The 57,603-nt window shown below is 50.9% G+C and carries 50 protein-coding genes; 25 read left to right on the forward strand and 25 right to left on the reverse strand.

Annotated elements, in window-relative coordinates; genetic code table 11:
• Window positions 1–60 precede the first annotated feature (60 nt).
• From AAF564_04635 to AAF564_04645, 3 genes are all read right to left on the reverse strand, one after another.
• On the reverse strand, window positions 61–885 hold the full coding sequence (locus AAF564_04635) for a carbohydrate ABC transporter permease (protein ID MEM8484809.1): 825 nt from the start codon (window positions 883–885) through the stop codon (window positions 61–63).
• Window positions 886–1,770: a sugar ABC transporter permease gene (locus tag AAF564_04640; GenBank protein MEM8484810.1), complete on the reverse strand. Its 885-nt coding sequence runs from the start codon at window positions 1,768–1,770 to the stop codon at window positions 886–888.
• A gap of 80 nt (window positions 1,771–1,850) precedes the next feature.
• Complete coding sequence (locus AAF564_04645) at window positions 1,851–3,149, reverse strand: sugar ABC transporter substrate-binding protein (protein ID MEM8484811.1); 1,299 nt, start codon at window positions 3,147–3,149, stop codon at window positions 1,851–1,853.
• Between the two features lie 488 nt (window positions 3,150–3,637).
• On the opposite strand from AAF564_04645, the gene AAF564_04650 reads away from it, so the two are divergent.
• The 8 genes from AAF564_04650 (at window position 3,638) to AAF564_04685 (ending at window position 12,525) form a co-directional block, all read left to right on the forward strand.
• A complete protein-coding gene (locus AAF564_04650; protein MEM8484812.1) occupies window positions 3,638–5,272 on the forward strand; it encodes a heparinase II/III family protein in 1,635 nt (544 codons plus the stop codon).
• Complete coding sequence (gene dctP, locus AAF564_04655; GenBank protein ID MEM8484813.1) at window positions 5,259–5,723, forward strand: TRAP transporter substrate-binding protein DctP; 465 nt, start codon at window positions 5,259–5,261, stop codon at window positions 5,721–5,723. The genes AAF564_04650 and dctP overlap by 14 nt, the downstream gene beginning before the upstream one ends.
• A complete protein-coding gene (locus tag AAF564_04660; GenBank protein MEM8484814.1) occupies window positions 5,723–6,208 on the forward strand; it encodes a TRAP transporter small permease in 486 nt (161 codons plus the stop codon). Before dctP ends, AAF564_04660 begins: the two co-directional genes overlap by 1 nt.
• On the forward strand, window positions 6,205–7,503 hold the full coding sequence (locus AAF564_04665) for a TRAP transporter large permease subunit (protein ID MEM8484815.1): 1,299 nt from the start codon (window positions 6,205–6,207) through the stop codon (window positions 7,501–7,503). The genes AAF564_04660 and AAF564_04665 overlap by 4 nt, the downstream gene beginning before the upstream one ends.
• A 155-nt stretch (window positions 7,504–7,658) precedes the next feature.
• Window positions 7,659–8,393 carry a FadR/GntR family transcriptional regulator gene (locus AAF564_04670; protein MEM8484816.1) on the forward strand — a complete coding sequence of 245 codons (735 nt, stop codon included), beginning with the start codon at window positions 7,659–7,661 and terminating at the stop codon, window positions 8,391–8,393.
• Window positions 8,394–8,404: 11 nt separating this feature from the next.
• Window positions 8,405–9,049, forward strand: coding sequence for a bifunctional 4-hydroxy-2-oxoglutarate aldolase/2-dehydro-3-deoxy-phosphogluconate aldolase (gene eda / locus AAF564_04675; protein MEM8484817.1), 645 nt, complete (start codon window positions 8,405–8,407; stop codon window positions 9,047–9,049).
• Window positions 9,050–9,127: 78 nt separating this feature from the next.
• The gene (locus tag AAF564_04680; protein MEM8484818.1) at window positions 9,128–10,156 is read left to right on the forward strand and encodes a sugar kinase; all 1,029 of its coding nucleotides are present in this window, start codon (window positions 9,128–9,130) and stop codon (window positions 10,154–10,156) included.
• Window positions 10,157–10,212: 56 nt separating this feature from the next.
• Complete coding sequence (locus AAF564_04685) at window positions 10,213–12,525, forward strand: chondroitinase-B domain-containing protein (GenBank protein MEM8484819.1); 2,313 nt, start codon at window positions 10,213–10,215, stop codon at window positions 12,523–12,525.
• Here the strand turns inward: AAF564_04685 and AAF564_04690 are convergent.
• Window positions 12,522–12,965 (reverse strand): MarR family transcriptional regulator, encoded by a 444-nt coding sequence (locus AAF564_04690; GenBank protein MEM8484820.1) that lies wholly within the window; start codon window positions 12,963–12,965, stop codon window positions 12,522–12,524. The two genes, AAF564_04685 and AAF564_04690, sit on opposite strands and share 4 nt — an antisense overlap.
• Before the next feature lie 299 nt (window positions 12,966–13,264).
• Here AAF564_04690 and hppD point away from each other — a divergent pair, with 299 nt between their 5' ends.
• A complete protein-coding gene (gene hppD, locus AAF564_04695; protein ID MEM8484821.1) occupies window positions 13,265–14,398 on the forward strand; it encodes a 4-hydroxyphenylpyruvate dioxygenase in 1,134 nt (377 codons plus the stop codon).
• A 328-nt stretch (window positions 14,399–14,726) separates the two neighbouring features.
• Window positions 14,727–16,118 (forward strand): NAD-dependent succinate-semialdehyde dehydrogenase, encoded by a 1,392-nt coding sequence (locus AAF564_04700; GenBank protein ID MEM8484822.1) that lies wholly within the window; start codon window positions 14,727–14,729, stop codon window positions 16,116–16,118.
• A gap of 67 nt (window positions 16,119–16,185) precedes the next feature.
• Here AAF564_04700 and AAF564_04705 read toward each other — a convergent pair whose 3' ends face one another.
• Window positions 16,186–18,615, reverse strand: coding sequence for a TonB-dependent receptor (locus AAF564_04705; protein ID MEM8484823.1), 2,430 nt, complete (start codon window positions 18,613–18,615; stop codon window positions 16,186–16,188).
• A 419-nt stretch (window positions 18,616–19,034) separates the two neighbouring features.
• On the opposite strand from AAF564_04705, the gene AAF564_04710 reads away from it, so the two are divergent.
• A complete protein-coding gene (locus AAF564_04710; protein MEM8484824.1) occupies window positions 19,035–19,727 on the forward strand; it encodes an NAD(P)H-binding protein in 693 nt (230 codons plus the stop codon).
• 378 nt (window positions 19,728–20,105) lie between these two features.
• On the opposite strand, the gene AAF564_04715 is transcribed toward AAF564_04710, so the two are convergent.
• The 5 genes from AAF564_04715 to AAF564_04735 all read right to left on the reverse strand — a co-directional run bounded on the left by AAF564_04715 (window position 20,106) and on the right by AAF564_04735 (window position 24,889).
• Window positions 20,106–20,816, reverse strand: a complete 711-nt coding sequence (locus tag AAF564_04715) for a haloacid dehalogenase type II (protein MEM8484825.1) — start codon at window positions 20,814–20,816, stop codon at window positions 20,106–20,108.
• Window positions 20,813–21,667, reverse strand: a complete 855-nt coding sequence (locus tag AAF564_04720; GenBank protein ID MEM8484826.1) for a hypothetical protein — start codon at window positions 21,665–21,667, stop codon at window positions 20,813–20,815. Before AAF564_04720 ends, AAF564_04715 begins: the two co-directional genes overlap by 4 nt.
• Window positions 21,660–22,406, reverse strand: a complete 747-nt coding sequence (locus tag AAF564_04725) for an SDR family oxidoreductase (GenBank protein ID MEM8484827.1) — start codon at window positions 22,404–22,406, stop codon at window positions 21,660–21,662. The genes AAF564_04720 and AAF564_04725 overlap by 8 nt, the downstream gene beginning before the upstream one ends.
• 28 nt (window positions 22,407–22,434) lie before the next feature.
• A complete protein-coding gene (locus AAF564_04730) occupies window positions 22,435–23,217 on the reverse strand; it encodes an SDR family oxidoreductase (GenBank protein MEM8484828.1) in 783 nt (260 codons plus the stop codon).
• Between the two features lie 130 nt (window positions 23,218–23,347).
• Entirely contained in the window at window positions 23,348–24,889 is a 1,542-nt protein-coding gene (locus AAF564_04735) for an arylsulfatase (GenBank protein MEM8484829.1), read from the reverse strand.
• A gap of 96 nt (window positions 24,890–24,985) precedes the next feature.
• On the opposite strand from AAF564_04735, the gene AAF564_04740 reads away from it, so the two are divergent.
• Entirely contained in the window at window positions 24,986–26,383 is a 1,398-nt protein-coding gene (locus AAF564_04740) for a sulfatase (protein MEM8484830.1), read from the forward strand.
• Between the two features lie 2 nt (window positions 26,384–26,385).
• On the opposite strand, the gene AAF564_04745 is transcribed toward AAF564_04740, so the two are convergent.
• The 7 genes from AAF564_04745 to AAF564_04775 all read right to left on the reverse strand — a co-directional run bounded on the left by AAF564_04745 (window position 26,386) and on the right by AAF564_04775 (window position 36,332).
• Window positions 26,386–27,120 (reverse strand): DUF1080 domain-containing protein, encoded by a 735-nt coding sequence (locus tag AAF564_04745; GenBank protein ID MEM8484831.1) that lies wholly within the window; start codon window positions 27,118–27,120, stop codon window positions 26,386–26,388.
• Between the two features lie 409 nt (window positions 27,121–27,529).
• Window positions 27,530–29,584 carry a cellulase family glycosylhydrolase gene (locus tag AAF564_04750; GenBank protein ID MEM8484832.1) on the reverse strand — a complete coding sequence of 685 codons (2,055 nt, stop codon included), beginning with the start codon at window positions 29,582–29,584 and terminating at the stop codon, window positions 27,530–27,532.
• 169 nt (window positions 29,585–29,753) lie between these two features.
• Window positions 29,754–30,440, reverse strand: coding sequence for a DUF2461 domain-containing protein (locus tag AAF564_04755; protein MEM8484833.1), 687 nt, complete (start codon window positions 30,438–30,440; stop codon window positions 29,754–29,756).
• Window positions 30,441–30,543: 103 nt separating this feature from the next.
• The gene (locus tag AAF564_04760) at window positions 30,544–31,746 is read right to left on the reverse strand and encodes a M20 family metallopeptidase (GenBank protein ID MEM8484834.1); all 1,203 of its coding nucleotides are present in this window, start codon (window positions 31,744–31,746) and stop codon (window positions 30,544–30,546) included.
• 48 nt (window positions 31,747–31,794) lie between these two features.
• The gene (locus tag AAF564_04765) at window positions 31,795–32,664 is read right to left on the reverse strand and encodes a DUF58 domain-containing protein (protein ID MEM8484835.1); all 870 of its coding nucleotides are present in this window, start codon (window positions 32,662–32,664) and stop codon (window positions 31,795–31,797) included.
• 170 nt (window positions 32,665–32,834) lie between these two features.
• Window positions 32,835–34,175 carry a Na+/H+ antiporter NhaA gene (nhaA, locus tag AAF564_04770; protein ID MEM8484836.1) on the reverse strand — a complete coding sequence of 447 codons (1,341 nt, stop codon included), beginning with the start codon at window positions 34,173–34,175 and terminating at the stop codon, window positions 32,835–32,837.
• A gap of 57 nt (window positions 34,176–34,232) precedes the next feature.
• Window positions 34,233–36,332, reverse strand: coding sequence for an amino acid permease (locus AAF564_04775; GenBank protein MEM8484837.1), 2,100 nt, complete (start codon window positions 36,330–36,332; stop codon window positions 34,233–34,235).
• Between the two features lie 573 nt (window positions 36,333–36,905).
• On the opposite strand from AAF564_04775, the gene pyrR reads away from it, so the two are divergent.
• The 3 genes from pyrR (at window position 36,906) to AAF564_04790 (ending at window position 40,118) form a co-directional block, all read left to right on the forward strand.
• Window positions 36,906–37,499, forward strand: a complete 594-nt coding sequence (pyrR, locus tag AAF564_04780) for a bifunctional pyr operon transcriptional regulator/uracil phosphoribosyltransferase PyrR (protein ID MEM8484838.1) — start codon at window positions 36,906–36,908, stop codon at window positions 37,497–37,499.
• 110 nt (window positions 37,500–37,609) lie between these two features.
• A complete protein-coding gene (locus tag AAF564_04785; GenBank protein ID MEM8484839.1) occupies window positions 37,610–38,572 on the forward strand; it encodes an aspartate carbamoyltransferase catalytic subunit in 963 nt (320 codons plus the stop codon).
• Window positions 38,573–38,630: 58 nt separating this feature from the next.
• Complete coding sequence (locus AAF564_04790; protein ID MEM8484840.1) at window positions 38,631–40,118, forward strand: ATP-binding protein; 1,488 nt, start codon at window positions 38,631–38,633, stop codon at window positions 40,116–40,118.
• A gap of 70 nt (window positions 40,119–40,188) precedes the next feature.
• Here AAF564_04790 and AAF564_04795 read toward each other — a convergent pair whose 3' ends face one another.
• A complete protein-coding gene (locus AAF564_04795) occupies window positions 40,189–41,463 on the reverse strand; it encodes a citrate synthase (GenBank protein ID MEM8484841.1) in 1,275 nt (424 codons plus the stop codon).
• A gap of 237 nt (window positions 41,464–41,700) precedes the next feature.
• Here AAF564_04795 and AAF564_04800 point away from each other — a divergent pair, with 237 nt between their 5' ends.
• On the forward strand, window positions 41,701–43,140 hold the full coding sequence (locus AAF564_04800; protein ID MEM8484842.1) for a trypsin-like peptidase domain-containing protein: 1,440 nt from the start codon (window positions 41,701–41,703) through the stop codon (window positions 43,138–43,140).
• 124 nt (window positions 43,141–43,264) lie between these two features.
• Here the strand turns inward: AAF564_04800 and AAF564_04805 are convergent, their stop codons facing one another.
• On the reverse strand, window positions 43,265–44,602 hold the full coding sequence (locus AAF564_04805) for a malectin domain-containing carbohydrate-binding protein (GenBank protein MEM8484843.1): 1,338 nt from the start codon (window positions 44,600–44,602) through the stop codon (window positions 43,265–43,267).
• A 248-nt stretch (window positions 44,603–44,850) separates the two neighbouring features.
• Between AAF564_04805 and AAF564_04810 the strand changes: the two genes are divergently transcribed.
• Entirely contained in the window at window positions 44,851–45,300 is a 450-nt protein-coding gene (locus AAF564_04810) for a type I restriction enzyme HsdR N-terminal domain-containing protein (GenBank protein MEM8484844.1), read from the forward strand.
• A gap of 146 nt (window positions 45,301–45,446) precedes the next feature.
• On the forward strand, window positions 45,447–46,436 hold the full coding sequence (locus tag AAF564_04815) for a 3'(2'),5'-bisphosphate nucleotidase (protein ID MEM8484845.1): 990 nt from the start codon (window positions 45,447–45,449) through the stop codon (window positions 46,434–46,436).
• A 41-nt stretch (window positions 46,437–46,477) separates the two neighbouring features.
• Here AAF564_04815 and AAF564_04820 read toward each other — a convergent pair whose 3' ends face one another.
• The 3 genes from AAF564_04820 to AAF564_04830 form a co-directional block, all read right to left on the reverse strand.
• A complete protein-coding gene (locus AAF564_04820; protein MEM8484846.1) occupies window positions 46,478–47,656 on the reverse strand; it encodes a pyridoxal phosphate-dependent aminotransferase in 1,179 nt (392 codons plus the stop codon).
• A 4-nt stretch (window positions 47,657–47,660) separates the two neighbouring features.
• Window positions 47,661–47,927: a hypothetical protein gene (locus AAF564_04825; GenBank protein MEM8484847.1), complete on the reverse strand. Its 267-nt coding sequence runs from the start codon at window positions 47,925–47,927 to the stop codon at window positions 47,661–47,663.
• 551 nt (window positions 47,928–48,478) lie between these two features.
• The gene (locus AAF564_04830; GenBank protein MEM8484848.1) at window positions 48,479–49,915 is read right to left on the reverse strand and encodes an ABC transporter C-terminal domain-containing protein; all 1,437 of its coding nucleotides are present in this window, start codon (window positions 49,913–49,915) and stop codon (window positions 48,479–48,481) included.
• Between the two features lie 320 nt (window positions 49,916–50,235).
• Here AAF564_04830 and AAF564_04835 point away from each other — a divergent pair, with 320 nt between their 5' ends.
• The 4 genes from AAF564_04835 (at window position 50,236) to AAF564_04850 (ending at window position 52,890) form a co-directional block, all read left to right on the forward strand.
• The gene (locus AAF564_04835) at window positions 50,236–50,760 is read left to right on the forward strand and encodes a DUF1572 family protein (GenBank protein ID MEM8484849.1); all 525 of its coding nucleotides are present in this window, start codon (window positions 50,236–50,238) and stop codon (window positions 50,758–50,760) included.
• Window positions 50,761–50,844: 84 nt separating this feature from the next.
• The gene (locus tag AAF564_04840) at window positions 50,845–51,642 is read left to right on the forward strand and encodes an SDR family oxidoreductase (protein MEM8484850.1); all 798 of its coding nucleotides are present in this window, start codon (window positions 50,845–50,847) and stop codon (window positions 51,640–51,642) included.
• Window positions 51,643–51,656: 14 nt separating this feature from the next.
• Window positions 51,657–52,058, forward strand: coding sequence for a DoxX family protein (locus AAF564_04845; protein ID MEM8484851.1), 402 nt, complete (start codon window positions 51,657–51,659; stop codon window positions 52,056–52,058).
• A 1-nt stretch (window position 52,059) separates the two neighbouring features.
• Complete coding sequence (locus tag AAF564_04850; GenBank protein ID MEM8484852.1) at window positions 52,060–52,890, forward strand: RNA polymerase sigma factor; 831 nt, start codon at window positions 52,060–52,062, stop codon at window positions 52,888–52,890.
• A gap of 18 nt (window positions 52,891–52,908) precedes the next feature.
• On the opposite strand, the gene AAF564_04855 is transcribed toward AAF564_04850, so the two are convergent.
• Window positions 52,909–54,273, reverse strand: a complete 1,365-nt coding sequence (locus AAF564_04855) for an ATP-binding protein (protein MEM8484853.1) — start codon at window positions 54,271–54,273, stop codon at window positions 52,909–52,911.
• Between the two features lie 284 nt (window positions 54,274–54,557).
• Between AAF564_04855 and AAF564_04860 the strand changes: the two genes are divergently transcribed.
• From AAF564_04860 to AAF564_04870, 3 genes are all read left to right on the forward strand, one after another.
• The gene (locus AAF564_04860) at window positions 54,558–55,199 is read left to right on the forward strand and encodes a YceI family protein (GenBank protein MEM8484854.1); all 642 of its coding nucleotides are present in this window, start codon (window positions 54,558–54,560) and stop codon (window positions 55,197–55,199) included.
• Between the two features lie 644 nt (window positions 55,200–55,843).
• Complete coding sequence (locus AAF564_04865; protein ID MEM8484855.1) at window positions 55,844–56,284, forward strand: MarR family transcriptional regulator; 441 nt, start codon at window positions 55,844–55,846, stop codon at window positions 56,282–56,284.
• A 118-nt stretch (window positions 56,285–56,402) separates the two neighbouring features.
• Window positions 56,403–56,957, forward strand: coding sequence for a cytochrome b/b6 domain-containing protein (locus tag AAF564_04870; GenBank protein ID MEM8484856.1), 555 nt, complete (start codon window positions 56,403–56,405; stop codon window positions 56,955–56,957).
• Between the two features lie 115 nt (window positions 56,958–57,072).
• Here the strand turns inward: AAF564_04870 and AAF564_04875 are convergent, their stop codons facing one another.
• Together AAF564_04875 and AAF564_04880 are read right to left on the reverse strand one after the other, a co-directional pair.
• Window positions 57,073–57,198 carry a hypothetical protein gene (locus tag AAF564_04875; protein ID MEM8484857.1) on the reverse strand — a complete coding sequence of 42 codons (126 nt, stop codon included), beginning with the start codon at window positions 57,196–57,198 and terminating at the stop codon, window positions 57,073–57,075.
• 143 nt (window positions 57,199–57,341) lie between these two features.
• A partial coding sequence (locus tag AAF564_04880; protein MEM8484858.1) for a beta-ketoacyl synthase N-terminal-like domain-containing protein occupies window positions 57,342–57,603 on the reverse strand: 262 nt, incomplete at its 5' end.

Consider the following 57,603-nt stretch of genomic DNA (forward strand, 5'->3'; position numbering starts at 1 on the left):
CCCTATTAAGAGGGTAGCAGGTTAAAGTCTTCTGTCGGCAGCCACTACAGCGGCCAACCCCTATTTCACAGCGCCAAAGGTGAGGCCCTGTACCAGTTGGCGTTGGCTCATCCAGCCGATCACGAGAATGGGCGCAATGGCAAGCGTGGATGCGGCGGATAGTTTTGCCCAGAAAAGGCCCTCTGGTGCTGAGAATGATGCAATAAATGCGGTGAGGGGGGCGGCATCTGAAGTTGTGAGATTTAAGCTCCAAAAAGCTTCGTTCCAGCACAAAATGATGGATAACAACGCACAAGAAGCGATACCCGGCATGGCAAGGGGAATCAGGATGTGCCGTAATTCTTCAACAAAGCTCACGCCATCGATTCTGCCGGCTTCCAGTATTTCGTAAGGGACATCACGAAAGAAACTGAAAAGCAGCCAGACGAGAATAGGAAGATTGATCAGTGTGTTGATAAGGATCAGGCCAATATGCGTGTCTAGCAAGCCCAGGTCCCGGAAAATGAGGTACACCGGGACCAGTACACCTACAGAAGGCAACATCTTTGTTGACAACATCCACAACAACGTATTCCGCGTTTGTTTTGTAGGATGAAAAGCAAAGGCATAGGCTGCCGGCGCAGCGATAGCCAGCGCGAGCGCGGTACTTCCCAGTGAAATGATGATGCTGTTCAGCGCAGATTGCAGGTAGTTGGCGCGCGACTGTACTTCTATGTAATTCTCCCATGTGGGCGCGAAAAGCAGCGCAGGCGGTGATGCAATTGCGTCTATTTCTGTTTTGAAGCCGGCCAAAAACATCCACAGAATAGGGAAGAAAATGAGCAGGGCAATCAACCAGGCTGAAACCGTAATCAGGTTGCGATATGTAGCGGAAGGCTGCAGCATTTAGGCATCCATAGATTTTGCCACGGTACGAATGAGGAAAATTGCCACGATGTTCGCCAGCACAATGGCAATAATGCCGCCGGCTGAAGCAACACCTATGTCAAAATCCAACAACGCACGGATATAAATGAGAAAGGCAAGATTGGTCGTTGAGAGCCCGGGGCCGCCATTGGTTGTGACAAAAATTTCTGCAAAGATGGTGAGAAAGAACATCATCTCAATCATGACCACCATTGCGATCGCTCTTTTTATATGGGGGAGCACAACGTGGATAAAAACAGCAAACGTGCCAGCGCCATCCAGGTAAGCTGCTTCTTTTTGTTGAGGATCCACCGATTGTAGTGCCGTCATCAAAACGAGTAACGCAAAAGGCGTCCATTGCCAGGATACAATCAGGATAATGGAAACCATGGGCCAGTCGCCAAACCAATCAATGGCCGGTAGCCCCACAAGGCTGCTCCAAAAAGCGAACAGACCATTCACGGGGTGCATCAGCATGTTTTTCCAAACAAGGGCACTCACGGTAGGCATCACAAAAAAAGGAGAAATGGCGAGGATGCGGGCTACGGAGTTGCCGGGGAAGTCCTGCGCAAAAAGCAATGCCAACCCTAACCCCAGCACTACCGTAATGATCAGTACAACCCCCGATAAAACCAACGTATTTACCAGGGCCGTCCAAAGCGCGGGGTCTGACAACAGATAGCTGTAGTTGCTCCAGCCAATAAAACCGCGATTTTGAGGAGAGAGGAGCTGATAGCGCTGAAATGAAAACCAAAGCGTCATCACGAGGGGTACCAGCATCCAAAGCAGCAGGCTTGCCACGGACGGCCCGACCAGTGGGAGCGTTCTTCTTTTATGGATGTTTTTTTTCTGGATACCAAGCATAGGAGCTTCCAAAACTAACCCGAAAGCATAGGATTAAGGTCGTCCTATGCAATGAACTAACTGCTTTAGGCTTTTGCGTTTTACTTCACATACCCAGCTTGTGCCATGGTCCTGCGTGTGGCTTCCTGGGCAGATGCGAGGGCTTCCTCCACGGTCATCTGGCCGGCCAATGCAGCAGCTATCGACTGGCCAACTTGTGTACCAATGCCTTGAAACTCGGGGATGGCAACAAACTGAACGCCTGTGTAAGGCACCTCGTCTCTGGTTGGATTGGCAGGGTCAGCGTTAAGTATTGCATCCTGGGTGAATGATGCAAACGGTGCCGCTTCCTGGTAGGTTTGTCTTGCGTAGGTCGATTTTCTTGTGCCCGGAGGCACCGCCGTCCAGCCTTCAGATTCGCCAACGAGGGTTACGTATTCCTTTGAAGTTGCCCACTGCAAAAATTGCTTGCCGGCTTCCGACTGTTTACTCGACTTCGGTATAGCCAACGCCCAGGCCCAGGCCCAGCCTGAACCGTTTTTTTCTGTGGCTACAGGCGCCCTGGTGAAACCTGTTTTGCCTGCCACCTTGCTGTCATCAGGATTGAAAATGTAGCCGGCAGCAGCGGTTGCGTCAATCCACATCGCACAATTCCCACTGGCAAACAATGCCCGGTTTTCATTGTGCCCGTTGGTGCTTGCACCCGGTGGGCCGTAATTGGTGAGCAGGTCTACATAAAAATTAACGGCTTTTGCCCATTCAGGTGAGTCGAGCTGGGGATTCCAGTCCATGTCGAACCAGCGTCCGCCAAACGTATTCACAAGCGTGCTGATATACGCCATATTTTCACCCCAGCCGGCTTTGCCGCGCAAACAGATACCGTATTGATTATTGGCCGGGTCGTGTAAAGTGGCTGCGAAAGACGCAATCTGTTCGTAGGTGGGCGCTGCCGGCATGTCGAGGTTGGCAGCTTCGAATAGGTCTGTGCGATAAAAGGTAAACGAGCTTTCTGCGTAGAAGGGAACGGCATACAGGGTGCCATCTATGGATAGGCTGTTTTTTACAGGCTCAAAGATGTCATCATAATCATAAGCTTCTCCCAAATCATCCAGCGGAAGGATCCAGTCCTGCTTGCCCCAAATAGGGGTTTCGTATGCACCGATGGTAACCACATCAAATTGGCCGCCATTTGTCGCAATGTCCGTGGTTACGCGTTGCCGAAGCGTGTTTTCTTCGAGTACCACCCAGTCCAGTTCAATGCCTGTTTCTGCCTCAAATTGAGGAGAAAGCCGCTGCATGATGATCATGTCTGAATTGTTGACCGTCGCGATTGTAAGCGCCTTTTCGTCTGCGCAGCCTGCAAGGCAGATGAACAATATTACGGATAAAATCGATTTCATTTCAAAATCTGAATGTGATACAAATGGGGTGCGCTATGATTATGACGCTCCAGCATGACCGGGGCATTTCGAGCATGAATACCCAAACCCAATCACCTGTCAAGTTCATGATTCACCCTTTTGACAGCATGTGTTAAGTAGTACCGGGGTTGGACTGTGAAGCCGTAGTTTACGGAATTTCTCTATTAGTTTTCTTGCAGCATTGTAGCAGGCTGATCCTTGTTTGGCAATGACTGATTACCAGGTTTTGTCAAATCTGAAGGTATAATCACTTTGTGCATGAGGCCTGGGTTTGGGGGCAAGATTTAACGCCAGGCAGATCTTTTTCATGTGTGCGATTTGCCGGCTGCAAGCTGCGCTACAGCTGTAGCTACGTTGAAAGATCGCTTCCATCCGCCTACCTTTAATTCTGATTACACAAGAAGCGAGGTACCGGACAAATACGAAATATGAAAGCGATTCAGCGAAAAGTACTACTCTTTTTTTTCATGCTTATCTGCGTTTGGCAACCGCTCCTTGCGCAAAATATCCCCGCTGACCGTGTCCTCGGAATCGGGGAGCTATCACAGGTCCTTGTAGAAGAAGTACAGCGTGAATTGGGCGATGATGGCATGCGTAATACGGCCATTTTAGCCAGTTATTTCCGACAGAAATTCGCAGAACGCTTCTTTTATGATTATCAGACGGTGGATGATCGCATGGCGCTGTACAACAGAACCTATGGGAAGGCGCAGTACCATCAGGATCGCGCGATGGATCATATGGGGAAGTTTGCCGGCGACACGCAATGGGTGCTGCCCTTTGATTACCTCAATGGTGATGCTGTGAATGCCTATGCGCTACGGCATCTTGCCCGGCAGCATAAAATGGTGGACGTTGCTTTTCATTATTTCAATGATGAGAAAAAGCCGGCGTATATCTCCTACTTCAAAACGCAGCAACAGTCGCTACGCGATGCGCTGCACGCCGGGGAATATGAAACGATTGAGGACGGCAATGGCGTCTATGAGGCGTTTCGGTCGGGATATCGCGTACTCAACTGGCTGTGGATACACAACCTGTTTTTGCAGGAAGATGCGTATGGTGATGAAGATCAGTTGCGCACAATCGCTTTGTTGCTTCAGCATGCTGAAGACTTGTATGAACGCAATGCACGATTTCGTTTTGGTAATCATCAGACCCGGGGGATGTCTGCACTTGCCATGTTGGCCATCTTGTTGCGAGACTTTGAAGGCGCCGACTTGTGGTTGGAACGGGCGATGCTTCGCCTGAGCGAACACCTGGATAAAGAAATTAACGGAGACGGATTTCAGTTTGAGCGCTCTGTGCACTACCACATGAGCGATATCAATAACTACTTCTATGTGTACCAGTTGGCCCAGATCAGCCAACTCGACGTTGATAAAGCATGGGAAGAAAAGCTGCGTACGCTTTTTACAACGCTTGCCAAAATAGCCTATCCCGACGGCAGCGCGCCCGTCTTGCAGGATGACACGGATAATCCCTGGGGGGAGACCAATGACATCGCCGGCGTCATGACCCTCGGCTATCTCCTGTTTGATGAACCGGAATTGGGATTCTTTGCATCAGACCGTGTTGATGCCAGTATGTACTGGTTTTTGCAACAGAAGCAATTGGATAAACTGGATAACATCGAACAACGCCGGCCGACCTATGGCTCGCTTAGTTTCCCCGATACGCACTACTACATAATGCGCGAAGGCTGGCAGCCGGATGACAAAATGATGATCATCAGCGCCGGCCTGGATAGCGACAAACCAGACCATCAACATGGCGATATGCTCGGGGTTCAGGCGATGCCGTATGGCCACCCCATTTTGCCCAACTATCAGGTGCGCTACTCGCTAACGGATTTTGAGCTGTTCAAGAACTCCATGGTGAAGAATGTAGCGCTCGTCGATGATGTGCTACAGGGCAGAGACTGGACATCCAATAAAGGTGGCAGTGGTTTTGGCAAATTTAGAACACTTCCCAATCCGCATGTAATTGCCTGGGAAAGCAATGATGCGTTCGATCTGTTTGCCGGCAGGCACGATGGTTTCGCACACATCGGGGTTGATTATCAGCGGCAGGTCATTTTTATCAAAGATGATTTCTGGTGAGCTGTATACATCGCTACAGCAGGGCATCGTGGATGGCGCTGAAAACAATCCGCCAAATTTCTACCAGTCGAAGCACTTTGAGGTCAGCAAATACTACATCCTCGACGAGCATGCAGCACCCCCAGATGTTTTGTTAATTGGCACACATACCTGGAATAAGTTGTCCGACGAACAACGCGCCTGGGTAACGCAGGCGGTAGCAGAGTCAGTTGCTTACCAGCGAAAGTTATGGGATGAAGCCACCACCGAAGCCCTCCAGAAGGTAGCTGATGCCGGTATTGAGGTCATTTATCCAGATAAAGCACCTTTTCGATCAGCCGTGGCGCCGCTGTATGAGTCGCTTGAAGGTTCGGAAATTGGTGGATGGGCAGATAAAATTATGAACCTGCCGCCTGTGCCCGAAGCCGGCGCAGAGGGAGATTCAACACTTAACCTTCCTGAGGTGAATTGATGGGAAGTCTCGTCAAGACCATAGACCACCTGCTACAACGTGTACTGGTGTTCCTGATGGCTATTATGGTAATAACTGTCACCTGGCAGGTTGTCACCCGGTTTGTATTGAACAATCCCAGTTCTTTGACAGAAGAATTAGCCACCTTTCTACTGATCTGGATTAGCCTGCTGGGCGGCGCGTATGCGTTTAGGGTCAATGCCCACCTGGGTGTTGATGCACTCACAAGAAATCTGACAGCCTCCAGGAAAAAAAAGGTCCGGTATTTTGTCAGCTTTTCAACGGTATTGTTTGCTGCAATCATATTCATTTATGGCGGCAGCCGGCTTGTGTACCTCACCCTCAAGCTTGAGCAATACTCCGCTGCCCTGCGCATACCGATGGGGTACGTGTACATTGTCCTCCCGTTAAGCGGCCTGTTGATGGTCTTTTATGTACTGGCGGAATTACTTCACCAAAATAAGTCTGCAGGTACTGCCAAATGAGCCCAGATGTCATCATACTCATCAGCGTATTTTTGCTGCTGCTGCTTGCCAGCGTACCGGTAGCTGTGGGCATTGGCCTCGCTACCATGCTGGCAATGTTGGCGACCGCTGATTTTGCTCCCGCTGCCAGCACCATGGCCCAGCGCATTGCAACCGGACTCGATTCGTTTACCCTGCTGGCCATTCCGTTTTTCATCCTGGCCGGCAACATTATGGGCCGCGGCGGTATTGCCCGCCGGCTCATCGAGTTTGCAAAAGCACTTGTAGGCTGGATTCCAGGCGGACTCGCCCTGGTTAATGTGATCTCAAATATGATGTTTGGGGCCATTTCGGGCTCAGCCATTGCTTCTGCCGCAGCTATTGGGTCTTTTATGCATCCCAAAATGGTCGAAGAAGGATACCCCGCAAATTACAGCGCTGCTGTTAATGTGACTTCGGCTACCACCGGACTGGTGATACCTCCCAGTAACGTATTGATTGTGTATTCGCTCGCCAGTGGAGGCGTTTCGATTGCTGCATTGTTTATCGCCGGCTATTTGCCTGGCATTGTCATTGGTCTGTTGTTGATGACAGTGGCCGGCATTATGGCAAAAAGAGGTGGATTTGGCGCTGCGGCACGCACGTCGATTGGTGACATCTTTCGCCGGTTTGGAGACGCCATTCTCGGATTGTCACTCATCCTGATTGTGATTGGCGGGATCGTCGCGGGCATCTTTACCGCAACCGAGGCGGCAGCCATTGCTGTTATTTATGCATTGCTCCTTTCTATGGTGGTGTACCGGGAAGTGGCTTTCAAAGACCTGTCTTCCATTTTGCTGGAAACAGTTGTCACAACGGCTGTGGTAATGCTGTTGATTGGCACATCGATGGGACTTGCATGGCTACTCGCTTATCAGGAAATCCCGCAGACCGTGGGGTTGATGCTGATCGAGTTGAGCGCTAATCCTATCCTGGTACTACTGATTATCAACCTTGTGTTGCTGGTTGTTGGGACATTCATGGATATGACGCCGGCCATCCTGATTTTTACGCCTATTTTCCTTCCAACCGCAGTGGCCATCGGCATCGATCCGCTGCACTTTGGAATCATCATGGTTGTGAACCTTTGTATCGGTCTGGTGACCCCACCTGTGGGTACAGTTTTGTTTGCCGGATGTGGGATTGCAAAGGTTTCTATGACAGATATTGTGCGTCCTTTGCTACCTATGTACGTGGCGATGATCATTGGTCTGCTGTTGATTACTTTTTTCCCGCAGATAACAATGTGGGTCCCAGGTTTACTAGGCTTGCTGTAACCGAAAATTGTAGCCATAGGTATTTGTCATAAAGAACAATGATTTGTATGATGTCGTATGTAAATCACCTTTATTTTGTCCGCTTTCTTCGAGTCAGGCCTTGCTAAATGCGGTCTGCATAGACGATCAGGACTTCAATAGCGTACGACGCAACTATGTCACATTCCTTTAAAGCAGTTGGGAAAGCCAAACTACTGAGTAAAACAGTAGAAGAGCAGATTGAGGGTGCAATACGGACGAAAGAACTTTCCCCTGGGGCGAAGTTGCCCACCGAGATGGAGCTGTGTGAACAGTTTGGGGTGAGTCGTACGGTGATGAGAGAAGCGTTGCGCGTGCTTAGTTCGAGAGGCTTGATTAGCATCGAAAAAGGGAGGGGAATGTTTGTCAATCAGATTTCCGTCGACAGCGTTACAGCACCGATGACGCTGTATCTCCAGATGAATCACGATTCTGACAACAAACTGCACGTTATTGAGGCGCGACAACTGATTGAGCCGGCTATTGCCGCGCAGTGTGCCATTCGGCATACAAAAGAAGATGCTGACCGATTGTTGAAAGATCACGATATGCTTATCGCAACGGCCGGCAACCTGAAGAATTTATCCAAAGTAGACATGGCCTTTCACCTGCACATAGCAGAGGCCACCCATAACCCCGTTATTCCGTTACTGATTAGCCCTATTCACAAGATGATGCCGAGCATCAAGGCGGCTGTTTATGAAGTTGTGCAGGAAGCACACAAGGCAGCTGTCGAATGGCATGAGAAAATTCTCAAAGCCATTCTTGATCGTGATCCGGATGAGGCTTTTCGTCAAATGACCGGTCATCTCGACATTGCGAAGGAGCATATCCTTAGCGTCAACGCCACGAGCGACGAGAAGGCTGCCTAATTTTCTCCTATATGTCCCGATCAGATATCGTCCAGAAAATAACCGAGTTGGCGGCTGTAGCCGTAATTAGAGCAGACGATGTCACCACGTTAAAGCGGATCGTGGATGCCCTGGTCGAAGGCGGGATTTCCGCACTGGAGATCACCATGACGGTACCGCGCGCGCTTGATATGATCGAAGAGCTTGCCCATAGCAAGGGCGATGAGATTCTACTGGGCGTGGGATCAGTGCTGGACGCAGAAACGGCTAGACTGGCAATCAATGCAGGGGCCAGGTACGTTGTAAGCCCGGTCTTCAAAAAAGGCATTGTGCAAATGGCACATCGCTATAATTTGCCGGCCATGCCAGGATGCTTTTCTCCAACCGAAATTTTTGAAGCGCACGAAGCCGGCGCTGATGTGGTGAAAGTATTCCCTGCCGGACAACTCGGGATGAAGTACTTCAAAGCCATCAAGGCCCCCATGCCACACCTGCAATTGATGCCAACGGGCGGCGTATCGTTGACAAACGCGTCTGATTGGTTAGCCGCCGGCGCCTGTGCGGTTGGCGTAGGAAGTGCCCTCCTTGATCCTAAGGCCATTGCTGCCGGCCAGTTTCAGAAGTTAACGGAAAATGCCCGTTTGCTCAAAGCGAACATCGCGCAGGCAAAAAACTAAACGCCGGCAAAAAACTAACTGCCGGCAAAAAACTAACAGTTGTACCACCATTTTCAATTTAAACCCCAGAATTGCGCTGTGAAAGTTGTTTCTTTCGGAGAGATTATGCTCCGCCTCTCTACACCAGGATTTACCCGCTTTGTACAGGCCCAGAGCTTTGACGCTACGTACGGTGGCGGGGAAGCCAATGTGGCTGTTGCACTCTCAAACTATGGCCTCGACAGCTACTTTGTATCCAAGCTACCAACGCATGAAATCGGACAATCAGCGGTTAATCACTTGCGCCGATTTGGGGTGAAAGACGATTACATTGTGCGTGGCGGAGACCGCGTCGGGATTTATTTCCTCGAAACGGGCGCAAGTCAGCGGGCTTCCAAAGTTGTTTACGACCGCGCCAAATCTGCTGTCAGCGAAATGGACGCCGATGAAGTGGATTGGGATACCGTATTTACCGGCGCACGCTGGTTTCACTGGACTGGCATCACACCAGCACTTGGGGTGAAAGCGCAAAAAGCCATTGTAGCCGCGTGTAAAGCGGCCCGGGCAGCCGGCGCCACTATCAGCTGCGACCTCAACTTCCGGTCAAAACTGTGGACAACCGACGAGGCGCAAGCCGTTATGATTCCACTGATGGAGTACGTCGACGTGTGTATCGCCAACGAAGAAGACGCTGAGCGGAGCCTCGGACTCAAAGCGGGCCATACCGATATCGAGTCTGGCGACATCGACGAAGCCGGCTACGTGCAGGTTGCCAAAACCCTGAAGGCCACCTATGGCTTTGAAACGGTTGCCATCACCCTGAGAGAAAGCTTCTCTGCTTCGCATAACGGCTGGAGCGCCATGCTCTACGACGACAAAGACTGCAAAACACCCACCCGTTCCAAACGATACGATATCAAACTCATTGATCGCGTTGGTGGAGGAGACAGTTTTGCCAGCGGGTTGATTTACGGCTTGTTGAGCGAAGCCTCTACAAAAGACGCACTCGAATTTGCTGTAGCTGCATCTTGTCTCAAACAAACGATTCCGGGTGATTTTAACCTGGTAAGCGCAGAAGAAGTGCGCAAGTTAGCCAAGGGAAGCGGTTCCGGGAGAGTGGAGCGCTGACGTTGCCTCAAGTTGTGTGGCCCCACCGTTCCTCCCCCACAGATATCCCCCATACCATGAGACACATTCTATTACTTGTACTCGCGATCGTTGTCCTGCCTGGTTGTCGGCCATCGAATCCTGGCGTGCTGGTTTCAAATACTGAAGAGCTGAACGAGGCGATTTCAAATGCTGAGCCAGGGACAGACATCATCATGGCAAATGGTGAATGGAAGGATGTCGAAATCCGGTTTGTTGGGAACGGAACGGCTGACAAACCCATCACCTTGCGGGCTGAAACGCCGGGCGAGGTGCTCATTCAAGGCCAATCGGATTTGAAGCTTGGGGGAGAATACCTGGTTGTAGATGGGCTCTCTTTTACAAATGGGGCATCTCCGTCCAGTGCTGTAATTCAGTTTTTTATTGATAACGAAACGCTCGCCAACCACAGCCGGGTGACCAATTGTGTCATCAAAGATTTCAACAAGGCGCAGCGAAACATGCAGGATTTGTGGGTGCAGTTTAAGGGCCGGCACAATCAGCTTGACAACTGCTATATCGCCGGTAAATCCAACCGGGGACCAACCATCCGGGTCGACCTGGCCGGCAACCCAAGCATCAACAACTACCACAGAATCAGCCACAACCATTTTGGCCCGCGGCCGCCCAAAGGTGGGCCAAGTGCGGAGACCATTCAGATTGGCGATAGCGGTACGTCGATGTCACCAAGCTATACCATCGTAGAAAACAACCTGTTTGACCGATGTAATGGTGAAGTAGAAGTTATTTCGAGCAAAACCAATTTTAACACCTTCAGAAATAACGTCTTTTACAAAAGCGAGGGTTCGCTGGTGACGCGGCATGGCAACTACGCTACCGTGGATGGCAACTACTTCATCGGTGACGACGCGTCGCCTCATGTTGGCGGGATCCGACTCATTGGTACAGGGCACTGGATTGTTAACAACTACTTTTACAACCTGCGCGGTAAAATCTTCAGGGGCCCGCTTGCGGTGATGAATGGCATTCCCCGCTCTGCTTTAAACAGGTACATACAGGTTACAGATGTTGTGGTCGCACACAATACGTGGGTGAACAGTACGTCGCCGTGGCAAATTGGTGTGGGGTCAAATATAGACCAAAAAGATGTGTTGCCGGCTTCTGAAATCCGGTCGGAAATCCCCATCCGCACATTGGTTGCAAACAACATTATATACAATACGGAAGGCGACAATACACCCATCCTCCGCTACGATTCCATCGATGGTATTGATTTTAAAAACAATGTCATCAATAATCAGGGTGTGGCATTTGACGGTGTTGAAGGGTTAATCGAATACGATTTTTCGTTAACTGAGCTGGAAGAAAATATCTGGGTGCCGTCAGCGGATATGCCTGATGTCGAAGTGTATGCAGGCTTTGATTTTGATAAGATCGACAGCGATCTGTTAGGGAATGCCAGGACTACCAACAATGCCATCGGTGCGACAAACGGTGTACACGCAGAAAAGCCAAATATCATGGATCTGGCGCAGTACGGTCCAGACTGGTATGCCCCAACGACCATCGGTGCTGAAGCGCCTGCAACACACGCGGTTGCTAACACCGATGAACTGAACGCTGCGCTTGCAAATGCTGCTGATGGGGATGTGATTACGCTTACGTCTGCCACATACGAACTCGCGTCATCACTCAAAATCAACAAACCGGTTACCATTCAGTCAGCGGATACAGCGAACAAGTCGCTGATTGTTTACGCAGGGGATACCGCTACGCCGGCTTTTGAAATGCATCCCGGCGGAGCGCTTCAGTTGAAATCGGTGGTGCTTGACGGGAACGGCAGGAACTATGCATTTGCCAGCCTCAAAGAGAATATGTCTAGCCTGTACAATCTGAAAGTTGAAGATTCAGAAATCTCAAACTTTGATTTTGTACTCAAGGCCTATAAGTTCTCTTTTGCGGAGTTTATCGAATTCAAAGCTTCGACCATCAGAAATAGCAACAATGGCCTGGAGCTCTCCGGTGAAGACGACGATAAGGGGGACTACAATGCAGAGAATATCTATATCGTAGACAGTACTTTTGACAGGGTTAATAAAAACGTGATTGATTACTATCGGGGTGGATATGATGAATCGACGGTGGGGGGTAATCTGGTTGTACGGGGGAGCACGTTTACGAATAGCGGTGCCGGCGAAGAAACCGGGATATTGATTAATACCTATGGCATCATCAACGTCGATATTTCCGAAAATCAATTCCGGAACAACGCGGTGAAGCTTGTTGCGCGCCTCTGGGGTGCACAGAACAATTCGCATACAGACAATGTGATCCAAAACTCTGGACAATTAATTGTCGAGCAAAATCTCCCGTTGAAGCTCGTGTACTAAAGTTCTTCCAGTGCATTGTAATTCTCCCAGATCTGGTTGACTACCTTTTGGAAGACTTCAAAATCTGCCTCGGAGATGTTGCGATGCCCTACGCTGCGCAGTTGCATCACCATGGGCAGTACCGCAAGCACCAATGCTTCGCCGGCTTCGGTGATCACCAGCTTGTATCGCTTCTGATCATCTACAAACCGCTCTTTGCTGATCAGGCCTTTTTTCTCCAACCCCGAGATTACTTTGGACGTGGCTGCTTTGTCGCGGTAGTTGGTTTTTGTGATTTCTGCTTGTGAGGCGTCTGGCCGGAGCTCGTAGATGCGCTGCAAAATAACCCACTGCTCGATGGAGAGATCGATTTCCTTTCTTTTGAATTGCCGCAGATACGAAAGCTGTACCCGCTTCAGCGCCCGGTCCATGTAGAACGCAAACCCGCCCGTTAAGTCCATACCCACTCCCTTGAAAATAATATAGCAAGCCTCATTTTGGTAGAAAATAAGCAATATTAAATAAAAAACAGGAGAGGCTAAACATTGTGAAAGGTTGAAGGTTCAACTATATTGGTTGAGGGTTCAACTATTTACAGGTTTTAGAAATGTGCCTCCACACAGCCCTGTATTTGCCCTTGGATGATAGGGCAGAACCGTAGTTGGAGTCATATTTGGTGTACGCGGTGGTGGTCCGGTGCTTAAGACGCAAAGCCGGCTACCGTCCTGATTCTTTCCGCATAGCTTAAGACGATAATATCATGACAAATACAACTGCTGAACTTCCCCAGGTTTTTGAAGGTGCCCAGGACTTTATGCCGATCAACGGCACAGATTACCTGGAACTGTATGTGAGCAATGCCCTGCAAGCCGCCCACTATTATCAGACGGCTTTTGGTTTTCAACCGCTGGCCTACTCTGGCCTGAAAACTGGTGCCAGAGACCGCGAATCGTATGTTGTGGTGCAGGACAAAATCCGCCTTGTGCTGACGTCGCCACTTAACAGCAACACGGCTATTGGCAAGCACATCGACAAACACGGTGATGGCGTAAAAGTAACGGCGCTATGGGTAGATGACGCCACTTATGCGTACGAAGAAGCGGTAAAGCGCGGCGCTACTTCTTTTATGGCACCGGTTACCGAAGAAGATGCACACGGGAAAGTTGTACGGTCGGGTATTCACACCTATGGTGAAGTGGTGCACATTTTTGTGGAGCGCAAAGACTACCGCGGTATTTTCCTGCCTGGCTATGAGAAGTGGGAGCCCTCATTCCGTGCTGAAACTGTTGGTCTGAAGTATGTTGACCATATGGTGGGTAACGTTGAGCTTGGAGATATGAACAAGTGGGTCGACTTTTATGCCAACGTGATGGGTTTCACGCAGATCATGTCGTTTGACGACAAGGACATTTCTACCGACTACACGGCGCTGATGAGCAAAGTGATGTCGAACGGCAACGGTAAAATCAAATTCCCGATCAACGAGCCGGCCGCCGGCCTCAAAAAATCTCAGGTTGACGAATACCTCGAGTTTTACGAAGGTGCTGGTGTGCAGCATATCGCCGTGGCGACAGATAACATCATCGAGACTGTGCGTGACATGCAGGCGCGTGGCGTTGAATTTTTGCGTGTTCCAACCACCTACTACGATGTGTTGTTAGATCGTGTTGGTGAGATTGATGAAGATCTCCAGCCGCTCAGCGATTTGGGTATTCTTGTAGATCGCGATGACGATGGATATCTGCTGCAGATCTTTACCAAACCGGTCAACCCGCGCCCAACGCTCTTTTTTGAAATTATCCAGCGCAAAGGCGCCCGCTCTTTTGGCAAAGGGAATTTCAAGGCGCTCTTTGAGGCCATCGAAAGAGAACAGGAACAGCGCGGTACATTGTAAGCTTTGCCGGCAAGGTTGTATTTTAGACTGTACGAAAAAACAGCAGATGATTACCTTTCATCTGCTGTTTTTCGTTTATCACTGATTAGTGAGTTAAGGGACTAGATCTGCAGGATTGTATGCACTGCACACCGTCATACCCAACTTGATTGGAACCACCGGGATGACGGTAGAGCCAGGGATGACGGCCCGGCATCACAGAAGCACAAAAACTCGAGAATCCGTAAACACAAAAGAACGAGCCTTCATCAATCACACTTAATCCGGTTTCATGTCCGCATCACACACAACACAACTGGCAGCAGCACTGGCGCTGGCGAAGCAAAGCATGACAGGCACCCAAAACACGTTTGCAGTGCATAATCCTGCTACACAGGAAGTGCTGGCGCAAGTCCCGAATATGGGGCAAGCAGAAGCGGCCAGCGCGATTTCAGTAGCATTGGAAGCATTTGACGATTGGCGCGGACGCCTTGCCGGCGAAAGAGCCGCTATATTGCGGGCGTGGCGTGATTTGATCCTTGAACACGAAGACATGCTCGCTGTCCTGGTGACGGCTGAGATGGGGAAGCCGTTGACAGAAGCCCGGTCAGAAGTCAGGTATGGGGCGTCGTTTGCTGAATGGTTTGCTGAAGAGGCAAAACGGGTATATGGAGATGTAATTCCAACTCACCGCAGCGATGCCCGGATCATAACCCTCAAGCAGCCCATCGGCGTAGTGGGAGCCATTACGCCCTGGAATTTCCCTGTGGCGATGGTGACGCGGAAGGTAGCGCCGGCGTTGGCTGCCGGCTGCACGGTGGTGTTGAAGCCGGCTGAGGCGACGCCGCTGTCCGCACTTGCACTGGCAACACTGGCGCAGCAAGCCGGCTTTCCGGCGGGAGTGGTGCAGGTCATCACAACAGATGCGCCGGCCGCTGTTGGTCTCGAACTTACCAGCAACCCGCTGGTCCGCAAAATTTCATTCACGGGTTCTACAGGCGTCGGGAAGAAGCTGTTTGCACAAAGCGCTGATACCATAAAGAAGCTCTCCCTCGAACTTGGTGGCAATGCGCCTTTCATTGTCTTTGATGATGCGGATATAGATGCTGCCGTTGCTGGCGCCATTGCGAGTAAATACAGGAACAGCGGACAAACCTGTGTGTGCGCAAACAGACTGTTCGTTCAACACAATGTTTATGACGCATTTGTTGAAAAGTACACCGCTGCCGTTAAAGCCCTGCGCATCGGTAACGGTTTTGAAGACGTACAAATTGGCCCCCTGATCAATACAGCGGCGCTTGAAAAGGTTGAGCATATCGTAGCAGATGCTCTTGCGCATGGCGCGCAATTAAAAGCCGGCGGAAAACGGGCCGCGCTGGGTGGGACGTTCTATCAGCCCACGGTCCTTACCGAAGCCTCGATGGACATGCGCTGCGCCACAGAGGAGATTTTTGGACCCGTGTCTCCAGTCTTCAGATTCCATTCGGACGAAGAAGTGATTTCAATGGCTAACGCCACGCCTTATGGGTTAGCGGCGTACTTCTTTGCAAGGGATATCGGCCGTGTATGGCGCGTGGCTGAGCAACTGGAATATGGGATGGTCGGGATCAACACCTCGGCTATTTCTACTACAGTAGCGCCTTTTGGTGGGATGAAAGAATCTGGTATGGGGCGGGAAGGCTCGAAGTATGGGTTGAGTGAGTACGTAGAAATGAAGTACCTCTGCATGGGTGGTTTATAATCGGTCATGTAAATAAAAAAAGGCCAACTGATTGCTCAGCCGGCCTTTTTCCCTGAGGCAATGAAAATCATTGCATTTCGAGACCTTCAAAATCACCCTCTCCACCGCGAGAAGAATTCTGACGCCGGCGGTTGTCTTTTTTGCCGAAGTTGTAGGTGAAGGAGAGGCCAATGCTCTGAGACTGGAATGAGCGGTCAATTTCCTGGAACGAACGTGTATCTTCACGCAAAACGTGGAAGCCCATCGTGTTAAAGACATCACGGATCCGCAAACTCAGGTTGGCTCTGTCTCCCATGAGCTTCTGACGCAGCGCAAGGTCTGCACTCTGGCGTGAGGCCATGCGGCCGTTTTCGATGTTCATTGGCGCGCGGTAGTAATACGAGAACTGCAGCGCCATGCCTGTATTCATTGTATAGGTTGCGTTGGCCCGAGATGAGAATCCTATCGCTTTGTTGGAGAGGCCCGTATCCACGCTGCTGCCATCTGTAACCACGCGGTAGACATTAAAACTCGCATACGCATTCAGCTTGCGGCCTTGTTTGTAGGTACCAATGATCTCGGTACCCCAAGAATTACTGGAATCGAAGTTCTCGAAAGTCAAGACCGAAACCCCGTCGTCTCGAAAGCGCTGGAAAAAGCTGATTTCGTTTACTGTGTGCCGGAAATAAGGGGTCAACGTAAGCGAAGTGGCGTCGGTAAACTGTGTGTAACTGAGTTCAAAAGCGTGGATGTACTCAGGCTCGAGGAACGGATTCCCCTGGCGGATAAAGAGTGGGTCTTCACTTGAATTAAATGGATTCAGCATGTTGAAGCGGCCGCCAGTTCTCGGGCGCTGGATGCGTTTGCTGTACGCCAGTTTTAGGCTGCGGGTCTCCGTGAATTCGTAGACCGCAAATGCACTTGGAAATACGCTGAAGTAGTTGTTGTCAAACGACTCATTGGTGTTTTCAAGCTCAAACGTGGTGAATGCTTGCTCAAGGCGTACGCCGGCCTGTAATCCAAAACGGCCAATTTTAGCGCCTAAAATCCCGTAACTGGCCAGGATGGTCTGGTCATAGATAAACGTGTTATTCCTATTTAGATTCGGAATAAGGAGGCCGGTGCCCATGTCGAGATCTTCCGTAAAGAACTCGCTGTCCTGCCGCTCCAGGTCACCTTTGAAGCCAACTTCCATTTTACCCGATTCACCAAAGGTCCGCATGTAATCGATACGCAAGGAGCCTTCCTGGTTGTTGTCTTTTTGCAGGTCGGATTGTTGTTCGGATAGGGCTGACTGAGAAAGGTCCGCCAGATCAAATACCATCTGATTGTATGTGCCGGTATCCTCTTCTTTTTCCTGCTCAAATTCCAGCTCAATATCGAGCTCGTTTTTGCCAGGCTCAACAATGCGTTTGAAGGCGAGGCGGTATTCCATTTCAACATCGCTTCGGTCACCCAGCGTCGAACGGTCATAGCGTTCGGTGAGTGCGCTCAGATTGTCTAGTTCAAAATACGACGTCAGGCCGTCTTCATCGCCTGAACGCGTGCTGAACGAGGTGGACAGATTTAGATTCGAAAGCCGGCCAATTTTGTAATCGATGCTGGCATTGGCATTATGTGACAGGCTGCTGCGAGAGTCGAAGCTTTCCTGGTCGAGTAAGCTAATGGGGTCGCTAATTCTGTTTTCGCTGAAGCGCCAGCCTTCACTGTCCCGTGAGCCATAGCGTGCACCGTACCCGGCAAACAGGCCGAGTTTTCCTTTCTGATACCCGATGTTGCCTGACGCACCATACCGGTCTGGTGTTGATGCATTGGCGGTGAAGCTACCGCTCAGGCCCAAGTCCTGGTTCTTTTTTAATTCAATGTTCAGGATGCCGGCCATCCCGTCGGGCTCGAACTTGGCAGATGGGTTTGGGATAACTTCGACTTTGTCGACCACTTCAGCAGGAAGGCCTTGAAGATAAGATACCAGGGCTTCGCCGCTCATGGGGGCAGGCCGGCCGTTGATCAGAATGGCCACGTTTTGACTGCCGCGCAGGCTGATGTTGCCTTCGATGTCTACCTCTACCGACGGAATGTTTTCGAGTACATCAGTAGCTGATCCGCCGGCGCTCACCAACTGGTCTTTGGTATTGTACGTGGTGCGGTCAATCCCGACTTCTACAAAATTACGATCAGCCGCTATTTCAACCTCATCCATCATCTGGGTATCTGCTTCCAACTCAATTGCCGCCAGTTCTGGGGCGAGGTTGCCACGCGAAATCTCTATATCAGAAACAACAGTTTTAACAAACCCGACAAAACTTACGTGCACATCATATTTACCCGGACGCAGCCCCTCAAGTACAAACGATCCATCAGGTTGAGTGATTGTACCAGTTACCAGGGAAGAATCTGAAGCCGTCCATAGGGCAACCGTTGCTGAGGGAACAGCGCGTTGCGTGTCGCGCTCAAGCACACGGCCTGAGATTTTGCCTTGTGTACGTTGTGCACGATCTGGACGTGTCTGTGCCTGCACCGGAAGGGCAATTAAGGTGCAAATTGCGAAAAGAAGGTAGCGGTAAATATGCGTCATTTCGAATCTGAAAAAGGTGCTTGCTCTGTAAGCCGGTAGCCAAGGGTCGTATCTATGTTCGACGAATCGCCCGAAAAGTTCAGGCCTCATTTTCCATTTTACATGTACTTAGCATCTCTTAACATTCCACTGCAATTTCTTAAAATTTGCAGGCGGATTAGGCCTATTCGATTCAACCTGAGCGCGAGATAACGACTGATTCCTGTCTCGCCCAAATACATGCTAAATCGTTAACCTTGCTGAACCACATCAATCGATTTAGCCGGGGGCATACAAAACCTGTTTCCCACGTAAGCAGACGCTATCTTTGGGGCTGCCGCAGGGGCAAATTGTGAGTCCGATTAACTTCAAGCGAGGTATCTATGCGAAAGGTTTGTATTGTTGGTGCATCGGGGAAACTCGGTAAGTACATGGTACAACACTGCCTGGAACGAGGATATGAGGTGGTTGGGGTGTGCCGGCCTAAAAGTGTCGGCAAGCTCGATGCCTATAAAGATCGCATGACAATTGTGCCGGGCGCCACCAATGATGTGCAGGTGATCAAGAAAGCAGTTGACGGATGTGATGGTGTCCTCACAGTGCTAGTCCCCTGGGGCGTAAAGCAGTATTCAACCGGGACGGCCCAGGCTATATTGGATTATGCCGCAACTGACGCCCGGCTGATTTTCTCGTGCGGTTGGCATATCACAAAGGATGGAAAAGACACGTATACCTGGACGTTGCGCGCGTTGGTGAAGGTTTTTGGCTGGTTGGCAAAGGTTGTGCGGTTTGCGGATCTGGACGATCAGGTAGAGGCTTGCCGGCGCGTGTTTGCAAGTAATACAAAATGGACCGTCGTCCGCGGCAGTGATCTTGAAGAAGGAGAAAGTGAAGGGCTACCGGTATGGAGCCAACACGTGGGTGATCCTATCCTCGAAAGCAATCGGACGCGCCGTATCGATTTTGCCCTTTTTATGGTCGCCGCGTTGGAAGATGATGCGCTCGTCCACGAAGCACCGGCGATTGTGAGCTGTCAGTCCGCCTCAGCGCTTGCACATAGCGCCTCATACTCGTAAACAGGAGTGTTCAGAAAAATTATTTATCCATTGTTCGGGGATATCACATACAAAACGCGTTTTAATAATTGTGCCCCGTGGCTTTTTGACTGTGCTAAAACGCAAGAGTTACAATCTCACATTAAAAACTGTGTACGTTCATTTCTTTTGCTTGCCCAAAAGAAACGAACCAAAGAAAAGGGCACCACCAAATAAATGCACGCTTTTATCGCCATACGCACAGGTCCTCCTGAATTTTATTCAGGAAAACGCTTCGATAAAAGCTCCCACCGCACATCGCCACGCATTTGGTGGACATCCACACACTAAATTGCTAAACACGAACTGAACTTTGCCAGCTACTATTTTTTCTGAACACCCCTGACTGGTAAAGCGTAATCAACCTTGTCTGAATAGCTGGCTTGCAAGGTCGATAAAATCTATTGCTACAAAATCACAATACGGATCTGGCTCCAGGTCTTGTTGTTGATTTGGACCGTATTCGGTCGTCCGATAGACAAACGCGGTTTTAAAGCCAACCGCTCGTGCAGCTTGCAGGTCGTTGTTGTGCGCCGCCACCATCATGATTTCTTCAGGAGGAAGGCCGAGGTGCGTAGCTGCAGTTAGATACACTTCGGGGTCAGGCTTGTAGTGCCTTGCAAGTTCTGCTGAAAGGATACAATCCCACCGCAAGTCTGCATTTTTTGCAATGTTGGTCAGGATGGCAACGTTTCCGTTTGATAATGCGGCAACGGTAAACTGCCGGCGCAAGGCATCCATGCCGGCCAGCACATCGGGCCACAAGTCAAGTCGGTGCCACACCTGTGTTAAATAGGTTTTGTCCGCTTCCTGCAGGCCTGAAATTTGAAATTTCTCCAGCAAGTCTTCCATGATCATGTGATGCAGGCCGTCGAGGTTGGTCCAGGGCAACTCGCCCGTGCGGACCCTATGCATCGAGGGCTCATATTGCGCGCGCCAGGTGTCTGCAAAAGAAACCCAGTTGGCTTCAATGCTGCGCTTTTTGCCCAGTGCAGCAGCTTCCCGAATAAGCGTTGTTCGCCAATCAGCCACGGTACCAAAAACGTCGAATGTCAGTGCTTTAATTTTCATGGTTGCGCCGGATTGTGTATTCGATCAAGCCAGGAGGACAACCCAAGCCCAATGGCTACCATCCTGACGACAAGCCCGGGGTGTGTTATATACCGCGAAATGGTTTGTTGGGCTGCTGCCGGGATTTGAATTTTCGTGTTTTTTGTGTGCGACATCCGCCCCGCATTTGCTGCTGCAAAAGTTAACATGGAATGGATGCAATCTGCAATAGTGCCCTGGTTTTGGAGTGGGGCAAAGGCTGCATGGGTTACGGCCAGGAAGCCCGGCCAGTGGGCAAGGTGACGCCAAACGGTAGCAAGGCCCGGTTCGTCGGGGGCCGCACCAAATTTGTTGAGTTCATACAGAAATTGCCACAGCTTTGGCGGGAGGTCGGCTTCTGTGGGCAGGCGGGGTAATGCAACGTTGGTATTGACTGGGTTTGTATTGGCTGATGAAAAGGCAGGGGGCGACGTTGCTGGTAACGCAGGCCCAATGGGTTGCGCAATTAAGGCAGACAGCGTTAGGAAGTTCAGGCTGTTGGATCGGTTGTATACGTTCAGGATTTGCTGAATGGAGGTACGGTCTCGCTGTGTAAGGCCGGCAGCTTCAAGCTGGGAAGGCACGAGGGCAGGAGGGATAGGCAGCGGGCCGGCTTTCAGGTCAAGCAGTATTTCCTCCGGTAATCCTGATTCGAAAATAGGTTTTGTGGCCTGCCAAACGGCTTCAAGTGCAGCCTCATCCGCTGCAAGAATGCGCCAGATCGAAGTCAACAGCGGCAGCCGCATCGTTTGCCTGATGTCCTCGAAGATCTCGGCAATGTTGCCTGTAGCGTCTTCTTCCGCGAGTGCGGATACAGGGTCGTGTTTAGCCATGGGCGTAAGGAGAGGCTGCAGCTGATTTGGTAAGCGAAAACCCACCATCAACAGTAAGCACACTACCGGTTATATAAGAAGCCATGGGGGAGGCCAGGAAGCAACAGGCGTGGCCCACGTCAGCCGGCCGGCCGGCTTTGCTGAGGGGGATGTCTGCTGTGGTATACATGGTTTGCTTGTCCGTGAGTACAGGCGCGGCCCAGTCGCCCAAAATCCAGCCGGCAGATACAATGTTCACGCGGATACCGTGTGGCGCAAGGTCTACAGCAGCCATCCGTGCCACTACATCGATAGCCGCGAGGGACGCGCCCGTCAGGTTGGTTTTTACCATCGGTATTTTGCCCACCACAGAAGACAGGAATATGATGCTACCTGCCTGCTGATTTGCCGCCATGTGTTTCGCTGCAGCCTGTGCTGCAAACGTGCTGTCAGCAAAGTTGACGTCAAACGCGGCGTCTATGTCCTGGTAGACATCAGTAGCTTCTCCTGCCATAAACGCTGCGTGTTTAAACCAGCCAGGACTGACGATGGCCGTATCAAACGCGTGTGCTGATAAGGTTTGCTGGAGCTGCTCGGGATTGTTTAATGTTACGGGCAACAGCGTTGCATCCGAAAGCGTCGCAGGTATCCGGGGTGCATCTTCACCAGCTTTGTAGGTAAGGATGAGGGTGGCGCCGGCTGCTGCAAAAGCTTCAGCAATGCCCCACATGATTTCATGTACCCCGCCCAGAAATAACACGGACTGTCCCTTGAAATTAAAAACGGATTTATGCGGTGTATTTGCCAATGCCAAGCCCCCCATCTACTGCAATAAATGCGCCTGTGGTATACGCGGCCTCTGGTTTGGTAAAGTAGAGCGCGGCATCCGCCATTTCGTTTGTGGTGCCGGCGCGGTGCATCGGAATGGCTGCTTTTTGGTTTTCGATGGCTTCTGCAGTTTGCAACTCGGGCGAGGTATCATTCATCGCCGTTTGCACCCAGCCAGGCCCAATGTGATTTACGGTGATGTTGTGCGGCGCAAGCTCAAGTGCAAGCGCGCCAACAAAAATGTGCTGCGCATGCTTGGTGCCGCCGTACACGGGTGTGATGGGGAAGTGGAGATAGGTTTGAATCGAGGACGTGACAATAATTTGCCCGCCTTCACCCTGCGCTATCATTTGTTTGGCTGCTGCTCGGCATACATACATGCTGCCTTTTACGTTGAGGGCAACCTGCTTGCTGAGGATGTTGGGGGTGATCTCAAGAAAATGCTGCCAGCGAATCATGCCGGCATTGCTGCATGCTACGTCCAGTCTGCCCGCCGTTGCGGTGATCTCCTCCATCATGCGATGCACTTCATCAGGATCCGTGATGTCAGCGGCTGCCGTGAAAGCGGATTGTTGCCGGTCTTGCAGGGTTTGGACGCGCGCTTTCAGCTCTGCTTCTCGCGTTGGCAGGTCATTCAGTGCTACCGTAGCTCCGGCTGCCGCCAAAGCCTGTGCGATGCCCCAGCCAATGCTGCGGTCGCCGGCAGCACCCGTCACAAGCGCAACTTTATCTTTTAAATGCATACATACTCCTGAATAATGCGGATTAAGGATGCCCATAATACCACGCAAACGGATGAGTACTCCGCTCGTCATACCCAACTTGATTGGGTACTACAGGTATGGCAGTGAGAAGGGCCTACCGGCTCCTACATTAGAGCGCCGGCCTCGTTTGTGTAGCCGCTTTGATCTCTTCAAGAAAGGCAGCCATTTCTGCTGCTTTCTCTGTCGTGGTTGGCGCGAGGTTGGTTGTCTCTCCGATATCTTCAGAGAGGTTATACAATTGCGGTGCCGGATCATTACCCAGTTCGATATCCGTTTGCTGATTATAGGCGCGTGCATCGCTAGGTTCAATGTATTTCCAACCTTGATGAATGAGCGAAAGGGTACCTGCTGCGTTGTGCTCGATCAGGTATTCGCGCCCGTCAGGATCTGTGCCGAGCAGTGTTGCCGTGGCGTCGAAGCTGTCCGGGCCTTCTCCTGCTGCCAGTTGCACGCCGGCGAGTCGGGTCAGTGACCCCATCAGGTCGACCTGCGAAACCAAAGCGTCAGACCTTGCCGGCTCAACCTCTGCCGGCCAGGAGAGGAGAAACGGGACCCGCGTGCCGGCTTCAAATGCGCTGTATTTACCACCCCGAAACGGACCTGAAGGGTTGTGGTCGCCAAGGAGTGTTACAGCCTCGTCTTCGTAGCCATCGTCGATAACCGGACCGTTGTCGCTTGTAAAGATGACCATCGTATTGTCAGCCAGACCTTGCGCTTCGAGGGCATCCAGGACCTGTCCGACGCTCCAGTCGGTTTGTAGAATCACGTCACCGCGCGGTCCCATACCGCTTTTGCCGACAAAGCGGGGATGCGGTACGCGGGGGACGTGGATATCATGCAACGAGAAGAAGAGGAAAAATGGCGCATTGTGTTCGCGTTCGATAAAGTCGACTGCACGTGCCGTGATGATGTCTGCCATGTCTTCATCCACCCAGCGTGCTGCGTTGCCACCCGTCATGTAGCCGATGCGGCTAATGCTATTTACAATGGTCATGTCGTGACCGTGGCTCGGGTGCATTTTTAGTAATTCAGGATTGGCTTTGCCAGTCGGATCAGTACCAATTGGGCCCTTAAAGCTTACGGTGATTGGATCTGCTGGATCAAGGTCGACGACACGGTGATTTTCTACGTAGACTGTTGGGACGCGGTCGCCTGTTGCAGGGATCAGAAAAGCTTCGTCAAAACCAATTTCCAGGGGCCCCGGTTTTATGTCGCCATTCCAGTCTGGCCCACCATCTGGCCCAAGGCCGAGGTGCCATTTGCCGACGACGCTTGTGGTGTAGTTGGCGCGTTTAAGCACATCTGGCAAGGTCACTTGATCCGGATCGATGATCATGGCTGCATCACCGCGTGCGATACCGGTGCCGGCTTTGCGCCATGCGTATTGCCCGGTTAGCAGGGCATACCGCGAGGGGGTGCACGTAGCTGAGGGGGCATGGGCATCCGTAAACAAGATGCCTTGTTCAGCAATGCGGTCGATGTGCGGTGTGGCTACGGCGGTAGCGCCATAACTGCTTACGTCTCCGTAACCCAGGTCATCAGCATAGATGAGTACTACATTGGGAGCTGTGGAAGAATTGTCAGTTGCACTGTCGGACGGCACTGCGCAACCTGCCAATAGCAGGAGGAAGACAGGAATAAGGCGACTCAAAGTTGGGGGGATAGTCAGATGCATATCAAATTTGATGGTTTTTGCTAAATTTAGGATATCTGATACAAATGTACACGATCTACATTCCCCGATATTATGATCACCTGCTCTCGCTACCTCGTCCTCCTGTATGGTTTGTTGTTGGTCGGGTGTGGTTCAACGACCTCCGATGCGCTTGACAAGCCCAATATTGTACTGATTTATATTGATGACCTTGGGTGGCGGGATGTTGGATTTAACGGCAGCACCTATTATGAGACGCCCAATATCGATAGCCTTGCGTCTGCCGGCATTGTGTTTACAAATGGATATGCGAACGCCCCAAACTGCGCGCCCAGCCGTGCATCCCTGATGACGGGCATGTATGCTCCGCGTCACGGTATTTATACGGTTGCTTCAGCGGCTCGTGGGAAAGCAGAAAACAGGAAAATGATTCCCGTTGAGAATGAGACAACGCTGGATCTAGATTTTGTGACGCTCGCAGAAGCTTTACAGGGGGCAGGCTATACGACGGGCCATTTTGGGAAATGGCATCTGGGCCACGAAGGCAATTTTCCTGAAGACCAGGGGTTTGATGTAAATGTCGCCGGCCATCACCGTGGCTCGCCGCCAGGGGGGCATTTTTCACCGTATAAAAATCCGACCCTTGATGATGGCCCGGAAGGAGAATACCTGACCGACCGTTTGACAGACGAAGCGCTTGCCTTTATCGAACAGTACAATGCCTCACCGTTTTTTCTCTACTTGACCCACTACGCGGTGCATACCCCGATTCAAGGGCAGGAAGATCGCACGGCAAGGTACCAGGAAAAGCCGGCAACCGATGACCAACAAAATGCAACGTATGCAGCCATGATTGAAAGTGTTGATATTGGGGTGGGCCGGGTACTTGAATCCCTGGACGCTTTGGGGTTGACAGAAAATACGCTGGTAATCTTTTATTCAGACAATGGCGGGGCTATTCAGGCAACATCCAATGCCCCATTACGCGGATACAAAGGCATGCTCTATGAAGGCGGCATTCGGGTGCCGTTGGCAATGAAATGGCCGGCAGCAATTCCAGCCGGCCAGGCAGATGATACACCGGTTATTGGCACCGACTTTTACCCCACATTTGCGCAAATTGCCGGGTTTGCGTTGCCGCAACAGAAAGACGGTGAAAGTTTACTCCCTTTGATAACCGGGGAAGGCAAACTGGGGGCACGCAATCTGCACTGGCATTTCCCTGCGTACCTGGAGAAAGCCGGCCCGATGACGGAGCCCTGGCGCACAACGCCGGCAGCTGCCATACGCAGCGGTGAGTACAAACTCATTGAGTTTTTTGAAGACAATCGCCTGGAGCTTTACAATCTTTCCACGGATCCCGGAGAATCACGCAACCTTGCAGCAGAAATGCCGGACAAAGTCGCTGCGTTACATAAAATGATGGAAGACTGGCGGATTGCAACCGATGCTGCTATGCCGACAATGAAACCGGAGTATGCTGACCTTTAATCTTAAGGGAGCCGGCGAATCCGAAGTTTGCGAAAGAGAATCGGAGCGCCTTCTGCTTCGAGGCACAGGTGCCCCATGGCCGGTGATGCGTTGTTGCCACCGGATACTTCTTCGCCATTGACCCAAAGCCTTACTTCGCCATTGATGGCGCGCACATAGTAATGATTCCATTCACCATGGCCCCGGCTCCGGTTAGATCGAGGGAAGCTGCGGACGCCATTGGGGGAGGTTGGGGGGAGGGGGGTGAGGCTTGATTGTCCTACCGGGAAAATATCGCCATTGGTTGAAAACCAGTCTGCTGTGTTACCGGATGTAGATTCATACCATGTGGTGTAGCCGTGGTCCAGCATCTGAATTTCTATGCCTTGCTTTGGCAGTTCGCCGGCTACCAGGGTATCCAGGGCTGAACGCGGGACCCAGGCAAACATACCAGAATTGCCGGCTGCCTGCTGGTGTTGCCATTCGATGACCATCTCAAAATTTTTAAACGTCTCGCGTGTACGGTACACCCCAATGGGTTCTCCGGTTGAGGCAAGGATACCGTTTTCCCAACGCCACGTATCAGCTTCACCATTAACTGGCGCAAAATCATCCGGCTCCAGGGTCTCCCAACCCGGGCTGGTGTCGTCTATATACGCCCGGTCTGTTGCAACTGGCACATCTGGTGATAAAAAGGAAAAGCCGAGGAATAAGAGGACGGCCACAAGGATCAAAAGGAAAAAAAGGTCGCGTTTCATGGGGGTGAGGGGGGTAAGAAGGCGCTTTACTAATTCATTTAGTTAGCAAAAAAGAAAAAATTTCCACCTGGCGGTTAACTATCGGAAAAAAAGTGCGATAAATACTCCTGTAGTACCATAGTAAATAGGTTGACCGTATTAATCCAGACGCAACCTGCCTACGTAAACATCACACGAACAAAAGGAAGACTTAAACCAGGTATTTAGACATGTTTGCCACAGAATTAGCCGTAACAGCCCTTGTAGCTTTCTTAGGATTGATGGCATGCATGACGTTATTGAAACCAACCAGGCGCACCTATAGATCATAAGCGATCACGCCTTTTATATATAGATAACCTCCCCCACCCGGGAGAAAGCCGGCATCAGGTAGTACACTGGTGCCGGCTTCGCTTTTTTATAGCTTTTTTTAGGGCGCATAGATCAGCTTGTCGACTAAATGGTGCGTTTGCTGCCCATCGTCGAGCTTGAGCTTGTACACATAAAGGCCGGCTGCCAATGCCGTTGGCCGGAAAGTTAGTTCGTGCTGGCCCGGTCCAAATGATTGCCCCGTTTGTTCGCTTACACGTCTGCCCAGCATGTCGAATACTTCGAAGCTTACGTTGACCGTTTGCGGCGTTTCGAAGCGGATCTGCACCTTGTCGGAGAAGGGGTTGGGGTAGTGTGGAAGCAATTTGGTGGCGTAACCCGGTGCTTCCTCATCAATACTTGTTGCCTGGATGAGGCGGAAAGTTATGCGGTTGACATTGTATCCTCCCGTTCCAAAGAACAGTTTGATGGTTTGCTCTCCTGCCGGAAGTTCGATATTCCGAATGGTAGTTGTTGCCCAATTTTGCCAGCCTCCAGTGTAGCCTACATTGGGTGTTGTCCCGAGGGCACTGCCGCCTTCAAGAGAAAGGGCAATACCGCCTCCGCCGCCTGCGTTATTTGTGGCCACCCTGAAATCAACATCATATATCCCTTGCTTTTCGATATTGACGGTGTATTTCAGCCACTCATTGTTCTCAATCCAGCCAACGTTGTAGTCAAATCCCTCCGGGTCAGTTGAGGCTTCGATGTCAACGCCGTCGTTTCTGTACTGACCGCCCGTGTTGCCTGTACCCGGTGCGCCTGTAACGGCCTTGGCATCTGTATCTCGGTATGCAAGCAGGTGGTTGCCATAATCAAAGTCTACAGCATTGATTTCACCTGGAATCGTGTGTGTTTTGAAGGGTTGGCGTTCCGTACGGAATTCCGGGTCAAAGAGTGCTTTCAACACGCCGGGGCGTACCGAGGAGGAATCAATTGCAAGGTTGGCCGCCAAATCAAACAATGCTTCCCGCGCAAAACTGGCAGATGGTTTGGTTGCATTGCCGTTCCAGTAGTCGATAATACGCTGGTAGCCCTCTGAAAAAGGCGCTGAGAGGGGGGAGGTGTGCGTATTGATTTTTTTATGCGTCCACCAGTTCCAACCGATGTTATTGCGTTCCATCAATTGGACAGTGTCGCTATACCACGGATTGCTGTTTTCACCAGATTCACCCAGCCAAAGCGGTGTTTGATGGGTATTGCGGATGTCAATCAGATATTGGATGGTGCCCTGGTCGGTTGGATTCCAATATTTGTGGAAAGCGTAGACCATGTTGTCATCAAAAGGCGGGAAGAGCTTGTCGAAGGTGGTTGCAAAGTAGTTGCCTTCGATGAACAGGATGTGGTTTTTGTCGACTTCTCGAATGGCATCGGTAAGTCTGACATACAGATTTTTTAACGCCTGTGCACCGTCGTTTATACTGTTGGGTGTTACAGGCTCGTTAATGAGGTCATACCCTATGATTTGGGTTTCATTGGCGTATCTACGCGCAATTTCGACCCAGATTTGCTCCGCCTGGTCCTGGTAAGGGACGGGCTCTGTCCAAAGCCGTGCCTCGCCATCGCTATCTGCGATGTTGTGCTCACTTTGGGCGCCAGGGAGTGCGTGCATATCGAGAATCACGTACAGGCCATAGGTTTTACACCAGGAAAGAAATTCGTCAATGAGCGCAAAGCCATCTTCGTTGAACGTTTCTGTAGCGGGATTGAACAGGATGTTGTAATGGAAGGGGAGGCGGATGTGATCAAAGCCCCACGCCGCGATCATCTCTATGTCTTTCTCAGCGACATAGTTTGCCTGGTACATTTTATAGAAAGTCTCCGTATCCGCCGGCCCAAGTACGTCCTCAATCATTTCGCGGATGGTGGTTGGTGAGCCAAACCCCGGCACGTGGAGCATGTATCCTTCAGGCATCAGCCAGCCACCCAGGCCAACACCCCGCATTAACACCGGCTCTCCATCAGGATTTACAATCTCGATGCCATCCGTCCTGAAAAAATCAGTTGAGCTTTGGGCAGATGCGGTTGAGGAAGCTGCACATAGGAGCAAAAAGATACAGCAATGCAATACGGTGCTGCACCATCTCTGGATGTGGATACGCTTTCGTAGATACATGGAAGTCTGTTCCTGGTTATTGAGTGGGTGACATCCAGTATACCCTTTTTTGTATTTGTAATCCGACCGACGCGCTCAAATTATACGAAATGATGGTTGAGCGCATCCCATGCGCCTGCCAAACAACTCAAAGCGGATCCTTGTCGCCTGAAAAGAAGGACGGTATGCGTTAGCCTGTAATTTTCCAGCCGTATTGCAGGAGGGGATGCACGTTGCCCATAAAATCAACAACTTCTTCCATAAACGCCGGCGTTTGCATGGCTTTGTCTTTTACCGGCTTTGCAATGGTAAATGACTTCCATTTCAAGTAGGGCGCAATGGGGGTATCAGCGTGTTCTTCATAGCCACGTGGCATGCGTTTAAGCTGTTCGTCGCTTTCAACCTCCAATCCAGCCTTGGCAGTCTGTTCAACCATTGCCAGGAAATCGTCCGGCTGATTTGCCATAGCCGCCCTGAACGCCCGGAGTGCGTCATTTTCGGGGTGCCAGAAGCCGGCAGCCAGGAAGCATTGACCCGGCTCGAGATGCACGTAGACACCACCGGGGCTTTTGCGCGTACCGTCACGCGATAGCACGGCCCCTGAAGCCGTTTTATAGGGCGCCTTGTTTTTTGAAAACCGGGTGTCTCTGTATATGCGAAACATGGCTTTCTTGGGTTGGGCTGTCAGTTGCAGTCCGCGGCCGGCTGCTTCGCGCGCGGCTTCGATCAGGAGGCAATGCATGGGCCATACGATTTCATCATCATAGGTGGCCTTGCGGGCTTTGAACCATTCTCGCTCGTTGTTGGCTGCGAGGTTTTTTAGAAAGGTAAACGCTGCCGGCTGAAAACCGGGAAATGGTGGAAGTTCTTCTTGCATGGACGTTCGTATATTCTAGTTATGCACATAATATACACATGTGTTGATAACCGTGCAATCTGTTTGGGAATCTTTGCCGTTTCCGAACAATTCCGGAAGCAGCTTACTTGTAGTTCCTGCCGTATTCCAGGGCCAGATAAGCCATGAAGCCGGTAGAGGTGCGCAGCACTTCCTCGTCTACATTAAAGGTAGGCGTGTGCAGGCCTCTGACAGCACCCAGGGTGTCGCTGTGAATGCCTACCCGGTAAAAAGAGCCGGGGATTTCATTCAGGTAGAAAGAGAAATCTTCGCTGGCAAACCACTTGTCGAGCTCTACGGTGTTTTCTTCGCCAACATACCGGTAGGCTGCATCGCGCAGAAAGTTGGTTGGTGTGTCGTGGTTAAATAGAGCTGGATAACCGACAACGATATTGAGGTCTACCCGTGCGCCGTGTGCGGCAGCTGTGTGTTCTACCGTGCGCTTGATTAACTCGTGCGCGTGAAAACGCCAGGTTTCGTCCATGGCCCGGAAGGTACCTTCCATCTGCACGGTTGTTGGAATCACGTTGGTTGCGCCGTCACCAATGAATTTGCCAATGGATAGAACGCTTGGGGCGTCGGGGGAGCAGTGCCGGCTGATAACACTTTGCAGCGCCACGACAATTTGAGAAGCTACATAAACGGTATCCGTATCCATCAAATGCGGGGCCGCAGCGTGACCACCCTGTCCGTGTACCGTGATGTAAATTTCATCGGCGGAAGCCATGTACATGCCATTGCGAACGCCAATTTTTCCGATCTCTAGACCTGGTTGTACGTGTTGTCCGTAGATGGTGGTAGGCGAACTGCTGTGCTGTGAGTCTGAGAGGGCACCTTCGGCAATCATGACTTTGGCGCCACCCGGTAACCGTTCTTCGCTGGGCTGAAAAAGCATTCGCACGGATCCATGCAGTTCATCCCGCATGTTGTTCAAAATCATGGCTGTGCCAAGCATTGAGGAGGTATGCACATCGTGCCCACAGGCGTGCATTTTTCCATCGTTCTGCGATCGAAAAGGCAGATCGTTTTCTTCGTGGATGGGGAGGGCGTCCATGTCGGCCCGCAGGGCGAGGGTAGGCCCGGGGTGTTTGCCGGTAATGGTTGCGACAACACCTGTTTTTGCGACACCACGTTGCATGTCGATGCCGAGGCCGGCGAGGGTGTCTGCAACGAGGTTGGCTGTTTCTACTTCTTCAAAGGCCAATTCCGGATTGGCATGGATCGTTCTCCGGAGGGTTACAACCTGGTCGAAATTTGCATCAACCAGGTCGCGAATCTTGTCCGTCATCGGTAAGCTCTTGCTTGGTACACAAAGGGGGCGGTGGTTAAAACCCAACTACAGCAGTTTCTTGCGCTTGTTGAGGTAAGCCATCAGGGCTGTGTCATAAGATTCTGCCGTATCCAGTTCGACAAAATCGATGTTGTAGCCGAGGCATTGCTTGCGAAACCGCTCGCTGAAGGCTTTTACTGCTTCAGCATAGTTTTGCTTTAGTTGCGCCGGCTGGAGAGAGATTTCCTCACACGTTTCCATATCCCGAAAAACCATAGGTACGTCAGGGAATTGGAAGTTACGTTCTGTGGCGCTTTCGAGCACGTGAAAAACAAGAATTTCGTGTCCACGGTACCGCAGGTGGCGCAGGGCTTTTAACAACGCATCGTGTTCGCCAATATTCTCGAACAGGTCGGTGACAACAACAACGAGTGAGCGGCGTGAGATCCGTTCTGCTACTTCATTCAGTACGGCGGCTGCACTGGTGCGGTTTGTTGCTTCAGGCGTCTGGTTGAGTTGCTCAAGCGTAACAAGAATTTGCCGCAGTGCACTGTGCGTACTCTTGGGCCGGATGAGGGTGTGTACCGTTTCGTCGAAGGCAATCAGGCCTGTGGCGTCGCGCTGCTTGATCATCAGATAATGTAGCGCAGCAGAAAGGTACGATCCATATTCAAGTTTCGTGAGTCCGCTCGAATGCTTGTACCGCATAGAAGGCGACGTATCGAGTACGACGTAGTGTTTGAGGTTGGTTTCTTCCTCGTATTGCTTCAAGTAGTGGCGGTCTGTTTTTGCAAACACCTTCCAGTCTACGTGCCGCAGTTCATCGCCGGGGTTGTATGGCCTGTGTTCTGCAAATTCAACCGAAAACCCGTGATAAGGGCTTTTGTGTAGTCCCGTGATGAAGCCCTCTACAATCAGGCGTGCCCGCATCTCCATGTTCTTGAGACGTGAAGCAACAACGGGGTCGAGGTAGCGGCGTGCAGTTTCTTGGGTAGCCAAAATGAAGCAATTTATATAAACAGATAGCGCAGGGGGTACGCGAAGATTAAAGGATGGGTTTCGCGTAGCTGCCCCTGCACCTCAGGAATTAAAGATGCCGGTCCTGTTTATTTGTTTGCCGCCAAAGCCTCCTGGTCTGCATCTGCAGAGACGCGAGGTGCTGAGGAAAGCAGAATCCAGCCCAAAATGCCGCTGACGAGTGAGGCTGATAGAATTGCCATTTTAGCGATCTCTAGTGTCGCAGCATCTTCAAAAGCAAGGTTGGCAATGAAAAGCGCCATTGTGAATCCGATACCGGCCAATGCCCCTGCGCCGGCAATGTGCCGCCAGGTAATACCGGTTGGCAGCTCGGCAATTTTGGTTTTGATGGCAAGCCAGGTAAGCGAAAAGATGCCGATCGGTTTGCCAATGAGGAGCCCAAGGAAAATACCCCAGAATACCATGCTGCCTCCCACGCTGCTTATCGCTTCTCCCGAGATGGCAACGCCGGCATTGGCGAGTGCAAAGATCGGCATCACACCAAAAGCAACCCAGCCGTGTAGCGCATGCTCCATCCGTTCAAGTGGGGTTTGTGCTTTTTTACTGGTTTCCTCTACATAATGAATCACTGCGCGTTGATCAGTCCCTGTACCAAGTTGATCGCGAATAGAGCGTATGAAATCCAGGCTCTTTTCGAGGAAATCTTCGGTATTCAGCTTGGTGCGGGTTGGAATGGCGGTTGCAAAAAGGACGCCGGCTACGGTCGCATGCACACCTGATTTCAGAAACGCCACCCAGGTAATAATCCCAAGGATCACATACACGGCCGTCCGATGAACACCGAAGCGATTCAAAATCAGCGCCAGGATGTATGTACCAAAACCAATAGCGAGACTGAAGAATGAAATTTTTGCGGTGTAAAATATTGCGATGACAAGTACCGCCATCAAGTCGTCTACGATAGCGAGTGCTGTAACAAATATTTTGAGTGCCAGTGGGGCACGGCTACCAAGCAGTGCCAGCACGCCAATGGCAAAGGCAATATCTGTTGCCATCGGCACGCCCCAGCCGTTGATGTCTACACCGTTCAGGTTCAACAAAACGTATATAAGGGCCGGAAGCACAGCGCCTCCTATGGCCGCGGCAATGGGTAAAGCTGCTTTTTTTCGCGTTGACAATTCTCCGCTCAGCAACTCGCGCTTGATTTCGAGGCCTACAACAAAAAAGAAAATTGCCATGAGCCCATCATTGACCCAGAGCAGCAGGGGCTTGCTTATTTCTGCAGCACCAAATCCAACGGTTACATAGGTTTTCCAGAGGGCTTCATAGGCGTCAGACAGCGCTGAATTTGCCCATATAAGCGCAACGACAGTGCTTACAATGAGGAGGATACCACTTCCTGCTTCTGTTTTGAAAAACTCCTGGAAAGGACGCAAGCTAAGTAAGTTTTGCAGCCTGGTAGATTTCATTTTAACAAGGATTGATGGATGGTGTGGGCAACAACGGTGGTATGGTTTATCCTGCCATCAGGCATCGGATCTTTTATACTGCTGATAGAGGATCTGTATATCCCGCGGCTCCCCAATAATTGTCAGGCGGTCATCGGCCTGCAATACAGAATCACCATGTGGAATCAGGATAGATCGTTCGCGCCGGATAAGCACAACAAGTGCGCTTTCTGGTAACTCAATTGTGCGCAGCATTTTGCCAATCAAGTGTTCAGATGGCGCCTCTTTTTCGATCAGTAGCGACAGGAAGCGTTCATCGCGCAACAGGATTTCTTTGAGCGATTGCTGATTATGTGCATCGCACCAATCAGATATAAACGTTTCAGAGTCAACACAAACAGCAAGCTGGGCGAGCATGCGCAGGTGTTGGCGAGCATTTTCCTCCTCGCTGATCAACATGAACAGGGCGTGTGTTGGCGGATCGTCTTTGTAAAGGATACCATCGTTGGACCGCACGATAAGCAGTTGCGGGTGCTCGATGCCCGGCAAATGCATGTGCGGCAACGCCACACCTCTTGCGATAGGCATCGGGCCAAGCTGCTTCAATTCTTTGAAATGGGTTTTTAGCTCTTCTTGCCGGTCCGGCATTTTAGCTGTGAAGACCTCTTCAAGGGTATCCATAACCGACTCAAACGACTGCTGGCCTTCTTGCAGGTCTATAACCTCGGCTTCGGCAACAACTTCTTCAAACGGATCTTCACTGCGGAGTCCTTTTTCCTTGAGGATGGAACGGAGTTCAACATCGAGGTCCTGGTACACGCGTTCGCCGAGGCGAGCAAACCAGTGGTAGATTGCGCCGTCACGCACAACGCGTTTGCGCGCATAGTAGTGGAACCAGATCAGGCAGAGGATGATGATGCCGAGCGTGAAAATAATAGCCAGCCAGCCCATCGCAACAATGAGTACCAGCGAAGCAATCATGCCGAAAATCTGCATCCAGGGATAGAGCGGTGATTCAAAGCCGGGGTCATACGCCGTGATTTTGCTTTCGCGCATCACGATGACGGCAAAATTGACAAGGATGAAGATGAACAGTTGAAACGCACTGGCAAGCTTGGCAATTCCTTCTTCGTCGAGTGCGATGATAAAGAAGATGATGAGCGCTGATGTGAGCAGGATGGCTGGAACGGGAGTCTGGAATTTGCCGAGACGCGCGAGTGTGGTTGGCACGAGGCGGTCGCGTGCCATGGCAAACGGATACCGCGATGCGGCAAGGATGCCCGCGTTACCCGTAGAGGCAAACGCAGCCGTAGCAGCAATGACAATCAGGAGCAGACTGATTTCTGGTGTTGGCCAAAACATAAACTCCTTTGTCGCGGATGCCACTGGCGTCAGGTCGGAAAACAGCGCCCCGGGTTCCATAAATGCCACGATAATGAAGATGCCCACTACATAAATTACAGTCGTTGTTGCCAGCGACAGAATCATGCCGAGGGGGATGTTGCGGTCGGGATTGTCTACTTCTTCAGCGACGCTGGCAACCTTGGTAAGGCCGGCGTACGAGACAAAAACAAAACCCACGGTGGAAAGAAGGCCGCCTACACCAAAAGGCATGAAGGGCGAAAATGTGCTCTCAAGATCAATTCCTGGCGATGGGCTCGTGAGGCCCAAGACGCCTTGTGCAATAAAGAATACCAGTACCGAGATAAGCACGGTAACGAGCACGCGCTGCAGCCCTGTTGTTTCTTTGGCGCCGAAAATATTGAAGCCCATAAAAGCGACCGTTAGCGAGATGGCTACCGGCTTAATGGGCAAATCCACGTAAATGGTCAGGTAGGCGCCAATACCGATAAGCGCAAATGCCGTTTTGAGGACAAGGGCGAGGTACGTGCCCAGGCCGCCTATCGTGCCGGCCATGGGGCCGAGTGCGCGGTCGAGGAAGTAATACGTACCGCCCGCACGGGGCATAGCTGTGCTAAGTTCTGCCTTGCTGAACATGGCCGGCAGGATAAGGATACCCGCAACGGCGTAAGCAAGTACTACGGCAGGTCCGGATTTGGCAGCTGCCAGCCCGGGGAGCAGGAAAAAACCGGAACTAATCATTGCGCCCGTACTGATGACGTATACGTCAAACAGTCCAAGCTCTTTTTTCAAGCGGTTTCCTTTGTCTTTTGACATGGGTGTCAGGGGATATACAGTTTGGTAAAAAAGGCCACAGCACTAGCTTGCTTGTGTATGGTAGTATACACGACCAGCCACGATGTAGTACTATTGGTCTGGAAAGATCCCGCACGCGTGCAGGATTGTTGAAGTTTATACATGCCCCCTTTACTGTGAACTATCAGAAGTGTCAGGAAACAACGAGCCGGCAATGGGTGGGTCTCGGTGGCGTTGGGCATCGGATTACACCAATGCGTCATCAAGTGTTGCCGGATAGAAGACGAATGGAACAGGTGCTAGCTACGTTCAGAGAGGGTGTGGCGGAGGGCAAGCCATGCTTTTTTATTACAGGACGTTCTGTGGGTCCAGGGAGACGCTATGGTAAATCTGCTATACAAAATGGTGGCAGGAAATCTCCGTGCTGCGAAAATTGAATCGGTATACGTGTTGAGCCACACGTTGTGCCCGCTAATCTAAACATTTTGGGTGGTTCTGGCAAACATATGCGGGCGATATACGTGTACGTATGCCGAAAATCGGGGAAAGCAAATTTCTTGTATTTCAATAATCGAAATTCCTTAACTTTTGGGCATGGAGCCGCAAGATCGCATTAAGGCAAAGTTGATGGATGCGAACGATCTGGATCGCACGCTTGAGCGGATGGCGAGGCAGATCGACGAACTCATCGACCCGGCTGTTAGCTCGGTAAACGATTTTGCATTGATAGGTATGCAGACCCGCGGGGTCTACCTGGCAAAGCGTTTGCAGGAAAAGATTCGCGCCATTGAGGGCGTTGAGGTGCCATTGGGCATTCTCGATGCCACCATGTACCGCGATGATTTTCGGTTGCGTTTGAAACAGCCGGCTGTACGCGCTACTGATATCCGTTTTGACATCTCTGGCAAGCACGTTGTGCTTATAGACGATGTCATGTATACGGGCCGAACAGCGCGCGCTGCCATGGATGCGCTGATAGATATGGGGCGGCCGGCTTCTGTTAAATTTCTGGTGATCGTCGACCGTGGACTCCGCGAACTACCTGTTTATGCGGACATCGTCGGACTCCAGGTACCCACTTTTCCCGGTGAAGAAGTTCGCGTGCGTCTCAATGAAATTGACAAGCGTGAAGGGGTGTGGCTCGTAGAGACTCCGCGTGCACAATTGCGAGGCACAATGGATCAATGAATCGTTCATTCTTCCATCCTGCTCCCCTGAAGCCGGCTCTTTTTAGAAGCAAAGGCGTGGCCCTCCCTGACAGGCCCGAATCCTTTTCTTTAACCTAGGATAGCGGATTGATGGCGGTAACGGTAGATAAAAGCACCACGAGGACCCTGACCTCACTAGAGCATCGTCATTTATTAGGTTTATCAACGTACAGCGAGGCTGAAATTCAGCTCATTCTCGAAACAGCACGTCAGTTTCGTGAAGTGTTGGAGCGGCCGATCAAACGTGTGCCAACGTTGCGTGGTATCACGGTGGTGAACCTATTTTTTGAGTCCTCAACCAGGACGCGTATTTCGTTCGAATTAGCAGAAAAACGTCTTTCTGCAGACACTGTTAATTTCTCTGCAGCCGGCTCCTCAGTTTCCAAAGGCGAAACCCTGAAAGACACGGCACAGAACATTGAAGCCATGAAAATAGATATGGCTGTCATTCGCCACCGATCTCCAGGTGCAGCGCATTTCCTCACGCAATGCGTGGACTCCGTTGTACTCAATGCCGGCGATGGTGCGCATGAACACCCTACCCAGGCTTTGCTGGACATGCTTTCAATTTCTGATGTCTTTGACTCTTTCAAAGGGCTCAATGTGTCAATCATCGGAGACGTTACGCACAGCCGCGTTGCCCGGTCAAATATTTTTGGCCTCACAACCATGGGGGCGAACGTAACGCTCTGTGGCCCCAAAACACTGATCCCGTATGGTGTCGAACAATTGGGCGTGCGCGTAACGCATAACCTCAATGAAGCACTTGAAGGCTGCGATGTTGCGATGGCGTTGCGGATTCAACTCGAGCGCCAGGGGACCAGCTTGTTTCCAAGCCTGCGGGAATACCACAACCAGTTTGGCATTACTGCCGCCCACCTGATCCAGCATCCGGATTTAATTATTATGCATCCTGGGCCAGTAAACCGTGGTGTTGAACTTGCCAGTGATGTTGTAGACCATGAGCGGGCCATCATTCTCAATCAGGTGACAAACGGTGTGGCTGTGCGCATGGCTGCGCTTTATCTGCTGAGCGGCGCTGCTGCGGGTTAATTCTGCCCGCACAATGGTCGATACCCAGTGATGATCTCCTCACTCATCACAAAGCACCATGTTGCCGGCAGCTCCTTCGTTCCAATCCAGTCTGGCTGCCCGCGAGCAACTCGTATCTGCTGCGTTGTTTGACGCAACAACAGACGCTGTTTATTTGCTCGACCCAAACGGCAAGATTCTTTGCTGGAATGCGGCTGCAACTGCGTGTTACGGATGGTTGCAGGAAGAAGTCATCGGCCAGTCCGTAGAAGATCTATTGTATGGTGCCGAACAAGATGCCTACCATCTTGCGTGCACCGGCTTACAGGCGCAAGGCCGTTGGCAGGGCGAACAACGGCAACTGACCCGCGCAGGCAATGAAGTGCTTGTCTTTAGCCGGTTTTCTTGGCTCAATACCCCCAGTGGCCGTTGTGTACTTGTAGTCAATACCAATGTTACGCAGCAGAAAGCCATTGAAAGTCGTCTCTTTCAATCGCAGCGCATGGAAAGTCTCGGCGCACTGGCCGGCGGGCTGGCGCATGATATGGGGAATATGCTTGGCTCTGTACTCATGCTCCTCGAAGGCTTGCCCACTGAGCTCGAACCTGCAAAGCAGCAATTGCACATCCAGCAGGCTGTTGATGCCGCGCGAAAAGGCATCGATATGGTAGAGCAGATGCTGGTGTTTGCAAGTGGCGGCGCTGGCCGGCAGCATACCCTCGATACGGGCGCCCTGCTGGCTGATGTGCTTTCGCTGTTGCAATCCGTATTGCCCGATGCTGTACGCCTTGATTTGCGCATTACACCGGGTCTGTGGTCGTTGGAAGGAGACCCTGTGCAACTGCAGCAAGTGCTCATGAATCTCTGCCTGAATGCCCGCGATGCTATAGTTGAGGAGGGTGTTATTCGTATCCGTGCGCATAATATTACGCTCGAGCAACCAAGACTACTGGGAAGACAGGTGGTGCCGGCCGGGCATTACGTCCTGTGCTCTATCGCCGACAATGGGCAAGGCATTTCCCGCGCCAATCTGGATCGTATTTTTGAGCCGTTTTATTCGACAAAAGAAAAGGGGACCGGCCTCGGGCTCGCTACTGCCCTCGGGATTGTCACGCGGCACGAAGGGTTTATGGATGTATTAAGTACAGAAAGCCTCGGTACAACCTTTAAAGTTTATCTACCGGCCCTCGCGCCGGCCTGCGTACCGCAAGTATCAAACATCCTCATCCTCGATGATGACCCCGTTTTTCGGCGAGGACTGGCTTCTTTGCTTGTGTCAATGGACCTGTCAGTATCGGAGGCGCAAGATGTCGCCAGTGCACGTCAGGAGTTGCGTACGGCAGCACCCGACCTCATCATGTGTGACCTTCGGCTGGACGACGAACACGGCGGCGCCTTCCTTTCATGGCTTAAGGCACACCCGGTTTTCAAGACAATTCCGGTTGTTGCCATCAGCGCCGGCCCATTTCCGCTTTTGATACAACAACAGGCAGACCATACGCTCCGAAAACCATTTGGCGTAAACGAACTGAAAGCCCTGCTCCTGACCATTTCTCACAATCCATAATCTAACAAAAAAGGGCAATGCGTAGTGCACTGCCCTTGGCGTAACAGAATGTGTACGAGACCGCAAAGCGCTACCGATCCGCGATAGGCGTATAAGACCGCAAGTTGGGTCCAGTATAAATCTGCCTTGGACGGAAGATGCGTGTTGCAGGGTCGTGTTTCATTTCTTTCCACTGCGCAATCCAGCCTGGCAGCCGGCCCATGGCAAACATCACCGTGAACATTTCTGTCGGGATGCCCATTGCCCGGTAGAGGATGCCGCTGTAGAAATCGACATTTGGATACAACTTACGCTCAACGAAATACTCGTCTTCCAGCGCAATACGTTCCAGGTTTTTGGCGATGTCGAGGAGCGGGTCGTCAATACCCAATTCTTCGAGTACGTCGTCTGCCGCTTTCTTGATAATCCTGGCGCGGGGGTCAAAGTTTTTGTAAACCCGGTGGCCAAAGCCCATCAGACGGAACGGATCTTCTTTGTCTTTTGCCTTCGCCATGTACTTGTTGTAATCGCCGCCATCAGCAACAATCATTTCAAGCATGTTGATCACCGCCTGGTTTGCTCCGCCGTGTAGCGGACCAGAAAGGGCGCTGATGCCGGCTGCAATCGTGGAGAACAAGTTTGCTCCGCTACTGCCTACAAGGCGCACCGTTGAGGTACTACAATTCTGCTCGTGCTCGGCATGCAAAATCAGCAACAGATCAAGCGCGCGTTCAAGCGTTGGCGAAATCTTGTATTCCTCAGAAGGCACCGCAAACATCATGTTGAGGAAGTTGCCCGGGAAGCTCAGTTTGTTCTTTGGATAAACGTAGGGTTGTCCAACTGATTTTTTGTGCGAAAACGCAGCGATGGTATTCAACTTGGCCAGCAACCGGATGATGTTCAACTCAACCTGTTCGGGGGCATCAGACTCCGGATAGAAGGTTGAAAGCGTTGCAACCATCGCAGAGAGCACACTCATTGGATGCGCTTTTGCCGGGTAGTTTTCAAAAAACTTCTTTAGATCCTCGTGGATTAAGCTATGGTGTTTGAGGTCGTGCTCAAATTTTTCAAGCTGCGCCTTGTTGGGGAGTTCACCATAGATAAGCAGGTAGCTTACTTCCACAAACGATGAGTTTTCTGCAAGATCCTCGATGGAGTAGCCGCGATAGCGGAGGATACCTTTTTCACCGTTAATGAAGGTGATGCCACTCTGGCATGAGCCGGTACTGCCAAAGCCTACATCGAGTGTAATTGCTCCTGTCTTTGCCCTTACGTGGGAAACGTGTACGCCAACCTCGCCCTCGGAGCCAACAACTACAGGCAAGTCTAGCTCCTGATCTCCAATTGTAAGTTTTGCAGTCTTCATATGCTGATTATTTATGCTTCGTTACGCTTTATCTCTGTCTTTCCATATTGGTTGTTTTGTCCAACCTTGGGAAACGTGGTAGGGTCCACCCTTGTGGAGAAAATCCCTCGTATTTGAGGAGATTTTATGGAATTCTTCCGGAAAAGATCAATTCTATCCTAAACGAAAGGGTGATTTTGTTGCATACTATTTGCAAAGACAAGATCAACCGAAGAATTTACACGGTAGGTCCACATCATGACTGTAACGCGGAAGATTTTTCTTTTCCAGGCGAGTATTCTGACTGTTGTGCTTTGTCTTTTTGGGCTGGCTGCAGAATGGGTGGCCGTGCCTGCGTCAGCGCCGGCTTTGCCGGTGGAGCTGGATTCCAGAGAAGAGTATCGGATAGAACAACAAACTTTTCAAGCTGTGCTATCCGATTGGATGCCGGCGGTTGTACAGGTCCGCTTGCTGAAACACAGGCATTTTGGTTTTGGGGCCAAGTACTTCGAAGACTTCTTCCTGCCTGAAAATTTGCACAAACAGCAAACATCGTTTGCAGACGACCGCATGGTGGGCAGCGGTGTGATTTTTCGCCAGGATGGATTTATTGTTACAGCGAGGCATCTGGTTGCTGATGCTGACGAAATTCACGTGGTGCTGCACGATGGTACAAGGCTTCCTGCCATTGTTGCTGGTGTCGATTTACGGCTGGACCTTGCTTTACTGCAGGTTGCTGCTACCGGGCTGCCATACAACCGCCTGGACAACGCAACCGCTGTGCGTGCCGGACAACTGGCGTTTGCCATTGGTTCACCCATGGCGCCCGCATTCAAGAATTCGGTAACAATGGGGGTTGTTAGTGCTGCGCCGAAAGCCACACAAGACACCACAGGTGCCTTCTGGCTCACCGATGCGGCCCTGAACCCGGGAAATAGCGGCGGCCCCTTGTTTGGTAGTGACGGTGTGTTTTTGGGGCTTGCGCAGGTCCCTTTTACCGATGATGGGGTAGAAACCGGATTGAAACGGGTACTGGCTGCGCCACAAGTTTCTGTAGCTGTGCACCGCATGCTGGCGCGTAGCGCCGCCGGCAAAGCACAATTAGGCATCCAGTATGAGCCCGTGGCTGCGCGGCACCGGGGTGCTGTTGAAATTATTCAGGTAGAACCCGGGTCTTCTGCCTCTGAAGCGGGGTTGCGGCAAGGTGATATTATCCTCGCTATCAACGGGGCCCAACTTTCAAACGAATACGAATTGACGGAAGAGATGGCCGGCCGCGTGCCCGGTGAAGTGATAACGTTGACGATAGAACGCGGCAAAGATGCGATAAGTATGCAAATTCGTCTTAAAGCCGCCCCCCAATCCCGGCCGGCAGCCTTGCAAGGGAGTTTGGCCGACGACGTGATTTGGCCTGCATTGGGGATACTAATCGATGCTATGAGCGTGCCACTGGCATACGATCTCGGTATTCCTGCTGAGCAAGGCGTTGTTGTGCTCTATGCAGACCCGTCGCGAAAAGCTTATCAAGAGGCCGGCATCAGAAGTGGTATGGTGGTCGTGGAACTCGATGGGCAACCTGTGGCAACCCGGGCAGATTTTGTGCGCATCTTTGCACAATTAAAGCCGGGCACCTTCGCGCGCGTTAAAATGTACCGGGCCCATTCGTTAGATCCTGAAATTACTGCAATTAAAAGATAGCACCCGCGCATATTCTTGTCGGGGCTATTGTTTTGCCGGCTGCACCGTCTCCAAGTGGCAGAAAATAAAAAAGCCCAACGCCAGTAGAACCAGCGTTGGGCTTTTGCATGTCGTCTGCCTTGGCTTATTTGAGCAGGGTCACCTGCTGGGTTTCAAGGAAGCTTTCGCCCTGAACCTGAATCAGGTAAATGCCACTTGGCAGGGTGCCAGCTTCGAAGCTGAACGTCTGCTCTTGCTGCGCAGCCATGGTGCCATTGTACATGGTCTGTACGTGCTGTCCGAGAAGGTTGTACACGTTGATACGAACCTGCTGAGTGGCAGCAACAGAAAGCGAGAACTGCGTCTGCGGGTTAAACGGGTTAGGGTATGCAGCGGTCAGTTTGTGAGAACCAGGTACCGCCAGGTCTACAACGTCTTCGTTGGATACCGAGCTTGCGCTGGTAATGGCAATGGCGTTGATTGTAGCGCTGCCCACAGAGCGGCTGAGGGTCACATTCAGGATGCCATCAAGTACAGGCACATTCTGGAATTCCTCAACGATGGCAACGCTGAAGCCGCCGGCTTCGACAAAGATGTCATAGTCTGTAAATTCTGTCACGCCTTCAATAGCTATATCAAACAAGCGCTGGCCGCTGGTCTGGTGGAAGGTTTCTGCAAAATGCAGCTCAACCGTGTAATTGCCACGCTCAAGACCAGGCAGCAGGAAGCGGATATCATTGTTGAACCGCTCTGCTTCGTAGAGGTCGTCGTCTTCCGTGCCGGCGATGTTGGCAATTTTCGAAAATGCCGTGCCTTCATTCAGGAAGTAAACACCGGTATCTTCCATCCAGGTAAGGTCTGTTGAGATGTACTCAATGCCTCCCGCGTTAAGGGCAAACGGAATACTTACATCTGCAACAGCACCGCTGATTTCAATACCACTGATTTTGGCCCGCTCTACGATCGAAATGAAATCGATGTCCAGTGAATCATCTGATACCTGGATGTTGAAAATGTTTTCAGATACTGCCGTATTGGAGTTACCGGCTTCTGCCAGAATATCGTAGTTGTCCAGTACAGTAACACCTTCAATCTGTACGTCAAATACACGCTGGCCGGCGTTTGCAAAGGCCGTCTCAGCAAAATGTAGTGTTACCGAGTAGGTACCATTCTCCAATGGGATTGTGTACCCAAACGGAGAAAGTGAAGCATTGGAAATACGCTCGGTCTGGTAAAGGCCGTCGTTATTTGTGTTGCTGATTGTATTCATTGATTCCGGACCAACACTGCTGTCTTCGCTGAAGAACGAATCGCCAATGTAGGTCTCGCCGTCACCCGTAGCTTCGTTTGCCGTTCCTGCGTTGATGCGCATGATAGGACCGGTTTGCGCAACTGCAGACTGGAAACTGAACAGGAAGATGAGGAGGAGTGCGGAAAGGAGGAAGTTGGGTCGAAAAGGAATTGTATCAGTAATTCTATACATAGCTATGTTTCGGGGTTACCCAGTTCTATCAATGTGGGAATCGTAAAATATTTTCGTGACACAGGTACTTTGTTACTGAATTCAACATCGATTTCGATGCTTTATTCATGCAGCGTTGGGCATTATGGGCAATGCGCCGGCGCCGGCTATAACATTTGACCTCGTTCACAGGTGTTGCCAACCGCTTGCATGAGGCGCGAAGTACGGTTATGTTGGAGATGTTTAGGCAATGTTTATACCGTAGCAGGGTGGAACCACTCAATTTTCCACATTATCAATTCGAAATCCAGGAAGCTGAAGGCCGGCAAGTCATTTTCGACAACCTGAGGAAGAAATGGCTGCAGTTGTTGCCGGAAGAATGGGTGCGTCAGCACGTTGTGCAATACCTCGTTCAGGAAAAACAGGTACCTGCCGGCCTGATTGGCGTAGAGAAGGGTTTTCAGTTCCAGGGCATGCAGCGGCGGGCAGACCTGATTGTCCACGATCGACAGGGTGCACCAGTACTCATGGTTGAGTGCAAAGCACCCGCTGTGAAAATTACGCAAGACGTCTTCGACCAGGTAGCCCGGTATAACATGGTGATTCACGCTGAGTATCTATTTGTAACGAATGGTTTACAACATTACTGCTGTAAAATTGAAGCAGATACCAGGCAATACAGCTTTTTGAAGGAGTTGCCCGTTTTTTCAGCGCTTTAGGGCCTGATAATGCAGCGGTTGCTTATCTGATCGGTCAAATTGCCACACTTATAGGTAGACTTGGCGATAGTTTCTGGATCTTGGGCCGGTATTTTGCTCCTATCATTTCTGTTTAAATCTAAAGGACACGAAGCGTTATTAATATTATGAACTATTCAACTGAACAGGAGATTGCTGTAAAGGCGGTGCAGGAAGCTGCAAAACTGTGTCAGGCTGTGCAGGCGCAGATTACAAGTAGCGTGCTGGAGAAGAAAGACAAAAGCCCCGTTACGGTTGCAGATTTTGGCAGCCAGGCGCTTGTTTGCCGGGCTATCCGCGAAGCATTTCCTGACGATCCCATTATTGCCGAAGAAGACAGCGCAGCGCTCAAAACGGACGAGAACGCTCCCCTGCTCGAAAAAGTTGTTGCACACCTGTCTGATTTAAGATCCGGTGTTGATGCTGAAACTGCCTGCAAATGGATTGACCATGGTGGCGCACAGGAGTACAGCGAACGGTTCTGGACGCTTGACCCCATCGATGGCACAAAAGGCTTCCTCCGCGGTGAGCAGTATGCCATTGCGCTTGCCTTGATTGTTGACGGAGAAATTGTGGTAGCCGCATTGGGTTGCCCCAACCTGCCAGTAAGCGCAGATCAACCGGATAATACGGGTGTAGTTTATGCCGCAGTCCTTGGAGAAGGCACAACCTGCATTCCAATGGATGGCAGCACCGAATCTGTTGCTGTAAAAGTGAGCGATACCACTGATTCTGCCCAGGCGCGCTTCTGTGAGTCTGTTGAATCGGGTCACACGTCGCACAGCGACTCTGCCAACGTAGCGGAGAAGCTTGGTATTACAGCAGATTCTGTACGCCTTGACAGCCAGGCTAAATATGCTGTGGTTGCACGAGGCGAAGCAGACATTTACCTGCGCCTGCCTACGCGGCCCGGTTATGTTGAGAAAATCTGGGACCACGCCGCTGGGGTACTGGTGATGACCGAAGCTGGTGGGAAAGCATCAGACATTTACGGTCAGCCACTCGAGTTTAACCATGGCTGGGGACTGCACGCCAACAAAGGTGTGATTGTGAGCAACGGCAAACTGCATGATGCCGTTATCGAAGCGATCAACGAAGTGGGTGTTACCGCTGCGTAAGTTGGTGTGATAAAAGTAGATTTTTTGCAGGGTTGTGGGGTTTATCCTCGCAACCCTGCTTTTTTTATCTGGGTACAGGCTTGCTCCAGGACCGGGAATTCCTTGGCGTAACAGAAGCGGAGGGAGGGTGGTGCTGTGGCTGGGTCATGGTAAAACGCATCCCCCGGAACGGTAGCTACGCCAACGCGCTGGATCATGGTTTCACAGGCTTCCTGGCAGGTTGCAAAGCCCGGCACGACCCCGTGCAAATTTTCAAAGCCGGCCAACACGTAGTAGGCGCCTTGCGGTGGCGCAAAAGTGAAGCCGGCCATGTCCAGTGCGTCACACATCATATCGCGTTTGACGCGGTAGTCTGCCATCATCTGTTCGAAGTAGGCATCCGACATTTCAAAGGCCTCGGCAAGGCCGTGTTGCAAAGGTGTTGGTGCGCAAATGTAGAACAGGTCGTTGAGCAGTCCCATCTTTGCAATAATTGGCGCTGGTCCAACGGCATACCCCAGGCGCCAGCCTGTCATGTTGTACGTTTTACTAAAGCCAGACAGCGTGATGGTGCGCTCATAGGCGTCGGGTAACGAGGCCAGCGACACATGTACGTGGTCGTCGTAAACCATGTATTCGTAGATTTCATCGGTTACAATATACAGACCGTGTCGCGTTGCGATAGCAAGGATAGCCGTGAGTTCATCGTGCGACCACACCTTACCATTTGGGTTGCCCGGCGTGTTTATAACGATCACTTTGGTTGCCGGCGTAATGGCCCGCTCAACTTCGTCAAAATCTATGGCCCAATTCAGGCCACGCGCCGGCACGTACGTTGTTGTTGCCCCCGTGAGCCGGATGAGGTTGCGATGATACCCGTAAAACGGTTCGAAAAGCAGAACTTCATCGCCCGGGTCAAGCAGGGCAAACATGGCTGATACAAAGGCTCCGGTAGAACCAATGCTGACCATCACTTCCGCTTCGCTTTGTGCCGGAATCTGGTTGAACGTCTGGGCTTTGTTGAGAATGGCAGACCGCAGCCGGTCGATGCCGGCGTAACTCGAGTAAATCGACAGATTTTCGTCGATGGCTTTTTTTGCGCCTTCCTTGATGGGATCTGGCGTTGGCAGGTCGCAAATACCCTGGCCCAGATTGATACCGCCGGTTGCATTGATCATCTGGGTGACAGCACGGATTTTACTCTGCGCGAGGTTTTGGGTACGGGCTGAGAGTGGTTTCATGGCATCACCCCTGGCTGCGCGAAATGACAAGTGCTACAATGATAAAGTCGAGAATGGCCGTCCCGAGGAAGCCGAGAATCGATGGAATTGATTTGTATTTTTCGGTGTAGATGTAAAATCCGATATTGGACAGGCCAAACATCATCCAGGTGACCCAGCTTACACCGTCGACGGTGGGCGCGCGGTATACTTCAACCAGTTGTAACAGGGTTGCAGCAGGAATAACAATGGCCGGCAACCAGCCGGCAAGTTCAATGAATCTGCGTTTCATGGCCTACTCGTTCTTTCACTTTGGGGGCGCATCAAGAGAAAATACTTTATCTGTAACGCCGGCACACTGTCATCCTCAGCTTGACTGGGGATCCACAGGTATAACAATCGCCATTGAATGTAAATTGATGACCAGTGCTATCCCTGTGGATATCCAATCAAGTTGGATATGACGGGTAAAGGGTCGCTGTTAGTTACCGCCAGACTTAAGCGAAGTGCTCAACCCTTAATCCGCGTTATTGATGAGCAACCAACTCGGATCTTCCGTAAGGGTTCTACTGCTGTACTGATTTGACTCGAATGGTGGGGTGCATTGCAAATGGCTGAATTAATCGCTAGCGTATAACTGTGCATCTCTCACAGGCATAAAAAAAGAAATAGAGGCCTCGTCTGCCACCTAGACAAAGACCCCTATTTCTAACCAGTTAGCCACACACCAGAAATGTAAGGCTCACAACATCTCTGGATTCATTGACTAGTGTTATAGTGCACAAAAAGCCCGTAGTGTTACAAAAAACACGTACGGGCTTTTTTATAGGTTTTTAGGCCGATTTACAGGCCGGCATCTGCCAGGCGTTTTTCCAGGGTTTTGATCCTGTTATTCAACTGTTCGATGTAGATATGTGCCTTTTCCAATTCTTCCAGGATTTGCTCCCGGCGCTCTGCCATGTCGTACAGATCGTTTTCTTTCAACGCCTTTTCGCTGGTTACCGCCGGCAGATGGCCTTCGCTCCACATAAAAGCTGCGTGCGCTTCGATAGATTCGAGCTGGTAGCTTTCAGAGAAAACATAGTCGGGGACACGTAATTCGCGAGAGCCGGCAATGAAGGAGCCGACAGCGGTAATCACATCACCCCCGAAAGAGCGGATGTTGCCGGCTACGTCGAGTGTTTCGCCTGGGTTGGTCATTCCGATGCCGACGTTGCTGCCAGACATTGTAAGGGTTGGGATAGGTGACCCGGGAGATCCGCCCGTCCAAAATCGCAAGCTGCCGTCGTCTTCAAAGGACTGAATCATGCTGCGCGTATTTCCTTCATGCCTGAATTCAATCCAGCTTGTCCTGAACAAGTCGACCAGTGGCGCTTCTGTGTTGAAGTCTTTGACATGAAAGTGAATGCTGCGGTTTTCTGCGTTGATGTCGAGTTCACCACGTAAATCCATTTCGCTGCCGATACCTACGCTGCCATTTTGCTCAAAATGCATCGCGCGCGTGGGGTTACCTGAGTTGATGGGCGTAAATTGGAGCGAGAGCTCGTTCTGGGCGAAATCGTGTGCATAGCTGTTGCTGTACATTTTTATGGTCCATTCCCCCGGCATACCGTTAGGATTGTCGCTTGAAGTACCAGCGGATATGAATTCGAGTTCTGCGCTGCCGAGGATGGAGCTGGCGTTTGATTCAAGCCGCAGCCTCGGAGAACTGGCATTCAGATGAAGGAGGGCTGCGGGTGAAGACGTTCCGATACCCACATTCCCACCATCCAGGATAGTCATGCGATTGGTTGAACCATTCCAGAAATTAAGCTGCGTGTTTTTGCCGGCGATGTGCCAGGCTGTGGTTCCGTCCTCCATGAACGACAGTCGCGCATAATCGCTGTGGGTTTCGTGTAATACGAGATGTGGCGAGGCGCCTGTGCTGTTGTGTGAAATTTCTACCCTACCTGAAGGCGAGGTGGTGTTGATGCCGAGTCGGCCAAGACGAGTAATCCTCATATACTCGAGGAAAGAGCCATCCCATTGTCCAAATTGAAGGGCCTGATTGCGCGTTGCCGCAAAATCCATCTCACTATCCAACAAAATTGCAGGAAGCTCTAAGGAGCCCACAATATGGAGCTGGGCGCCCGGTTCGTTGGTGCCTATGCCGACCTTTGCTTCTTTTGTATTTGCCCAAATCTGCGAACCGTCACTGTCCCACTGGGCAAAAGCGGGTGTGCTTACTAGATAGAGTGCCAGGTACAGGCAGGCTGTACCGCGATAAAGGGTTTTTTTCATGTCTTCCAATAACCAGGGGAAACGAGGATGATGAGTAGTAGTAGGTGGATTGCTGCTACGTACAACTTCCGTGTAGAGCTGACCCCTGACAAGGTACCCTGGGGTTAATTAGGGTATGCTTAAGGAGTATTGATGCAGCAAAATTAGAAAATTTGCGTACAGATTAGGAGCTTATTTAATCACCAGATGAAGAGGATGTTATGACACTTGGGAAAAGACTTCGCCGGCTCATCAAGAGCTTGTTTCGCTGGCCGTGGCGTAGGAGGTAGGAGTTTGGAGTGAGGAGTTTTTTGGGTGAAAATTTACGTTGAAAAAACAGCATGCTAATGGTTGAAGGCTACCTGATTGAGTACCGGCGTTACCGCATGATTGCTGAGAAAGCTATTGCCCAGGTGGATGAAGCCGGACTCAACCGTGCGCCGTGTGTAGATGGTAATTCGATTGCCATGATTATGCGGCATCTCAGTGGCAACCTGAAGTCGCGTTTTACCAACTTTCTGACTTCAGATGGTGAAAAACCGTGGCGTAACCGCGATCGTGAATTTGAAGAAGGGTATTACCGTGCTGCTGAGTTAACGCAAGATTGGGATGAAGCCTGGGGGCTAATCGAGCAAATACTGGCAGGTCTGACGGATGCTGACCTGGAGCGCGAAGTGAAAATCAGGGGTATAGGTCTGCGGGTGCGCGAGGCATTGAACCGGTCAGTGGCACACGTGGCATATCATGTTGGGCAGATTACCTTGCTCGCCCGAATCGACCAGCAAGATGCGTGGCAATGGATTTCGGTGCCGAAAGGTGGGTCTGCTGCGTATAACCAAAACCCAACCAAAGAGCGGTTGCCCTGACAGGTTGTGCGATTGCTCGACCGTTTTAGAAAGCTTAATCGTCTGAAGAATAAATACGTTGTTTAACCAATCTATCAGACGAAAATGCTCGATAACAAAGTAGCCGTTGTATTTGCAGCCAGTGGCGCTATTGCCGGTCAGGCTGCCCGTTCATTTGCCGACGCCGGGGCCCATGTATTTGTATCTGCGCGCCGGGCTGACGCCGTTCATACCCTGGCTAAAGAAATTAATGCTGCCGGCGGAAAGGCTGAAGCTACCGTTGTGGACGCGCAAAACGAAACAGAAGTTGATCAATATTTAGATCAGATATTTGCAGCTCACGGCCGCGTTGACGTTGTGTTCAACGGCATAGGTCGCGATCCGGATAAAATGGGGTATGCAGTGCCTTCTACTCTGTTATCGTTTGAGCAGTTTATGGAGCCCATGGAGGCAATGGTCGGATCCCAGTTTATCACGTCCCGTATTGCCGCAGGGAAAATGGTGGCACATGGTAAGCCTGGTACAATTCTGTTACTGACGGCGAGCCTTTCGCGTATCAAGGCGCCATGTATGGCAGGCATTACCGCCGCCTGTGCTGCAATAGAGGGATTGACCCGTTCCCTGGCTGGCGAGTTTGGGATGCATGGTATACGGGTCCAGTGTTTGAATGCCACGGCATTGCAGGAAACGCCGACAATCCAGAAAACTTCTGCTGCCCAGGCCCGGTTACTGAATATTCCGGCAGAAGCCATGCGCGAGCAAATGCAGCAAGGCTTCCTGCTGGGCCGCGGACCATCACTGGAAGATGTGGGCCGCGCGGCTGTATTGCTGGTCTCAGATGCTGGCGTCGTGTTTAATAGCCATATTGTGGATGTCGATTGCGGCAACGCAGGCGTGATATAAGCGAGGGAGAAACCATGCAACAAATTATCTCGATGGGCCGGTGGATTTTTGTACTACCTTTTGCCTTCTTTGGATTGCTTCACTTCGGACCGCTAGAATTCAGTTTGCCGTACGTGCCGGCGTATTTGCCCGCACCGGCGATCTGGGTATATTTTACGGGTGTATGCCTGCTGGCTTTTGTCCTGAGCGCTGTATTGGGTAAATATGACAAACTCGCGGCTGTACTGTTGGCCGTCATGCTTACGCTGTTTGTGGTCCTTGTACATATACCGGCTGTAATAGACGGCGCTTTTACTTCCCTGATTGGCAGCTTTCGGGATCTAGCAATGGCTGGTGCTGCGCTCATGTATGCAGATCAATACGCAAAGGACGGAGCTCTTTTGACTAAATCTGTAGCAGAGACGATTCACAACTGATATGCAACGAGAAGCCAACAAGCGGCTCCAAGCGGCGCTGGAAGGTGATATCAACGCCTTCCAGAGTCTCTTTGCCGCATTTCAACCCCAATTGAAGTCCTACCTGTATCGGCTGCTTGCAGACCGAAACGATGTAGACGACCTGACCCAGGACACGTTCGTGAAAGCGTTTGATAAACTGTCAACCTTTAAGGGTAATTCGACGCTCAAGACGTGGGTATTCAGGATAGCCACCAACCTTGCCTATGATTTCCTGAAGCGCCGTAAGCGCTGGAAATCGGATGCCCAGGATACTGCCAAAGCCTATGCGGAGGACTCCCCCGAGATGCAGCGGCTGTTCTGGTTTACGCATCAGAACGCGCCGGCGGGGCAATACGACATCAAGGAGCATATCGACTTTTGCTTCACCTGCATCGCCAAAACGCTTTCGATATCCCATCAGGTTGCGCTTATCCTGAAAGACGTCTACAGTTTTCCCCGAAAAGACATCAGCCAGATTTTGGATAAAACAGAAGGCGTGGTGAAACACTTGTTGTTTGAAGCGCGCAAAACGATGGTTGATGTGTTTGATCATCGTTGCGCCTTGATAAACAAGGCCGGGGTCTGTCATCAGTGTACCGAGCTGAATGGGATTTATAATCCGAAGCAAAATGCACAGAAGGCGCTGATGAAAATCGACATGGTAGCTGTATCAGAAGAATCGTCCAGCGAACGGCTTTATGAGTTGCGTGCTGCGCTGGTTCGCGCCATTGATCCGCTACAATCTGAAGGCGCTGACTTGCAAGACGTCATTATGCAATGTACACGTGCAAGTATCGGGGAGATTGGGTAAAGGTGGATTGTGCAGGATTTATACCTGTACACTTTTTTGCTCCGCCAAATCAAAGACAGCCGTGAAGTAGAAGGTTGAGCCGACGCCTTCCTCGCTTTCCAGCCATATTTCTCCCTGCATCGAATGTACCAGTTGCATGGAGATGGTTAGGCCGAGGCCCGTGCCGCCGAATTGCCGGGTAATGGTACCGTCTGCCTGGGTGAATGCTTCGAAAATCTTCTTCTGCTTGTTTTTGGGGATACCAATGCCTGTATCCTTTACAGAGAGCACAACTTCCACTTGTTTATCTGTATTGGACTTGATGCGTGCGCCTATGTCTATACGACCACCGGTGGGCATAAATTTGACCGCATTGCCGATCAAATTGATCAGAACCTGTTTGAGTCGGTCGCTGTCACCCAACAGCGTTTGAGGTATGTCAGGGCTTATACGGACATCAAATTGAATGTCTTTTGATCCATTGCCGGCGATGTATATCGTACAAAGCTCCTGAAGAATAGCCATCAGGTCAAACGGTTTTGAAATCAAATCAACCTTTCCGTCCTCTAATTTTGAGATGTCAAGGATGTCGTTGATGATGCGCAGCAGACTTTCTGCAGAACTTAAAATCGTATCTGTTATATCTTGCTGCTCTTCGTCAAGCGGGGTGTCTCGCAACAAGTCGGCCATGCCCAGTACACCATTCATGGGGGTACGAATTTCATGGCTCATGTTTGCCAGGAACTCCCCTTTAATTCGGGCAGACTCGATGGCCAGCTCTTTTGCTGTCTCTGCCTGCTCCTTTTCATGTTGCAGCGCTTTGAGTGCATGTTGGGCTTCACCTAATGCACGATTGTAATTGGCGTCAAAGACACGAGCAAGGCAAAAAATGAAAACACCGATGCCTAGAAAGGCGGAAAGGGAGTGGTATGTAAGGATTCCTTCGGGGGCATCGGGAAGATCAATAAATTCAGTGTGCGTTAGCAATAACACAAACCCAAGCGCCAGGAGGTTGACGCCGAGCCAGATTACGCCGGCTCGCTTGCCGAGCAGCAAGAATGCAACCAGAGAGAGACTGGCGAGCCATGCATTTGCCGCGTCATAAATACCAAAGCCTGTAACGGCAATAGCAACCAGGGTATACATGGCAACGAAGAGCATCCCATGTGCCTGCACACGCAGCCAACCGGCGCGTAAAAAAAGTAAGTTGCAACTTATCAATACAACAGCTGCAGATACAGCATATCCAGCAGCTTTATGACCAATCAGGAAATAGTAGGGGACATAGAGCGACCCCGTCACTAACCAGACTATATTGAGGGTAGTGGAAAGTTTAGCCTTGCGAAGCAACTCTTCATCGGCATAGAATTGCGCGTGGAATAATGTGCTGAATAGCCACTTCATGTAAAATGGGTCGGTAGTATGGGTCTTTCCATTAATTAATCGGATATGAAGATTGATACATTAGCCCCATAAAATGCGATGTCGAAGATGCGGTATTTGCTGCATGGTATTTAAAGCTATGTGTTATGATTGTTAGGTTTTTGGCCAGTTAACATTTGGTTTCAAGCGGTTCAAGCGCCGGCGTTTTTTGAGATGGAAATCGAAACGTTGACATTATGGTGCACGGACAACTATATTTAGTTGTCCGTGCACCTTTGCTTGATACCCAAATGTTCAATATATCCATGAAGTATGATTCTCTGATCCTGGCCATCGCTTTTAGCCTGTCTGCTCTGTTAACGCAGCATCCATGCGACAGTAAAGTGATATTTAAGTCTGATGAACATGGTGTTGCCTATTGCACCACAAAAGGGACGTTGTTCAAGCGGAACGCTGTGGTGGTTGGAAAAAACCTAGACATAGCGGCGCGTCTCACTTGGTCTGCAACGGCTGATCAAGCCCAAGTTGAAGTGGCAGTGCCTGTTCGTTCATTCAGATCTGGGAGCAAAAAACGCGACAAACATGTCGCGGAGATACTCGGCGCTCCAGAGCATGCGCGTATTCATTTTAGGACTGAGTGGTTGGATGCTGACATGCTGTGTGAAAGTGTCGTACAGCAGAACTGGATGCTCCCAGGCAGCCTCGAACTGAAAGGGATACGGTTTCCTGTAGACTTTAACCTTCAATTTTCTTCTGCTACCTCAATCCCAATTGTCAAAGGATCGCTGCAGACAACATTTTCGACGCTAAGTATTGAGGTGCCAAGTGTGGGGCCTGGTGGAATGATTGCCAGACCTCATGATGACCTCCAACTCTTTGTGCAGCTCCATTTGGAAAAGATAGATGGCGCAGGCGCATTGCATCACTGTTTTTCTAATGGCAACTAGGTATGCATGGAATGCACATGGTGCGTGTTATAAGCATGCACGGCAATCAAAATACGCTGAAAACGACTTTAAACGATGGCAGATAAATGACCGGTGACAGGCACGCAGTTATCATAAAATACGCCACTCTATTGGGTTCATTATTCGGCGTTGCTATGGTGGTCTGCATTCACCTTAGAATAAGCAGCAGTAAGTACCTGTATCTTTTTTTGCTTGCCATAATGCTCTGTTTTCTTATGACAAGGAGAACCATAAAGCAGGTTTCATACTGGGAGCTATCGCTGTCATCATTACTAATTGTCCTTGTAGCATCAGCAATTGTCTTGCTCTACCTTGGGGTAGCATTTATGTGGTAGACTCAGTTGCTAATTTTGGTAAATGTTCTTTGATATCAAGTGGAATGGATAAACGAACAGCGAAGGTGTTTGTAAATGAGCTGCCTGGGCGTTCCAAATTGTAGTCTAGCCTTGCTATTCGTATTATTGGGGCGTGAGAAGTGGCCGAGTTAGTCTTACGGCGGCTTTTGCAAAATCAAAAAATCACCCGTTTGCTGCCATTATCACAAATCCTGATGATGACCACTTGACATTTCGTTGGCTGTGCAACTATATTTAATTGTTGCTTGTGCAACGTAACAAGCAACAATGAAGAAAATCCCGCCTGCACTCGATGATGCAATGCCGTTTAATGTTTACCGGCTGGCTTTGCTTTTTCGAAGAGAGCTGATGGATGCACTCTCCGAGTACAAGTTGACGCCAGAGCAGTGGCAGGTAATGCGGGTGCTTTGGGAAATCAGTGAACCACTGAATCAGAATGACATTGCCCACATTACGTTACGGGACCGCCATACAACGTCGCGTATTGTCGCTCGGCTTCAACGCGACGGATGGGTAACAAAAACGGTGGATCCTAATGATGCACGTGCCTCGCTTATTACGCTCACCGCTTCTGCTGAGAAAGTAAAAGCCGAAGTGCCTGCCAAGCTAATTGGGCGTTTTGAGCCAATATTTGAGCTGTTGGAAGAAGAAGAAAGCAAACAATTTTTGAGTACGCTCAAAAAGCTCAGAAGCTTTCTTGAAGCATAAATAACCATTTTAGTAAGTGTCATGAATATCTTTGCATAATAAGTTGTCCGTGCAACTGTGTATTTTTAATGTTGTCTGTGCAACTTGTGTGATGAACACCTAACGATAAGGAAGACCGATGCTGTCCCAACGTACACCTGAGCAATATGGACTTAAAGCACAGCGCTACCACTGGCTTAGCGCTGTGCTAATCATCGCAATGATTCCGCTCGGAATGATGATGCAAAATGTAGAGGCTGAAGCTACCAAAAGAATATTGTACAGGGGGCATATGATTATTGGTGCGTTAATCCTCCTCATCACAATTGCACGCATAGCTTGGGGAAGGAAAGACGTAAGCCCTGACCCACCTGAAGGGCTCCATGGAATACACCTGAGGACATTCCATGCGACCCACGTGTTTCTGTACGTATTTATTTTCGTGCTCACTTTTAGTGGTATAGCCATGCTGATCAGTAGTGGGATTGGTGATATACTCACAGGTGGTTCTGAAGCCCTAATCCCTACTGATCTCAGTGAAATTGCACCTGGTCGGGCCCATGGCATTGCTGCCAAAATTTACATCGCTCTACTTGTGGGCCATATCGGAGGTGTCGTGTTTCATCAGACGACCAAGTCGGACGTTCTGCATCGGATGGGGATTAATGTTAAAAAATCCAAACAGCGCAGCTAATGGAGGCGATAATGAACACCAAAACTAAAATCAGGCGAACATGCGAAATGCTTTCTGTAATAGGCATGAGTGCATTCTGCGCGGTGATGTTCGCCGTTGCCTCAACGGCTCTTAGCTATTGGAAGAGCGTCCCTGTAGCAGAATTTGCAAGCATTTTTGCCAAACAGGATGCTGATATCATGTCGATGATATCAACAGTGGTTGCACCCACCATGATTGCAATGGTGGCAACCGTGATCATGAATTGGAAGCACAGTACGGTGCGCTATCTCTGGCTTGCTTCGGCGGCGGCATTTGCACTCGTTCTCATAGTAACGGTGCTCTATTTCGTCCCTAACAATACCGCTTTTGCAACTGGTGAATTCCCGGTTGGTGAAGTAGCGGTTAAGCTTGATCAGTGGGGTAATGTCCATTGGCTAAGAATTGCTTTGGCAGCCATGCCAGCAGGCCGACTTTATCGCTGCCGTCGTTGTTGACCGCCGAGCCGCGAATCACGGCGTGCACGTGATCGCCGTCGGCCAGGGCGCGCTCGAGTGGCTTTAACACCACGATCCCAACGCCGTTGCCGAACAGGGTGCCGCGCCCGTCGGAATCGAAGGCACGGCAGTGCCCGTCCGGCGAGGCGATGCCGCCCGGCTGGTGGCGA

The sequence above is a fragment of the Bacteroidota bacterium genome (genome assembly GCA_039111535.1).
Lineage (GTDB): Bacteria > Bacteroidota > Rhodothermia > Rhodothermales > JAHQVL01 > JBCCIM01.

Bases quoted from the DNA above. Each gene is read 5' to 3' on its own strand.
- AAF564_04865 (MEM8484855.1), top strand. From the start codon at position 55,844: ATGAAGAAAATCCCGCCTGCACTCGATGATGCAATGCCGTTTAATGTT.
- AAF564_04800 (MEM8484842.1), top strand. From the start codon at position 41,701: ATGACTGTAACGCGGAAGATTTTTCTTTTCCAGGCGAGTATTCTGACT.
- AAF564_04755 (MEM8484833.1), bottom strand. From the start codon at position 30,440: ATGCAAGAAGAACTTCCACCATTTCCCGGTTTTCAGCCGGCAGCGTTT.
- AAF564_04685 (MEM8484819.1), top strand. From the start codon at position 10,213: ATGAGACACATTCTATTACTTGTACTCGCGATCGTTGTCCTGCCTGGT.
- AAF564_04760 (MEM8484834.1), bottom strand. From the start codon at position 31,746: ATGACGGACAAGATTCGCGACCTGGTTGATGCAAATTTCGACCAGGTT.
- AAF564_04730 (MEM8484828.1), bottom strand. From the start codon at position 23,217: ATGCATTTAAAAGATAAAGTTGCGCTTGTGACGGGTGCTGCCGGCGAC.
- AAF564_04835 (MEM8484849.1), top strand. From the start codon at position 50,236: ATGCTAATGGTTGAAGGCTACCTGATTGAGTACCGGCGTTACCGCATG.
- dctP (MEM8484813.1), top strand. From the start codon at position 5,259: ATGATTTCTGGTGAGCTGTATACATCGCTACAGCAGGGCATCGTGGAT.
- AAF564_04775 (MEM8484837.1), bottom strand. From the start codon at position 36,332: ATGTCAAAAGACAAAGGAAACCGCTTGAAAAAAGAGCTTGGACTGTTT.
- pyrR (MEM8484838.1), top strand. From the start codon at position 36,906: ATGGAGCCGCAAGATCGCATTAAGGCAAAGTTGATGGATGCGAACGAT.
- AAF564_04815 (MEM8484845.1), top strand. From the start codon at position 45,447: ATGAACTATTCAACTGAACAGGAGATTGCTGTAAAGGCGGTGCAGGAA.
- AAF564_04870 (MEM8484856.1), top strand. From the start codon at position 56,403: ATGCTGTCCCAACGTACACCTGAGCAATATGGACTTAAAGCACAGCGC.
- AAF564_04855 (MEM8484853.1), bottom strand. From the start codon at position 54,273: ATGAAGTGGCTATTCAGCACATTATTCCACGCGCAATTCTATGCCGAT.
- AAF564_04765 (MEM8484835.1), bottom strand. From the start codon at position 32,664: ATGGAGATGCGGGCACGCCTGATTGTAGAGGGCTTCATCACGGGACTA.
- AAF564_04665 (MEM8484815.1), top strand. From the start codon at position 6,205: ATGAGCCCAGATGTCATCATACTCATCAGCGTATTTTTGCTGCTGCTG.
- AAF564_04830 (MEM8484848.1), bottom strand. From the start codon at position 49,915: ATGAAAAAAACCCTTTATCGCGGTACAGCCTGCCTGTACCTGGCACTC.
- AAF564_04825 (MEM8484847.1), bottom strand. From the start codon at position 47,927: ATGAAACGCAGATTCATTGAACTTGCCGGCTGGTTGCCGGCCATTGTT.
- hppD (MEM8484821.1), top strand. From the start codon at position 13,265: ATGACAAATACAACTGCTGAACTTCCCCAGGTTTTTGAAGGTGCCCAG.
- nhaA (MEM8484836.1), bottom strand. From the start codon at position 34,175: ATGAAATCTACCAGGCTGCAAAACTTACTTAGCTTGCGTCCTTTCCAG.
- AAF564_04700 (MEM8484822.1), top strand. From the start codon at position 14,727: ATGACAGGCACCCAAAACACGTTTGCAGTGCATAATCCTGCTACACAG.
- AAF564_04795 (MEM8484841.1), bottom strand. From the start codon at position 41,463: ATGAAGACTGCAAAACTTACAATTGGAGATCAGGAGCTAGACTTGCCT.
- AAF564_04660 (MEM8484814.1), top strand. From the start codon at position 5,723: ATGGGAAGTCTCGTCAAGACCATAGACCACCTGCTACAACGTGTACTG.
- AAF564_04850 (MEM8484852.1), top strand. From the start codon at position 52,060: ATGCAACGAGAAGCCAACAAGCGGCTCCAAGCGGCGCTGGAAGGTGAT.
- AAF564_04840 (MEM8484850.1), top strand. From the start codon at position 50,845: ATGCTCGATAACAAAGTAGCCGTTGTATTTGCAGCCAGTGGCGCTATT.
- AAF564_04710 (MEM8484824.1), top strand. From the start codon at position 19,035: ATGCGAAAGGTTTGTATTGTTGGTGCATCGGGGAAACTCGGTAAGTAC.
- AAF564_04650 (MEM8484812.1), top strand. From the start codon at position 3,638: ATGCTTATCTGCGTTTGGCAACCGCTCCTTGCGCAAAATATCCCCGCT.
- AAF564_04820 (MEM8484846.1), bottom strand. From the start codon at position 47,656: ATGAAACCACTCTCAGCCCGTACCCAAAACCTCGCGCAGAGTAAAATC.
- AAF564_04805 (MEM8484843.1), bottom strand. From the start codon at position 44,602: ATGTATAGAATTACTGATACAATTCCTTTTCGACCCAACTTCCTCCTT.
- AAF564_04845 (MEM8484851.1), top strand. From the start codon at position 51,657: ATGCAACAAATTATCTCGATGGGCCGGTGGATTTTTGTACTACCTTTT.
- AAF564_04785 (MEM8484839.1), top strand. From the start codon at position 37,610: ATGGCGGTAACGGTAGATAAAAGCACCACGAGGACCCTGACCTCACTA.
- AAF564_04745 (MEM8484831.1), bottom strand. From the start codon at position 27,120: ATGAAACGCGACCTTTTTTTCCTTTTGATCCTTGTGGCCGTCCTCTTA.
- AAF564_04875 (MEM8484857.1), bottom strand. From the start codon at position 57,198: ATGATCACGGTTGCCACCATTGCAATCATGGTGGGTGCAACCACTGTT.
- AAF564_04740 (MEM8484830.1), top strand. From the start codon at position 24,986: ATGATCACCTGCTCTCGCTACCTCGTCCTCCTGTATGGTTTGTTGTTG.
- eda (MEM8484817.1), top strand. From the start codon at position 8,405: ATGTCCCGATCAGATATCGTCCAGAAAATAACCGAGTTGGCGGCTGTA.
- AAF564_04670 (MEM8484816.1), top strand. From the start codon at position 7,659: ATGTCACATTCCTTTAAAGCAGTTGGGAAAGCCAAACTACTGAGTAAA.
- AAF564_04750 (MEM8484832.1), bottom strand. From the start codon at position 29,584: ATGTATCTACGAAAGCGTATCCACATCCAGAGATGGTGCAGCACCGTA.
- AAF564_04690 (MEM8484820.1), bottom strand. From the start codon at position 12,965: ATGGACTTAACGGGCGGGTTTGCGTTCTACATGGACCGGGCGCTGAAG.
- AAF564_04720 (MEM8484826.1), bottom strand. From the start codon at position 21,667: ATGGCTAAACACGACCCTGTATCCGCACTCGCGGAAGAAGACGCTACA.
- AAF564_04635 (MEM8484809.1), bottom strand. From the start codon at position 885: ATGCTGCAGCCTTCCGCTACATATCGCAACCTGATTACGGTTTCAGCC.
- AAF564_04715 (MEM8484825.1), bottom strand. From the start codon at position 20,816: ATGAAAATTAAAGCACTGACATTCGACGTTTTTGGTACCGTGGCTGAT.
- AAF564_04790 (MEM8484840.1), top strand. From the start codon at position 38,631: ATGTTGCCGGCAGCTCCTTCGTTCCAATCCAGTCTGGCTGCCCGCGAG.
- AAF564_04645 (MEM8484811.1), bottom strand. From the start codon at position 3,149: ATGAAATCGATTTTATCCGTAATATTGTTCATCTGCCTTGCAGGCTGC.
- AAF564_04640 (MEM8484810.1), bottom strand. From the start codon at position 1,770: ATGCTTGGTATCCAGAAAAAAAACATCCATAAAAGAAGAACGCTCCCA.
- AAF564_04860 (MEM8484854.1), top strand. From the start codon at position 54,558: ATGAAGTATGATTCTCTGATCCTGGCCATCGCTTTTAGCCTGTCTGCT.